Annotated in this window: 40 protein-coding genes, 7 tRNA genes and 1 pseudogene (1 of these 48 only partly in view); 34 read left to right on the forward strand and 14 right to left on the reverse strand. The window is 71.5% G+C overall.

Translation table 11 applies throughout. The annotated features are described in order from the left end of the window. From cbiE to ACIBN2_RS24420, 5 genes are all read left to right on the forward strand, one after another. A protein-coding gene (gene cbiE / locus ACIBN2_RS24400) for a precorrin-6y C5,15-methyltransferase (decarboxylating) subunit CbiE (protein WP_399137179.1) crosses the window boundary here: on the forward strand, positions 1-125 show its final stretch. It extends 1,087 nt beyond the left edge of the window; the window shows 125 of its 1,212 coding nt (coding positions 1,088-1,212); its start codon lies beyond the left edge, outside the window; its stop codon occupies positions 123-125. Positions 126-516: 391 nt separating this feature from the next. After that, a complete protein-coding gene (gene cobT, locus ACIBN2_RS24405) occupies positions 517-4,533 on the forward strand; it encodes a nicotinate-nucleotide--dimethylbenzimidazole phosphoribosyltransferase (RefSeq protein ID WP_399137181.1) in 4,017 nt (1,338 codons plus the stop codon). A gap of 139 nt (positions 4,534-4,672) precedes the next feature. Further along, complete coding sequence (gene cobA / locus ACIBN2_RS24410; protein ID WP_399137182.1) at positions 4,673-5,905, forward strand: uroporphyrinogen-III C-methyltransferase; 1,233 nt, start codon at positions 4,673-4,675, stop codon at positions 5,903-5,905. Between the two features lie 64 nt (positions 5,906-5,969). Continuing rightward, positions 5,970-6,791: a TrmH family RNA methyltransferase gene (locus ACIBN2_RS24415; protein WP_399137183.1), complete on the forward strand. Its 822-nt coding sequence runs from the start codon at positions 5,970-5,972 to the stop codon at positions 6,789-6,791. 8 nt (positions 6,792-6,799) lie between these two features. Further along, positions 6,800-7,192 carry an NUDIX domain-containing protein gene (locus ACIBN2_RS24420; protein WP_399137184.1) on the forward strand — a complete coding sequence of 131 codons (393 nt, stop codon included), beginning with the start codon at positions 6,800-6,802 and terminating at the stop codon, positions 7,190-7,192. Positions 7,193-7,212: 20 nt separating this feature from the next. On the opposite strand, the gene ACIBN2_RS24425 is transcribed toward ACIBN2_RS24420, so the two are convergent. Continuing rightward, positions 7,213-8,583 carry a protein kinase gene (locus ACIBN2_RS24425; protein WP_399137466.1) on the reverse strand — a complete coding sequence of 457 codons (1,371 nt, stop codon included), beginning with the start codon at positions 8,581-8,583 and terminating at the stop codon, positions 7,213-7,215. Between the two features lie 196 nt (positions 8,584-8,779). Between ACIBN2_RS24425 and ACIBN2_RS24430 the strand changes: the two genes are divergently transcribed. The 4 genes from ACIBN2_RS24430 (at position 8,780) to ACIBN2_RS24445 (ending at position 11,015) form a co-directional block, all read left to right on the forward strand. Further along, positions 8,780-9,055: a hypothetical protein gene (locus ACIBN2_RS24430; RefSeq protein ID WP_399137187.1), complete on the forward strand. Its 276-nt coding sequence runs from the start codon at positions 8,780-8,782 to the stop codon at positions 9,053-9,055. Positions 9,056-9,253: 198 nt separating this feature from the next. Then, positions 9,254-9,448 carry a hypothetical protein gene (locus tag ACIBN2_RS24435; protein ID WP_399137188.1) on the forward strand — a complete coding sequence of 65 codons (195 nt, stop codon included), beginning with the start codon at positions 9,254-9,256 and terminating at the stop codon, positions 9,446-9,448. 239 nt (positions 9,449-9,687) lie between these two features. Continuing rightward, positions 9,688-10,632, forward strand: a complete 945-nt coding sequence (locus ACIBN2_RS24440) for a phosphotransferase family protein (protein ID WP_399137190.1) — start codon at positions 9,688-9,690, stop codon at positions 10,630-10,632. Positions 10,633-10,712: 80 nt separating this feature from the next. Further along, a complete protein-coding gene (locus tag ACIBN2_RS24445; protein WP_399137192.1) occupies positions 10,713-11,015 on the forward strand; it encodes a zf-TFIIB domain-containing protein in 303 nt (100 codons plus the stop codon). A 59-nt stretch (positions 11,016-11,074) separates the two neighbouring features. On the opposite strand, the gene ACIBN2_RS24450 is transcribed toward ACIBN2_RS24445, so the two are convergent. From ACIBN2_RS24450 to ACIBN2_RS24470, 5 genes are all read right to left on the reverse strand, one after another. Next, positions 11,075-11,146, reverse strand: a tRNA-Val gene (locus tag ACIBN2_RS24450). 34 nt (positions 11,147-11,180) lie between these two features. Next, positions 11,181-11,252: transfer RNA gene (locus ACIBN2_RS24455), tRNA-Val, on the reverse strand. 19 nt (positions 11,253-11,271) lie between these two features. Continuing rightward, positions 11,272-11,343: transfer RNA gene (locus ACIBN2_RS24460), tRNA-Val, on the reverse strand. A gap of 1 nt (position 11,344) precedes the next feature. Further along, positions 11,345-11,418: transfer RNA gene (locus tag ACIBN2_RS24465), tRNA-Cys, on the reverse strand. A 38-nt stretch (positions 11,419-11,456) separates the two neighbouring features. Continuing rightward, positions 11,457-11,529, reverse strand: a tRNA-Gly gene (locus ACIBN2_RS24470). A gap of 178 nt (positions 11,530-11,707) precedes the next feature. Between ACIBN2_RS24470 and ACIBN2_RS24475 the strand changes: the two genes are divergently transcribed. From ACIBN2_RS24475 to ACIBN2_RS24485, 3 genes are read left to right on the forward strand one after another with little or no spacing between them, the layout of a single operon-like run. Continuing rightward, positions 11,708-12,835 (forward strand): chorismate-binding protein, encoded by a 1,128-nt coding sequence (locus tag ACIBN2_RS24475; RefSeq protein ID WP_399137194.1) that lies wholly within the window; start codon positions 11,708-11,710, stop codon positions 12,833-12,835. Next, positions 12,832-13,653: an aminotransferase class IV gene (locus ACIBN2_RS24480; RefSeq protein ID WP_399137196.1), complete on the forward strand. Its 822-nt coding sequence runs from the start codon at positions 12,832-12,834 to the stop codon at positions 13,651-13,653. The genes ACIBN2_RS24475 and ACIBN2_RS24480 overlap by 4 nt, the downstream gene beginning before the upstream one ends. Positions 13,654-13,706: 53 nt before the next feature. Further along, complete coding sequence (locus tag ACIBN2_RS24485; protein WP_399137198.1) at positions 13,707-14,531, forward strand: GNAT family N-acetyltransferase; 825 nt, start codon at positions 13,707-13,709, stop codon at positions 14,529-14,531. Between the two features lie 88 nt (positions 14,532-14,619). Here the strand turns inward: ACIBN2_RS24485 and ACIBN2_RS24490 are convergent, their stop codons facing one another. Then, the gene (locus tag ACIBN2_RS24490; protein ID WP_399137200.1) at positions 14,620-15,141 is read right to left on the reverse strand and encodes a DsbA family protein; all 522 of its coding nucleotides are present in this window, start codon (positions 15,139-15,141) and stop codon (positions 14,620-14,622) included. A gap of 225 nt (positions 15,142-15,366) precedes the next feature. On the opposite strand from ACIBN2_RS24490, the gene ACIBN2_RS24495 reads away from it, so the two are divergent. Beyond that, positions 15,367-15,810, forward strand: a complete 444-nt coding sequence (locus ACIBN2_RS24495; protein WP_399137201.1) for a hypothetical protein — start codon at positions 15,367-15,369, stop codon at positions 15,808-15,810. A gap of 154 nt (positions 15,811-15,964) precedes the next feature. Next, positions 15,965-16,117: a hypothetical protein gene (locus ACIBN2_RS24500; protein WP_164932292.1), complete on the forward strand. Its 153-nt coding sequence runs from the start codon at positions 15,965-15,967 to the stop codon at positions 16,115-16,117. Between the two features lie 65 nt (positions 16,118-16,182). Here the strand turns inward: ACIBN2_RS24500 and ACIBN2_RS24505 are convergent, their stop codons facing one another. Both ACIBN2_RS24505 and ACIBN2_RS24510 read right to left on the reverse strand, forming a co-directional pair. Next, entirely contained in the window at positions 16,183-16,743 is a 561-nt protein-coding gene (locus ACIBN2_RS24505; RefSeq protein ID WP_399137203.1) for a CGNR zinc finger domain-containing protein, read from the reverse strand. A gap of 244 nt (positions 16,744-16,987) precedes the next feature. Beyond that, entirely contained in the window at positions 16,988-17,401 is a 414-nt protein-coding gene (locus tag ACIBN2_RS24510) for an SsgA family sporulation/cell division regulator (protein WP_004002642.1), read from the reverse strand. 201 nt (positions 17,402-17,602) lie between these two features. Here ACIBN2_RS24510 and ACIBN2_RS24515 point away from each other — a divergent pair, with 201 nt between their 5' ends. From ACIBN2_RS24515 to ACIBN2_RS24545, 7 genes are all read left to right on the forward strand, one after another. Continuing rightward, on the forward strand, positions 17,603-18,094 hold the full coding sequence (locus tag ACIBN2_RS24515) for a TIGR02611 family protein (RefSeq protein ID WP_399137205.1): 492 nt from the start codon (positions 17,603-17,605) through the stop codon (positions 18,092-18,094). Between the two features lie 88 nt (positions 18,095-18,182). Next, positions 18,183-18,254 (forward strand) — tRNA-Val (locus ACIBN2_RS24520). A gap of 356 nt (positions 18,255-18,610) precedes the next feature. Beyond that, a complete protein-coding gene (locus ACIBN2_RS24525) occupies positions 18,611-19,900 on the forward strand; it encodes an ABC transporter substrate-binding protein (protein ID WP_399137206.1) in 1,290 nt (429 codons plus the stop codon). A 45-nt stretch (positions 19,901-19,945) separates the two neighbouring features. Further along, a complete protein-coding gene (locus ACIBN2_RS24530; RefSeq protein ID WP_399137207.1) occupies positions 19,946-20,911 on the forward strand; it encodes a carbohydrate ABC transporter permease in 966 nt (321 codons plus the stop codon). After that, positions 20,908-21,810 (forward strand): carbohydrate ABC transporter permease, encoded by a 903-nt coding sequence (locus tag ACIBN2_RS24535; protein ID WP_399137209.1) that lies wholly within the window; start codon positions 20,908-20,910, stop codon positions 21,808-21,810. The genes ACIBN2_RS24530 and ACIBN2_RS24535 overlap by 4 nt, the downstream gene beginning before the upstream one ends. A gap of 10 nt (positions 21,811-21,820) precedes the next feature. Continuing rightward, positions 21,821-22,411, forward strand: a complete 591-nt coding sequence (locus ACIBN2_RS24540) for a hypothetical protein (protein ID WP_399137211.1) — start codon at positions 21,821-21,823, stop codon at positions 22,409-22,411. Between the two features lie 113 nt (positions 22,412-22,524). Further along, positions 22,525-25,263, forward strand: coding sequence for a Tat pathway signal sequence domain protein (locus tag ACIBN2_RS24545; protein WP_399137213.1), 2,739 nt, complete (start codon positions 22,525-22,527; stop codon positions 25,261-25,263). Positions 25,264-25,282: 19 nt separating this feature from the next. Here ACIBN2_RS24545 and ACIBN2_RS24550 read toward each other — a convergent pair whose 3' ends face one another. Continuing rightward, entirely contained in the window at positions 25,283-27,700 is a 2,418-nt protein-coding gene (locus ACIBN2_RS24550; RefSeq protein WP_399137214.1) for an SCO7613 C-terminal domain-containing membrane protein, read from the reverse strand. Positions 27,701-27,766: 66 nt separating this feature from the next. On the opposite strand from ACIBN2_RS24550, the gene ACIBN2_RS24555 reads away from it, so the two are divergent. Together ACIBN2_RS24555 and ACIBN2_RS24560 are read left to right on the forward strand one after the other, a co-directional pair. Further along, the gene (locus tag ACIBN2_RS24555; protein WP_399137216.1) at positions 27,767-28,213 is read left to right on the forward strand and encodes an SRPBCC family protein; all 447 of its coding nucleotides are present in this window, start codon (positions 27,767-27,769) and stop codon (positions 28,211-28,213) included. A gap of 39 nt (positions 28,214-28,252) precedes the next feature. Then, positions 28,253-28,324, forward strand: a tRNA-Val gene (locus ACIBN2_RS24560). A 38-nt stretch (positions 28,325-28,362) separates the two neighbouring features. On the opposite strand, the gene ACIBN2_RS24565 is transcribed toward ACIBN2_RS24560, so the two are convergent. After that, on the reverse strand, positions 28,363-29,088 hold the full coding sequence (locus ACIBN2_RS24565) for a 3'-5' exonuclease (RefSeq protein ID WP_399137217.1): 726 nt from the start codon (positions 29,086-29,088) through the stop codon (positions 28,363-28,365). 169 nt (positions 29,089-29,257) lie between these two features. Between ACIBN2_RS24565 and ACIBN2_RS24570 the strand changes: the two genes are divergently transcribed. The 3 genes from ACIBN2_RS24570 to thrS all read left to right on the forward strand — a co-directional run bounded on the left by ACIBN2_RS24570 (position 29,258) and on the right by thrS (position 33,155). Beyond that, positions 29,258-29,824, forward strand: coding sequence for a DUF4365 domain-containing protein (locus tag ACIBN2_RS24570; RefSeq protein ID WP_384265008.1), 567 nt, complete (start codon positions 29,258-29,260; stop codon positions 29,822-29,824). Continuing rightward, on the forward strand, positions 29,821-31,056 hold the full coding sequence (locus tag ACIBN2_RS24575; protein WP_399137218.1) for a hypothetical protein: 1,236 nt from the start codon (positions 29,821-29,823) through the stop codon (positions 31,054-31,056). Before ACIBN2_RS24570 ends, ACIBN2_RS24575 begins: the two co-directional genes overlap by 4 nt. A gap of 122 nt (positions 31,057-31,178) precedes the next feature. Further along, positions 31,179-33,155, forward strand: coding sequence for a threonine--tRNA ligase (gene thrS / locus ACIBN2_RS24580; protein ID WP_399137220.1), 1,977 nt, complete (start codon positions 31,179-31,181; stop codon positions 33,153-33,155). Positions 33,156-33,186: 31 nt separating this feature from the next. Here the strand turns inward: thrS and ACIBN2_RS24585 are convergent, their stop codons facing one another. Next, positions 33,187-33,843, reverse strand: a complete 657-nt coding sequence (locus ACIBN2_RS24585) for a potassium channel family protein (RefSeq protein WP_399137222.1) — start codon at positions 33,841-33,843, stop codon at positions 33,187-33,189. A 79-nt stretch (positions 33,844-33,922) separates the two neighbouring features. Between ACIBN2_RS24585 and ACIBN2_RS24590 the strand changes: the two genes are divergently transcribed. Continuing rightward, positions 33,923-34,471 (forward strand): HIT family protein, encoded by a 549-nt coding sequence (locus ACIBN2_RS24590; RefSeq protein WP_399137223.1) that lies wholly within the window; start codon positions 33,923-33,925, stop codon positions 34,469-34,471. A 164-nt stretch (positions 34,472-34,635) separates the two neighbouring features. Here the strand turns inward: ACIBN2_RS24590 and ACIBN2_RS24595 are convergent, their stop codons facing one another. After that, positions 34,636-36,297: a hypothetical protein gene (locus ACIBN2_RS24595; RefSeq protein WP_399137224.1), complete on the reverse strand. Its 1,662-nt coding sequence runs from the start codon at positions 36,295-36,297 to the stop codon at positions 34,636-34,638. A 218-nt stretch (positions 36,298-36,515) separates the two neighbouring features. Then, a complete protein-coding gene (locus tag ACIBN2_RS24600; protein WP_399137226.1) occupies positions 36,516-38,714 on the reverse strand; it encodes an elongation factor G-like protein EF-G2 in 2,199 nt (732 codons plus the stop codon). 217 nt (positions 38,715-38,931) lie between these two features. Here ACIBN2_RS24600 and pgsA point away from each other — a divergent pair. The 7 genes and pseudogenes from pgsA (at position 38,932) to ACIBN2_RS24635 (ending at position 44,845) form a co-directional block, all read left to right on the forward strand. Beyond that, a pseudogene (pgsA, locus tag ACIBN2_RS24605) lies at positions 38,932-39,676 on the forward strand (phosphatidylinositol phosphate synthase). Continuing rightward, entirely contained in the window at positions 39,673-40,599 is a 927-nt protein-coding gene (locus tag ACIBN2_RS24610) for a phosphatidylinositol mannoside acyltransferase (RefSeq protein WP_399137227.1), read from the forward strand. The pseudogene pgsA and the gene ACIBN2_RS24610 overlap by 4 nt, the downstream one beginning before the upstream one ends. Continuing rightward, the gene (locus ACIBN2_RS24615; protein WP_399137229.1) at positions 40,596-41,765 is read left to right on the forward strand and encodes a glycosyltransferase family 4 protein; all 1,170 of its coding nucleotides are present in this window, start codon (positions 40,596-40,598) and stop codon (positions 41,763-41,765) included. The genes ACIBN2_RS24610 and ACIBN2_RS24615 overlap by 4 nt, the downstream gene beginning before the upstream one ends. Before the next feature lie 71 nt (positions 41,766-41,836). Continuing rightward, positions 41,837-42,388 carry a hypothetical protein gene (locus tag ACIBN2_RS24620; protein ID WP_399137231.1) on the forward strand — a complete coding sequence of 184 codons (552 nt, stop codon included), beginning with the start codon at positions 41,837-41,839 and terminating at the stop codon, positions 42,386-42,388. 117 nt (positions 42,389-42,505) lie between these two features. Next, a complete protein-coding gene (gene pdxS, locus ACIBN2_RS24625) occupies positions 42,506-43,417 on the forward strand; it encodes a pyridoxal 5'-phosphate synthase lyase subunit PdxS (protein ID WP_399137233.1) in 912 nt (303 codons plus the stop codon). A 20-nt stretch (positions 43,418-43,437) separates the two neighbouring features. Continuing rightward, entirely contained in the window at positions 43,438-44,043 is a 606-nt protein-coding gene (gene pdxT / locus ACIBN2_RS24630; protein ID WP_399137234.1) for a pyridoxal 5'-phosphate synthase glutaminase subunit PdxT, read from the forward strand. A gap of 49 nt (positions 44,044-44,092) precedes the next feature. Then, on the forward strand, positions 44,093-44,845 hold the full coding sequence (locus ACIBN2_RS24635; RefSeq protein ID WP_275774168.1) for a YebC/PmpR family DNA-binding transcriptional regulator: 753 nt from the start codon (positions 44,093-44,095) through the stop codon (positions 44,843-44,845). Positions 44,846-45,010 lie beyond the last annotated feature (165 nt).

Consider the following 45,010-nt stretch of genomic DNA (forward strand, 5'->3'; position numbering starts at 1 on the left):
AGCACGGCTACCAGGTCGAGTGCGCGCTGCTGCAGTCCGTCGAACTCGACACCCGCGCCTGGACGGAGAAGGAGCGGAGCGTGGCGTTCTTGCTCAGCGGGGTGCTACCGGAGCGCACAACGTGAACCCGGGCGCCGTCCCAGTGATCCTGTTTTCTGCCCTACCGGTGATCCTGTAGTCGTATCGCTCGCGGTAGGCTGGCCGACCGTTGCACCGCACCGGGTGGCCCGCTTTTCGTTCGCCAATGTCCGGAAAACGCGCCCCTTTTGGGGCGGGTGTGGTACGGCAGAACCGGAGGACGCGCAACGTGGCGCAGTCCACAGCGGACCGTCACGGATCAAGCTGTCGTGACGGCGGAACGACCGGGACAATGCCACTGAATGGCTTTGTCGCCTTTTCTGGGCGGGTCGTTCGTGCCGCTGGGCACGGACGCTCGTTCTTCACTGCGGGGGCGGTCGGTGCGCCGTTCCCGAAGAGCTGGACCGAGAAGCACTAACCGATGGGCGAGGGGTACGCATGACCGACACCGGCCAGGTCCCGGGCGAAGGACTGCCGGAGAGCGCAGGCACGGTGGAGCAGCCGGGCGTCCCCCCGCACGGCGCGTACACCTACCTCTCCGAGACGACCGCGGAGGACGACGACCTGCTGTTGCTCCCGGGAGCGCAGAGCCCGTGGGGCAACGAGGTCGCCCCGCCCGCACCGGAGCCGGTCGTCGAGACCGTGCACGAGCCCGGCGCGCACGAGGCGGGCGGCCGCGACAGCGGCTCGGTGGACCTCAACGGCGTCCGCCTGCCCAACCCGGCGGCGCCGACGTCGCGCCGTCCGCTGCACCTCGGCCCGCCGATCCCCGACGCGTCGGCCAGCCCGGTCCGCTCCCTCGCCGACCGCGGCCCCGCGGGCGTGCCCGTGCGCCGGCCCGGCCCGCCGACGACCGGTCCCGAGTACTTCGACCCCCCCCAGCTCCGCGAGACGGCTCCTCAAGGCGGGGCCCCCTGGGGCGCCCAGGCCCAGGCCGCGGTGCAGGTACCGGTGGGCACGGAGGCACCGGCTGCCGAAACGGTTGTTCCGGCGGCGCAGGCGCCGGAGCCCCAACTCGCCCACGGCGTACAGGCGGCACCGGGCAACGAGATCCCGTACGAGCCGCAGCCGGCGCCCGCCGAAGGCGTGGCCCACAACCCGGAGACGGCACAGGCGGTCGCCGCCGCGTACGACCCGGAGTCCGGGCAGATCCCGGTGGGCGTGTCCGCCGTGGAGGGCGGGTATGCCGGCGGGTTCCCCGTGGGCGATTCGCCCGTGGACGGCGGGCTCGTGGCCGCGGGTGGACTGCCCGTGGACGGTGGGCCGGTGGGTGCCGGAGGACCTGTCGCGGAGGACGGGCAGGTCGCTCCCGGCGGGTCGCCCGTCGAGAACGGGCACGTCGCCTTGGGCGTGATCCCCGCGGAGAACGCGCACGTCGCCTCCGGTGAGTTCCCCGAGTCGGCCGGGTTCCCCGAGTTCCCCGCGGACGGCGGGCAGACGGCGTCGGCGGAGGCCGGCGAGCAGGTGCCTCCGGGCGCGCCCGCCGCTGAAGGCGAGCCGGCCGCTCCGGCGGAGGCCGCCGCGGACGCGGAACAGGGCGCTGCCCACGTGCCCGCCCAGGACGCCGGACAGGAGACGGCCGGCACGGTTCCGGAGCCCGGCCCGAACCCTGACGCCGTGCTCGCCGCGGAGAGTGCGCCGGCTCATGGTGCCGCGCCGCTGCCGGAGGCCACCCCCGCTCATGGAGTGATCCCGATGCTGGAGCCCGTGCAGTCCCCGGAGGCGGTGCACGCCGAGGAAGGCGTGTCCCCCGCCGAGGCCGGCCCGTCGCTCGCCGAGCCTCATGCGGCCGAGACCGCCGCGGCGCCCGAGGGTGCGCAGTTCGCGCAGCCTGTGATGCCCGGGAACGAGCACCTGCTCGGGACGCTCGCACCCGGGAGCGCCCAACTCCCGCACGCCGTCGCGTCGGAGGCCGCGCCCCTGCCGCACGCCGTCGCCCCTGCGGCCGATGCCGCGCAGGCTCCCGAAGTGGCGGCCCCGGACGCCGGTCAGGCCGCCGAAGGCATCGCGCTCGGCACGGCTGCCCCGTCCGCGATCGCCGAGCCCGCCCAGCCGGAGCCCGCCCAGTCCGAGCCCGCCCAGGCCGTGCCCGCCCAGGCCGTGCCCGCCCAGGCCGAGTCCGTACAGCCTGCCGAGGCCGGACGGGCCGCACCCGCCCAGCCCGCGGACGCCTCCGCGGACCGATCCGCGGCACCGGCCGTGGAGGCGATTGCCGCGCCCGGGCCGGCGCTTTCGGACCAGGCCCCGGCCGTGCCGGACGCGGACGTGCCGTCGCCCGCCGACGCACCGCCGGCGCCCGCCGCCGACCAGGCCCTTCCCACCGTGCTCCCCGCGCCCCCGGCCCCGGAGGCGACCGCCCCGGCCGGTGCCGGCGTACCGGCGGAGCAGCCGCACCTCGCCGAGGCGCCGGCCCCGGCCCCCGGGACCGAGGCCGCCGACGCCGGTACGGACGCCCTCCGGCCGCCCGCCGTGGACGAGCCCACAGGCCAGTTCGTGCCGGTCGACGGCTCCGTGCCGACGACCCCGCACCTCGCCCCGACCCCGCCGCACGCCCTGATCCTCCCCGTGGAGGAGGAGCAGGCGCCGGAGCCGGTCGCCATGGTTCCGGCCCCGCGGGAGGCCGACTCCGGACTCGTACAGAACGCCGAGGACCTGGACACCAGGGCCGCCGACCAGGAGGAAGAGGGCACGCCCGCGGTGGAAGAGGCACCACAGTCCACCGGTCCTGCCGCGCCCGCCTACGACGACGCCGAGCGCGAGGCCGTCCTGAAGGTCATGCGCGAGCGCCGCGACATCCGCAACGGCTTCCGCAGCGACCCCATCCCGCACGAGGTGCTGCTCCGCGTCCTGGAGGCCGCCCACACCGCCCCGTCCGTCGGCCACTCGCAGCCCTGGGACTTCGTCGTCATCCGCTCCGCCGACACCCGGCGCAGCATGCACGAACTGGCCATGCGCCAGCGCGACGCCTACGCCAAGTCCCTCCCCAAGGGCCGGGCGAAGCAGTTCAAGGAACTGAAGATCGAGGCCATCCTCGACACCCCGGTGAACATCGTCGTCACCGCCGACCCGACCCGCGGCGGCCGCCACACCCTCGGCCGGCACACCCAGCCGCAGATGGCGCCCTACTCCGCCGCGCTCGCCGTCGAGAACCTCTGGCTCGCCGCCCGCGCCGAGGGCCTCGGCGTCGGCTGGGTCAGCTTCTTCGACGAGCGGGAGATGGTCCGCGCGCTGGGGCTGCCCGATCACCTCGAGGTCATCGCCTACCTGTGCGTGGGCTACGTCGACGAGTTCCCGGACGAGCCCGAGCTGATGCAGGCCGGCTGGTCCAAGCGCCGCCCCCTGTCGTGGGTCGTGCACGAGGAGACGTACGGCCGCCGCGCCCTGCCCGGCGAGGAGCCGCACGACCTGCTCGCCGAGACCGTCGCCCAGATCCGCCCGCTGGACGCCAAGGCGCTCGGCGAGGCCTGGGAGCGGCAGAAGCGGATGACCAAGCCGGCCGGCGCGCTCGGCATGCTGGAGATCATCTCCGCGCAGCTGTCCGGGCTCTCGCGGCAGTGCCCGCCGCCGATCCCGGAGCCCGCGGCCGTCGCGATCTTCGCCGGCGACCACGGCGTGCACGCCCAGGGCGTCACCCCCTGGCCGCAGGAGGTGACGGCCCAGATGGTCGCCAACTTCCTGGGCGGCGGCGCGGTCTGCAACGCGTTCGCGGGCCAGGTGGGCGCCGAGGTGTGCGTGGTGGACGTCGGTGTCGCGACCGACCTGCCGGCCACCCCCGGCCTGCTGCCCCGCAAGGTCCGCGCGGGCACCTCCGACATGACCACCGGCCCCGCCATGAGCCGCGAGGAGGCCAAGCAGGCCATCGAGGTGGGCATCGAGACGGCCCGCGACCTGGTGGCGGCCGGCAACAAGGCGCTGCTGACGGGCGAGATGGGCATCGCCAACACCACGGCGTCCGCGGCGCTCATCTCGGTCTTCACGGACACCGACCCCGCCGACGTCACCGGCCGCGGCACCGGCATCAACGACGAGACGCTGGCCCGCAAGACCGAGGTCGTGCGCCGGGCCATCGAGGTCCACCAGCCGGACCCGGCCGACCCCATCGGCGTCCTCGCCGCGATCGGCGGCTTCGAGCACGCCGCGATGGTCGGCCTGCTCCTCGGCGGCGCCTCCCTGCGCACGCCGGTGATCCTGGACGGCGTCAGCGCCGGTGCCGCCGCGCTGGTGGCCCGCGCGATCGCCCCCGAGGTCCTCGCGGCCTGCATCGCGGGCCACCGCAGCGCCGAGCCCGGCCATGTGGCGGCGCTGAACAAGCTGGGCCTGCGCCCGCTGGTCGACCTCGACCTCCGCCTCGGCGAGGGCACGGGCGCGCTCCTCGCCCTGCCGCTGGTGCAGAGCACCGCACGGGCCATGCACGAGGTGGCGACGTTCGACTCTGCGGGCGTCACCGAGAAGTAGTCCGGGACCGGGGCGGGAAACGCACCCCTGCGTGCACCCCGCCCCGGCCGTACGCTGAACCCACTTCTAAAATCCGCACGTCAGGGCTGCTCCAGCGCCGTAGCGCCCATCGCACAGCCAGGACGAGGAGCCGCACCTCATGGCCGAACATCCCGCCTATCCCGTAGGCCTCCGCCTCACCGGCCGCAAAGTGGTCGTCCTCGGCGGCGGCCAGGTCGCCCAGCGGCGGCTCCCGGCCCTGATCGCAGCGGGTGCGGACGTCCTTCTCGTCTCTCCCGAGGCGACCCCGTCGGTCGAGGCCATGGCGGACGCCGGTGAGTTCACCTGGCTGCGGCGCAGGTACGCCGACGGCGACCTGTCGGACGCCTGGTACGCCCTGATCGCCACCAGCGACCACGAGGCCAACACCGCCGCCTCCGCGGAGGCCGAGCGGAACCGCGTCTGGTGCGTGCGCTCCGACGACGCCGACGCGGCCACCGCCTGGACCCCGGCCACCGGCACCAGCGAGGGCGTGACGATCGCCGTCCTCACCAGCCGCGCCCGCGGCCGCGACCCCCGCCACACCGCCGCCATCCGCGACGCGGTCGTCGAGGGCCTGCACGACGGCACCCTCGTCGCCCCCCACTACCGCACCCGCACACCGGGCGTCGCCCTCGTCGGCGGCGGCCCCGGTGACCCGGACCTGATCACGGTCCGCGGCCGCCGTCTGCTCGCCGAGGCCGACGTGGTCATCACCGACCACCTGGGCCCCCGTGACCTGCTCGCCGAGCTGCCCGCGAGTGTCGAGGTCATCGACGCGGCGAAGCTGCCGTACGGCCGCTTCATGGCCCAAGAGGCCATCAACGACGCACTGATCGAACACGCCAAGCAGGGCAAGTCGGTCGTACGGCTCAAGGGCGGCGACCCGTTCGTCTACGGCCGCGGGATGGAGGAGGTCCAGGCGCTCGCCGAGGCCGGCATCCCGTGCACGGTCGTCCCGGGCATCTCCAGTTCGATCTCGGTGCCGGGCGCGGCCGGCATCCCGGTCACCCACCGGGGCGTCGCGCACGAGTTCACGGTGGTCAGCGGGCACATCGCCCCCGACGACGAGCGCTCCCTGGTCGACTGGCCCTCGCTGGCCAAGCTGACCGGCACGCTCGTGATCCTCATGGGCGTCGGCACGATCGGGAAGGTCGCCGAGACCCTCGTCGCCCACGGCAAGTCCCCGGACACCCCTGTCGCCGCGGTCCAGGAGGGCACGACGGCCGGCCAGCGCCGGGTCGACGCGACGCTGGCCACGATCGCCGAGGCGGTGCGCATCCACGAGGTGAAGGCCCCGTCGGTCATCGTCATCGGCGAGGTCGTCGGCGTGGGCCCGCGGCCTGCCGAGTAACCCCGGGTAACACAACCCCGTTCCAGCCGTTGGCACCACACCCAGGACAAGGCAGTATCACCCTGTGGCCGATCTCATCACCGTTGAGGATCCCGACGACCCGCGCCTGCGCGACTACACGGGCCTGACCGACGTCGAGTTGCGCCGCAAGCGCGAACCCGCCGAGGGCCTGTTCATCGCGGAGGGCGAGAAGGTCATCCGCCGTGCCAAGGGCGCCGGGTACGAGATGCGCTCGATGCTGCTGTCCGCGAAGTGGGTCGACGTCATGCGCGACGTCATCGACGAGCTCCCGGCCCCGGTGTACGCGGTCAGCCCGGAGCTCGCCGAGCAGGTCACCGGTTACCACGTGCACCGCGGCGCGCTCGCCTCCATGCAGCGCAAGCCGCTGCCGACCGCGGACGAACTCCTGCAGACCACCCGCAGGGTCGTGGTCATGGAGTCGGTCAACGACCACACCAACATCGGCGCGATCTTCCGCTCCGCCGCCGCCCTCGGCATGGACGCGGTCCTCCTCTCCCCGGACTGCGCGGACCCCCTCTACCGCCGTAGCGTCAAGGTCTCGATGGGCGCGGTCTTCTCCGTCCCGTACGCCCGCCTCGACTCCTGGCCCAGAAGCCTGGAGTCGGTCCGCGAGGCCGGCTTCTCCCTCCTCGCGCTCACCCCGGACGAGAAGGCCAAGTCCCTCGACGAGGCCGCCCCGCACAAGATGGACCGCGTCGCCCTGATGCTGGGCGCCGAGGGCGACGGCCTGTCCACCCAGGCACTGGTCGCCGCCGACGAATGGGTCCGCATCCCGATGTCTCACGGCGTGGACTCCCTCAACGTGGGCGCGGCGGCCGCCGTCGCCTTCTACGCGGTGGCCACCGGCCGCCCCGAGGCCCCGTAGGAGCCCGGGTGGAACAGCGCGAGGCGATCGTCGCGGTGGTGCGCCGGGCCGGCCGGGTGCTCGCCGTCCGGCGCGGCCCGACCGTCTCCCGCCCCGGCTACTGGCAGCCCCTCAGCGGCAAGGTCGAACCGGGGGAGACCCAGGCGCAGGCCGTGGTCCGGGAGGTCCTCGAGGAGGTGGGCCTCACCGTCTCCGCGGGCGCCAAGGTCTGGGAGTCGGAGACCGACGACGGCCACTTCCGCCTCCACTGGTGGACGGCGGACGGGGACCGCGGCGAGGTGGTGCCCGACCTCGTCGAGGTGGCCGAGGCCCGCTGGGTCACCCCGGAGGAGTTCCTGGCACTCGACCCGATCTTCGACGGCGACCGGGAGTTCTTCGACGTGATCCTGCCGAACCTCTGACGCCCTCGCCCGCCGTCCGGTCATTCCGCCACGGCGCGGTCCTGCTCCACCTGCTGCTGGTGCTGCTGCCGTACGACCCCGTGGTCGCCGCCCAGCCCGCGCGACGGCCCCTCGCAGCCCTGGGCCGCGGCGATGCCGAGTGCCACGAGCAGCGTCACGACGACGAAGACGAAGAGCCGCTGCCGCAGCAGCCGCGGATTGGCGGGCCGGCGCCCCGTCCCCGTGGTTCTGGGCCCCGGCCGGCCGGTACCGCTGCGCGGCGCGGGGCGGCTGCCCGTCGCCGGCCGGTTCGTGTTCCGCGCGGAGGGCGTGGGCCGGGACCCCGGGCGCTGGGACGCCGGACCACCGCGCGGAGCGCTGCCACCCCGCGAGGGAGCGGCCCCGCCCCGCGCGGACGAGGGCCCGCGTGATCCCGTGGACGTGCCCCGGGAGGGCGGATTCCCCTGCGAACCCGGCGGGCGGCGGTGCTCGCGCTGCTGCTCCGGGTAGGTGTCGGCGAGCCGCCCCGTGGGCCGGTCCGCCTCACCGGTGCGCGGCGCGGGCGGACGAGCGTCGGCCAGCCCCTGCGTCTCGCGGGCGGCGATCTCCTTGAGCCGCAGCGACAGCTGGAGCGTGCTGGGCCGCTCCTCGGGGTCCTTGGCGAGACAGGCGCGCAGCAGCGGGGCCAGCGCGTCGGGAACGCCGTGCAGCTGCGCTTCCTCGTGGACGACGCGGTACAGCATCACCTCGGAACTGCCGTGCCCGAAGGGCGAGTCGGCCATGGAGGAGTACGCCAGCGTCGCACCGAGGGAGAAGACGTCGGTGGCGGGCGTGACGGCGGCCCCGCGCACCTGCTCCGGTGCCAGGAAGCCGGGAGAGCCGACAGCCGTACCGACATGCGTGAGGGTCGAGGCCCCGGTGGCCCAGGCGATGCCGAAGTCGATGATCCGCGGCCCCTTCGGGGACAGCAGGATGTTGGACGGCTTCAGGTCCCGGTGCACGACCCCCGCCTCGTGCACGGCGACGAGCCCCTCGGACAGGGCGGCGCCCACGGCCGCGACGTCGGCCGCGCTCAGCGGTCCCCCGTCGGCCACCTTGTCGTGCAGCGAGGGCCCGGGCACGTACTGCGTGGCGAACCACGGCCGGTCCGCCTCCAGATCGGCGGCGACGAGCCGCGCCGTGCATCCACCCCTGATCCGCCGGGCCGCCGAGACCTCACGCGCGAACCGCGACCGAAACTCCTGGTCCTCCGCCAGATCCGGCCGGATGACCTTCAGCGCGACACGCTGCCCCTTCTTGTCGGAGCCCAGGTATACGACGCCCATCCCGCCCGCGCCGAGCCGCCTGTGAAGCCTGAACGAGCCGACGACGCGCGGGTCCTCGCGCCTCAGGCGCATCATCGCCATGTTCATCCCCGCTGCCCGGTCCGTGTGACGTGGCACAGCTTACGTTTCCACGGCCGCCCGCGCGCAGAGGCCGCGCCCTCTCGGCCCGACGGATTGTCAGTGCCGGGTGCGAAAATTGAAGAGTGGTCAGGGAGCGCCTGAACTGGGGGACTTTGCCCCTGTCATGATCCCAACCACCCACCGAAGAAGGGGGATTGAACCCGTGAAGGGTGATCGCGTGGAGATAGTGGTGGACGCGGGGGACACGACCCGCACCTACGAGGTGGTGGCGAGCAGAGCGGGCCGCAGGGTGGAGACCGCGGTCCGCCGAGGAGTCGTCGAAGTGAGCGAAGTCACCCGCAGCGGCTCCGTCGTCCGTACGGCCCGTTTCATGGCGAACCGGGTCCTGGCCCTGGTCGAACAGCCGATCCCCAGGGAGGACGGCTCGGAAAAGGCGGGGCACACCGGGCGCCCCCTCCGGGAAGACCCTGAGACCTAGGTCCACGTCTCCACCCAGGGGAGTACGCAGCAGGTCACTGCTCATCCTCCGGGAGGCCCGGCAATCGGTACGAGGGCATGACGTGCGGCGAGGCCCGCACGCCTAGATTTGAGGTCAAGCGGCGGGTGCAGCACTCGTCCCCCGAGGTCAGACACCCGCCGCTGCCAACGACAACTGAGAACGGTCAGGAGAGGGACCATGGCCCACACGGCACCGCGGACACTGATCCGCACACAGGAGCGGTTCACGTTCCGCCGCCGCACCGGCCGCCGCCACCCCCTGGTGGCGACACTCATGGTCCTTCCCCTGGCGGCCCTGCTCTTCTTCGTCTTCGACGGCTGGGAGACAGTGGCCACACAGGCGTCGTCCGTGGGAGTGATGCTGGGGCGCTGAGCGGCGACCCCAGGCCCGGAAGAGCGGTCCGGGCGGGGACATCCACCCATGAAACCCCGTGGGGACGGGGGTGCGGCGGACGGCAAAAATGCCGGCGCAGCTGGGGAGCTGCGCCGGCATTGCCGTGTCCGCCTCCGCTCTCCAGCCGTCATCAGGGCTCTGCCCCGCAGAACCTTGGTCACCCGGCGGCCCGATCGCCGTACCCTCGCGTGAGACCCCGCACCGCCCCAGGGAGCCCCGTGTCCACACTCCCCTTGCTCTCGGCGCTCACCGCCAGAGCCACGGCCACAGCACACGCGCGCACCACCACCTGCCCCTGCGGAGCGGCCACCCTCGCCCACCGCCCGGACGCCACCGTCGTCCGCCACGCGGACACCGTCGCCAAGGCCCACGCCCCCGGCACCCCCATCTCCGGCCTCACCCCCCGCCTCACCACCGCGACCCACCTCCCCGGCATCCTCCTGCCCCCGCTCAGCCCGGCCCCCGTCGAGCTGGACCCGCACGGCCGCCTCGTCACGTTCTGGCCCTACGGCACCCCCGTCGACCCGGACACCCCGGACGCCGCCCCCTGGGAACCCGCGGCCACCCTTCTCGCCCGCCTCCACCGCACCCCGGCCCCGGCCCCCCTGCCCCCCATGCGGGGCCCCGCCAAGGCGGCCCGAGCCATAACCCGGCTCACCACGGCGGCTCCCACGCACCCCGCCACGCCCTCCGTGCTGCGGGCCTGGTCCGCCCTCCCCGCCTGGGCGCGCGCGGAGGCCCCCATGCCGGACACCCGCACCCTCTGCCACGGCGACCTCCACCTCGGCCAGCTCGTCCGCCACCCGGCCCCCGACGGCCCCTGGCTGCTCATCGACGTCGACGACCTCGGCACCGGCGTCCCCGCCTGGGACCTGGCCCGCCCCGCGGCCTGGTACGCCTGCGGCCTCCTCCCGCCCGACGAATGGACCCGCTTCCTCGCCGCCTACCGCGCGGCCGGCGGCCCGGCCGTCCCGGCCGACGGCGACCCCTGGCCCGCCCTGGACGTCCCGGCCCGCGCCCTCACCGTGCAGACGGCCGCCCGCGCCGTCGCCAAGGCGGTGACGGAGGACCGCCCCCTGGACGAGGTCGAAGTATCCGTGATCGACGCATGTGCCCGAATGACCTCCGTCCCGCCGGAGTTGAGCCCGGGTTGTGCGAAGTAAGGTGCAACCGACCGCAGCCGGACAGAGTCTGTCCTGGCGTAACACGAAGCAGGACCGACCGGCGAGGAGTTGAGCCGACCATGCAGTGTCCGAAGTGCCATGCGCCGATGCACACGTACAACCGCAACGGTGTTCAGATCGAGCAGTGCAGCGGCTGCCGAGGGATCTTCCTCGACTACGGCGAGCTGGAGGCGCTGACCCGCCTGGAGGGCCAGTGGTCCCAGCCCGCGCCGCCGCCCCAGGGCGTCCCGCAGGCGTACCCGACCCCGCCCGCGCCCGCCTGGGGTGCCCAGCACGGCGGCCACGGCGGTGGGCACTACGGCGGCCACCACGGCAGCCATCACCGGCACAAGAGCTTCGGCCACATGCTGTTCTCCAGCTGACGCCGGCCGGACGACGAAGAAGCCCCCGGCCGTACGAGACGGCCGGGGGCTTCGGTGTGTGGACGATACTGGGATTGAACCAGTGACCTCTTCCGTGTCAGGGAAGCGCTCTCCCGCTGAGCTAATCGTCCTCGGGACCACGACCCGCAGGTCGTGGGTGCTGCGTGCGCGATACTGGGATTGAACCAGTGACCTCTTCCGTGTCAGGGAAGCGCTCTCCCGCTGAGCTAATCGCGCGGGGGATCCGAAGATCCGGTGGACGATACTGGGATTGAACCAGTGACCTCTTCCGTGTCAGGGAAGCGCTCTCCCGCTGAGCTAATCGTCCTTGGAGGTGGAGACGGGATTTGAACCCGTGTAGACGGCTTTGCAGGCCGTTGCCTCGCCTCTCGGCCACTCCACCAGGAGTGCGGGGGTCGGGAAGATCCCCTCGATCCTTCGAGCGGACGACGAGGCTCGAACTCGCGACCTCAACCTTGGCAAGGTTGCGCTCTACCAACTGAGCTACGTCCGCCTGTCGTTTCGGTCGGCTTCCGCGTCCCGGCGACGTGGTGAACTCTAGCGGATTCCGGGGCCAGTACAAAAACGCGTTTGCGCAGCGTGATGCCCTGCACCTGCTCAGGGACATGGCGGGGGTCCCCGAACGGTCATGGCCGGGTCACCTTCACGACACCCGCCCTAGACTCGGCTGCGTGCTCGACCTGCCCCCTCTCGCCCGCTTCGGCGACCGCGTCGCCACCGGGCTCCTCGACGTCACCGGCGACCCCGCCGCCCTCGACTCCACCGGCTTCTGGGCCGTCGTGGCGGACTTCGAGGGCCCGCTGACCTGCGCCCGCTTCAGGGACGTACGCGAGGAGCCCGTGCCCGCGCCGGTCCCGGGGGAGTGGCGGGGACCTGCCGTCGGTGACTGGACGTCCTCGCTCGACCGCGAGGCGTACACGGCGGGCGTGCGCCGGATCCGCGAGCACATAGCGGCCGGCGAGGTCTACCAGGCGAACCTCTGCCGGGTGCTCTCCGCGCCCGTGGCCGCCGGCGCCGACGTGGACGCCCTGACCGCCGTGCTGGCGCGCGGCAACCCGGCGCCGTACGCAGGAACGATCCGGCTGCCCGGGCACGGCATCGAGACGGCGACGGCCTCGCCCGAACTCTTCCTCCGGCGCGACGGCCGCGTCGTCGAGTCCGGGCCGATCAAGGGCACCGGGCGCACCGAGGCGGACCTGCTGGACAAGGACTACGCCGAGAACGTGATGATCGTGGACCTGGTCCGCAACGACATCGGGCGGGTCTGCGCCACCGGCACCGTCACCGTCCCCGACCTGTGCGCCGTGGAGAAGCACCCGGGGCTCGTCCACCTCGTCTCCACGGTCCGCGGCGAGCTGCGCGAGGGCACGGGCTGGCCGGAGCTGCTCGACGCCACCTTCCCGCCCGGCTCGGTCACCGGCGCCCCCAAGTCCAGCGCCCTGCGGATCATCGACGCCCTGGAGACCGCGCCGCGCGGCCCGTACTGCGGCGGCATCGGCTGGGTCGACGCCGACCGCGGGACCGCCGAGCTGGCCGTCGGCATCCGTACCTTCTGGATCGACCGCGCACAGGGTGTGCTGCGCTTCGGCACCGGGGCCGGCATCACCTGGGGCTCCGACCCCGAGGCCGAGTGGCGCGAGACCGAGCTGAAGGCAGCCCGGCTGCTCGCGGTAGCGTCGGGGACGTACGCGGTGAGTGGAGAGGGAATCACGATGTGCGGTGCCGACCCGGGGGACACCCCCCGGACCCCCGGCCGATCCGAATCACCCGGCGCAGACTTGCGAGGTAGGAAGCAGTGAAGCTCTGGCTCGACGGCGGGCTGCAGGACATCGAGACCGCCCGCGTCTCCGTCTTCGACCACGGGCTGACCGTGGGCGACGGCATCTTCGAGACGGTGAAGGCGGTGGACGGCAGGCCGTTCGCGCTGACCCGGCACCTCGACCGGCTGACCCGCTCCGCGCGCGGCCTCGGCCTGCCCGACCCCGATCACGAGGAGATCCGGCGGGCCTGCGCGGCCGTCCTGGAGGCCAACCCGATGGCCTACGGCCGGCTGCGCGTCACCTACACCGGCGGCCACGGCCCCCTCGGCTCCGACCGCGGCGAGCACGGCCCGACGCTCGTCGTGGCCCTCGGCGAGGCCACCCGCCGCCCCGCCTCCACCGCGGTGATCACGGTCCCGTGGACGCGCAACGAACGCGGCGCGCTGGCCGGCCTGAAGACGACCTCGTACGCCGAGAACGTCGTCGCCCTCGCGCGCGCCCACCAACACGGCGCGTCCGAGGCCCTGTTCGCGAACACGGTCGGGCAGCTGTGCGAGGGCACCGGCTCCAACGTCTTCGTGGTCCTCGACGGCGAGATCCACACCCCGCCGGTCGCCTCCGGCTGCCTCGCGGGCATCACGCGCGCGCTGGTGGCCGAGTGGACCGGCGCGAAGGAGACCGACCTGCCGCTGGACGTCCTGGAGCGCGCCGACGAGGTCTTCCTCACCTCCTCGCTGCGGGACATCCAGGCCGTGCACCGCGTCGACGACCGCGAACTGCCCGGCGCGCCGGGCCCGGTGACCGCCAAGGCCGTGCGGATCTTCGACGAGATGTCCGGGCACGACCAAGATCCGTAAGAGCACGCGAAAACCGGCTGACACGAGGGGGCGCGGCGGGTAGAACACCCCTGATGACCACGACCCTGCGGCCGACCGAGCCGCTCCAGCGCGCCGCCGACGGGACACGTTCACGCCGCTTCCAGGTGTGCGTGAACAGCCGCCCCGTCGGCACCGTCCGCCTCGCCACCCTGCCCCAGTTCGGCGACTCCGTGGCCCGCATCCTCGATCTGCGCATCGAGGAGCCGGACCGCCGCCGAGGCCGGGGCACCGTGGCCGCGCTCGCCGCGGAGGAGGTGGCGCGCGGCTGGGGATGCCGGCAGATCGAGGCGCTGGTGCCCGCCGGCGCCGATGACGCGCTGCGGCTCGTCGACGCGCTCGGGTACGTCCACCGCAACCGCGGCATGGAGAAGCAGCTCGGCGACACCCCGCCCCGCCTGCCGGCCGGGAGCCTCGGCCGCCCCATGACCGAGGCCGAGTACGAGACGTGGATCGCCGGGGAGACCGAGGCGTACGCGCGCGTGTGGATCGAGCGGGACGTGCCCGAGGCCGTCGCGCACGAGATGTCCCGGCGCGGCCACGCGACACTCCTGCCGCAGGGGCTCACCACCGAGGGCATGCGCTTCACCGTGCTCGAGCACGAGGGCGCCCGGGTGGGCACCCTCTGGGTGGCCCTGACCGAGGACAAGGCATACGTCTACGACGTCGAGGCCGACGCCGCCCACCGCGGCCACGGACACGGCCGCTCGCTCATGCTCCTGGCGGAGGCCCAGGCGATCGCCGCCGGCCGGCGCGTCCTCGGCCTCAACGTGTTCGCGGGCAACACCCCGGCGGAGCGGCTCTACGAGTCACTCGGCTACGAGACGACGCGCCACGTCCTCTACAAGACCCTGCTCTGACACAAGGCTCTGCTCAGGCACAAGGCTCTAATCCGGCACAAGGCTCTGCTCAGGCACAAGGCTCTGCTCAGGGACTCCGCTCCGGGACTCAGGCGCCCTCGGCGAGCAGCCGGTCCGCGATCTCCTCGACGCGCTCGCGCAGCCCCTCCTGGCTCTTGCTGCCGTCCAGGCGCTCGCCGCCGATGACGTACGTCGGCGTACCGGTCACGCCGATCGCCTTGCCCTCGGCCTGGTCGGCGTCGACGATCAGGATGTGCCGGCCGTCGATCAGCGCGGTGTCGAACTCGTCGGCGTCGAGGCCGAGTTCACCGGCCTTCTCGACCAGGAAGGGCTCGCCCTCGCGGTCCAGCTCCTCGACCCTCTCCAGCACGGCCTCGACGTAGTCCCAGCCCTTGCCCTGCTCGAAGGCCTCCTCGGCGGCCTGCGCGGCGGCGAAGGCGTGCTTGTGCTTCTCCAGCGGGAAGTGCCGCAGCCGCAGCTCCAGCCGGTCGCCGTAGCGGGCGCGCAGTGCGCGCAGGTCCTCGAGGGCACTGCGGCAGTCGGGGCACTGAAGTTCGCACCAGACCTCGAGCACGGGCACGGCGGGAGGCACGGGGGAGGAGTCGCTCATGGCCACAGTCTTCCAGCCGCCGCACCCGCCGGCCCAATCGGATCGGGCCCGCCACCTGCTCCTGCGACTCCGATCTGCACCCGGGGGTGCGCCCGTGACCGGCACCTTCGGATGAGCCGACCCGGAGATGTCCCTGATGTCCGCCCGGAGCATGGCCCCACGGGGGTCGGGCGGTGCAGGATGGAAGGGACGAGCCGCCCGACCGAGCCCTGCCTGGAGGACCGGATGATTGCCGAAACCGTCTGTTCCGCCGTAGCCGCGGCCGGCCTGGGCATCGCGGCGGTCTCGGCGTACCGCAAGCGCTTCCTCTCGGCCGCCCGTATCGCCGCCTACTCGCTCGTGCCCCTCGGCCTGGTGATGACCGGCATCGTGCAGTGGCTGGCGGACACCGCCTTCAGCCCGACGGCCTGGGCGGGGTTCGGCGTGCTCGGCGTCGCCTGGCTGCTGTTCTCCACCACGCGCGCGGTGGAGCGCCGCCGCGGCGGCACCCGCAAGGAGCGCAAGGAGGCCAGGGCCGCGCAGCAGCGCGAGGCGGTCGCCCCGACGGCGTCGGCGCCCTCCCTCGGTCCCGGGGCCCGTGCGGCGGACAAGCCCGCGAGCGCACCCCGCCGCGAGGCCGCGGACGACTTCAGCGACATCGAGGCCATCCTGAAGAAGCACGGCATATGACCTGCGCATGACGACTGAAACGACACAGTGGATCAGGGCTGTGCAGCGAAGCGGTCACGAGCTGTACCGGATTTCAACCAATCCGGAGAACTGCCGTTCAATCCCTGCGTGTTGATCGCGTCGGACGCACGGTCTGCGTCATCATCGCCGCGAGATGCTGGACACGACACAGAGCGATGCCGCGCCGCCGAAGGATGAGCCGCGTGGATGCCTTTTCGCCCTTTCCCAGCCACCGCTGATGATCTTCCTTGCGGTGATCGGGTGTCTGCTCCTCATGGCTGCGCTGCACGACCTGCTGTTGCTGTGAGCCGTACCCGTGGTCCCCGGCGTCACCCGCCGGGGCCACGTCGCATCCTCCGTCCGGCCCGGGCGTCAGCCCGCCGCCTCCTTGCGCCGCGCCCGGTACGCGGCCACGTGCAGCCGGTTTCCGCAGGTGCGGCTGTCGCAGTACCGCCGCGAGCGGTTGCGCGAGAGGTCGACGAAGGCGCGCCGGCAGTCCGGAGCCTCGCAGCGGCGCAGTCGCTCCTCCTCGCCGGCCACGACGAAGAAGGCCAGCGCCATCCCGCAGTCGGCCGCGAGGTGATCGGCGACCGAGGCGCCGGGCGCGAAGTAGTGCACATGCCAGTCGTAGCCGTCGTGGTCCGTCAGTCGCGGCGTGGTGCCCGCGGCGGCGACGAGCTCGTTGATCAGCCCGGCCGCGACACGGGCCTCCGGCGCCGCGAAGACCGAGGCGAACCGCCCGCGGATCTTGCGCACGGCCGAGAGGTCGAACTCCGAGAGCGTGCCGACGTCACTGATGTCGTGGTTTCGTACGAAGTCCTCGAGAGCTGCGACGTCGGGCAGTGCGTCCGGTGTCGCGCCGTCCTCCGGCGCGGTGTTCACCAGATCCACCACGGTGTCCAGCGCGCACCGCGTGTCGTGGGTGATCAGCACGTTCAGCTCCCTGGCCTGGGGGTGGGGCGGACGTCCGCCTCATGCTGGCCGATGTTAGTGGGTTCGCGCCCGGCTGCGGACGGTCGTGCCGTCAGGGCTCCTGCCCCGCACCCCCTCGCACACACCGGCGCCGCCCCGCGGCGAGAACCGCGGTGGCGGCGCTGATGCGTACCGTATGCAGTTGTCCTGAGCCCGAGCCGTCACCCCGAGTCGACGGCGCCGGGCGGCTTCGAGTGCCTCGCCCCTAGCTCTCCGCCAGGATGTGCGAGAGCTCCTGATCGAGATCGAAATGCCGATGCTCCGTGCCGGGAGGCACGGCGGCGTCTGTTCGCTTCAGGAAGGACTCCAGTGCCCGCGCCGGGGCTTCCAGCAGTGCCTCGCCCTCCGGAGAGCTCAGGGCGATGCACACGACGCCCTGACCGTGACTGCGCGACGGCCAGACTCGGACGTCGCCGGTGCCCGTCGGCCGGTGGAGGCCTTCCGCGAGGAGGTCGCGGGCGAACACCCACTCGACGGTCTCCTCGGCTCCGGTGTGGAAGGTGGCGTGCACGGCGTAGGGGTCGGCCGTGTCGTACCGCAGGCCTGCGGGGACAGGCAGGGAGGACTCGCTCGACACAACGAGGCGCAGGTGCAGCTCGCAGCTGACCGTGGTGTTCATAAGCGCCAGGGCCTTTCGCTCAGTGTGCGCTCGGGGATTCGCACGTCGGCGAAATCGACATGCCACCTACGGTGCCGTTGTAAACCCCTCTGAGTGTTTTGCGTGCCTTTACGTAACTCTTCCGGCCGAGAGTCCGTTCGCGCGGTACGGCCATTCCGGTGACTGGTTCTCGTTGCGTAAAGTAAGGTAAAGTTTGGCCGTATGAATACGGGGAGTAACGGCATCGAGGGTGGGCCGGGCGAGGTCGCCGTGGTGGAAGAACCGGACACGGACGAGGCGGACGCGGACCGCGCGAAGGCGGCGGGGACGCACGGTGAACAGGGGCTCGGCTCCAGGGCGCCCGCGTTCGTCAAGCGGCGCCGCGCGCTGCATCTGAGCTGGCAGGTCGGCGTCTTCGTCATCGGACTCGCGGTGGTGGCCGCCGGCATCGTGATGCTGCCGCTGCCCGGGCCCGGCTGGGTCGTGATCTTCGGCGGCATGGCCATCTGGGCGACCGAGTTCGTATGGGCCCAGCTCGTGCTGCGCTGGACGAAGCGCAAGGTGACCGAGGCGGCCCAGCGTGCCCTCGACCCCAAGGTGCGGCGCCGCAACATCACGCTCACGGTGATCGGCCTCGTGATCGTGGGGGTCCTGGCCGGCATCTACCTCTACGAGTTCGGCTTCGAGATGCCCTGGAACATCGAGAACCAGTGATCCGTGCGGCCGGGTGCCGGGCCGGCCGGTGCAGGCTCCCGCTGGTCACGGGCACCCCCTGACATGGGGTAATCTTCTTCGTGCGCCCGGGCGATTAGCTCAGTGGGAGAGCGCTTCGTTCACACCGAAGAGGTCACTGGTTCGAACCCAGTATCGCCCACCCGGGACCGACGGCCCGTCTGCGAGAGCAGGCGGGCCGTCGGCGTATGAGAGCGCCCTCCGTGGGCCCCGGACCGGGCCTCCCGCTCCGGCCGCTCCAGCCGGTTTCGGTCGGGCAACCTCCTTGTACGGGGCATCAGTTGACGTTCGGCCCGTCGGCCGGGTGAGCCTCACCTGCGGCAACACCCCTTGTTCGGCGGCCTCTTCCCCTGGTGCGCCGTCGACCCGCCGGGGCGGGCCGCGAGAAATTCCTGTCCGAATCATTGACGCACTCCTGGGCCCTCCGTAACTTGTGCCAGCAAGCGCTTACTTGAAACGATTCATGCAGGTGGCGACAACGCCGGGGAGGGCCCGACTGTGGGAACCAGAAGGAATGTCGACAGGCGCACGATCCTCAAGGTGGCCGGTGCCTCGGCGGCCACGCTGGGGCTGGCCGCGACGACCGGGTGCGGGGGTGACAGCGGCACGTCGGCGGACGGGACGGTGACGATCCGTTACTCGTGGTGGGGTGCCGACGAGCGGGCCAAGAAGATCAACCGGTCCGTCGCGCTCTTCGAGAAGAAGTACCCGAAGATCAAGGTGAAGACGGACTTCCAGGACTACGCCTCATTCTGGGAGAAGTTCCAGACGCAGGCCTCGGGTGGAAATCCCCCGGACGTTTTCCAAAACGCCGTCACTTTCCTTAGGAAGTACGACAAGAGAAGTGTTCTGCTCGACCTCCGGTCCCAGATCGACGCGGGCAACCTGAGCCTCGGCAACTTCCGGGCGGGTGTCACCAAGGTCGGCCAGGTCGACGGCAAGCAGCTCGGCATCCCCGTCGGCTCCAACACCATGGCGCTGGTCATCGACAAGAAGGTCTTCCGAAAGGCGGGCGTCGAGCCGGCGGCGGGCTGGACCTGGGACGACTACTTCAAGGCCCTCAAGACCGTCTACGACAAGACCAAGGTGGCGGGTGACACGGGCTACTTCAGCATCATGTACCTGTACGACCTGTACCTCAGGCAGAACGGAAAGGCGTTCTACACCAAGGACGGGCTCGGTTTCGACCAGGCCGATCTGACGGAGTGGTGGCAGGACGGCTACAACCGCGTGAAGGCCGGGTTCGTCACCGACCCCAAGATCGTGGCGCAGGACCGGCCCAAGTCCTCGCTCTCCGCAGGGCACGGGGCATCGGAATTCACCTGGGACAACTTCACCGTCCGCTACTCGGCGGAGGGCGACAGCGAGTACGGTCTCGCGCCGATCCCGACCATGGACGGCAAGCACACCGGGCAGTACCTGGCCTCCCTGATGCTGAGCGCCTCCGCGCGCACCTCGCATCCCAAGGAGGTGGCCCAGTTCATCGACTTCATGGTCCACGACCCCGAGGTCGGCAAGATCATGGGCTACGACCGCGGCATCCTCGCCTCCACCGAGCAGTACGACGCCTTCAAGCCGACGGACGCGGTGAACAAGGAGATCGCGCAGTACGAGGCCGACACCGCCAAGGCCGGCGTCCTCGGCACGATCACCCCGCACCCCTCCGGCGCCGACACCATCGAGGCCGCCTTCCTGCGCATCGGCGGTGACCTGGGGCTTGGCAAGGTCAAGACCTCCGACGCGGTCAAGCAGTTCTTCGACGAGTCGCAAGCCGCCTTCCAGGCCTGACCGGACCTGCCTGACCGGACCTGACGGAACCGATGGGGAAGCACCGTGACGCTCGTCAAGGACTCACCGCCCGCAACCCGTAGAGCCCGCTCCGCCGCCCCCGCCGCCGGGCGGCGGCGGGGGCGCCGCGAGAACCTCGCCGGCTATCTCTTCATGTCCCCGTGGATCGCGGGCTTCCTGCTCCTGACCGCGGGCCCCATGGTCGCCTCGCTCTACTTCGCGTTCACCGACTACAACCTCTTCAACACCCCGAAGTGGATCGGGCTCGACAACTTCACCAGGATGTTCGACGACCCGCGGTGGCAGAAGTCGGTCGAGGTGACGGCGAAGTACGTCGTCATCGGCACACCCCTGAAGCTGCTGCTCGCGCTCGGCGTGGCCCTGCTGCTCGCCCAGAGCCGGCGCGGACAGGCCTTCTACCGGGCCGCGTTCTACGCCCCCTCGCTCATCGGCGCGAGCGTCTCCGTCGCCTTCGTCTGGCGGTCGATCTTCTCCGACAAAGCCATCGTCGACCGTACGATGTCGGTCTTCGGCTTCCATGTCGGCGGCTGGGTCGGCAACCCCGACTGGATCCTCTACTGCCTGGTCGCGCTCACCGTCTGGCAGTTCGGCGCCCCCATGGTCATCTTCCTCGCGGGGCTGAAGCAGGTGCCGAAGGAGCTGTACGAGGCGGCCGAACTGGACGGCGCCGGGGCGTTCCGCAAGTTCTGGAGCGTCACGCTGCCGATGATCTCGCCGGTGCTGTTCTTCAACGTCCTGCTGGAGACCATCCACTCGTTCCAGATCTTCGGCTCCGCCTACGTCGTCTCCAACACGTACTGCGGTCCGGCCGACGCCACGCTCGTCTACACCTGCTACCTCTACCAGCAGGGCTTCAAGAACGCCCAGATGGGCTTCGCCTCCGCGATGGCCTGGATGCTGCTGCTCGCCGTGGCCCTGGTGACCGCCGTCCTGTTCTGGTCGCAGAAGAAGTGGGTGCACTACGAGAACGAAGCGGAGGACGCCCGATGAGCGCGGCCACCACCGAACCGAGCACGACCGAACCGACCACCACCAGGTCCTGGTCCCTGGGCCGCAGGCGGACCGGCTCGCTCGTGTGGCACATCGGCTCGCTGCTGGTGCTCGCGGTCGTCCTGTATCCCGTGGTGTGGGTGATCGGCGCGTCGTTCAAGCCGAGCAAGGACATCATCAACAGCCTGCAGCTGTTCCCCGCCCATCCGATCCTGGAGAACTTCAGGAACCTGGCCGACGGGATCGCCGACATCTCGATCTGGACCTTCTTCCAGAACTCGCTGCTCTACGCGGGCGGCGCCGTCGTCGGCATCCTCATCTCCTGCTCGCTGACCGCGTACGCCTTCGCCAAGATCCGCTTCACGGGCCGGAACCTGCTGTTCTCACTGATGATCGGCACGCTCCTGCTGCCGTACCACGTGCTGCTGATCCCGCAGTACGTGATGTTCCAGAAGATGGAGCTGATCAACACCTACGTCCCGCTGCTGCTGGGCAAGTACCTGGCCACCGAGGCCTTCTTCGTCTTCCTCATGGTGCAGTTCATGCGGAGCCTGCCGAGGGAGCTCGACGAGGCCGCCCGGATCGACGGCTGCGGGCATCTGCGCATCTACTGGTCGATCGTGCTGCCGCTGTGCCGGCCCGCGCTCATCACCAGCGCCATCTTCACCTTCATCAACGCCTGGAACGACTTCATGGGCCCGCTGATCTACCTCAACGAGCCCGGCAAGTACACCGTCTCCCTCGGCATGATGATGTTCCGCGACTCCGACGGCGTCGCGTCCAACTACGGCGGTCTCATCGCGATGTCGCTGGTCGCGCTGCTGCCCGTCCTGCTGTTCTTCCTCGCCTTCCAGCGCTATCTGATCGACGGCATGGCGACCTCCGGACTGAAGGGCTGAGGCGGTCACCATGGCCGGAACACGCGTGAGGGCACGCAGGGAGTCGGTGTTCGCGGAACGGTTCGGCGTCTTCGCCGAGTCTCTGCTCACCGGGGTGTGGATCGCACTCGCCTCGCTCGGCGTGGTGACCGTCCCGGCGGCCTTCGCCGCGGGGGCGCGTCATCTGCGCCGTCGCACCACCCATCAGGGCGGAGGCTGGGCGGAGTTCGTACGGGACTTCCGGGCGGCCGTGCGCGGCGGGTGGGCCGTCGGGCTCGCCGGGTGGGCGCTGGTGGGCCTGGCCTGGTTCGACGTCCAGGCCGTGCGCGCCGGGCTGCCCGGGGGACCGCTCGTCGGGGCCGCCGGCCTGTTCGCGCTGATCGGCCTCGCGGTGGCCGGGCTGCGGGCGTCCGCGGTCTGGGAACCGGGGGCCCGCTGGCGGGCGCTGCTCGCCGCGGCCGGCCGCCGTACCGTCCTCGACCCGTCCGGCTCCTTCCTGCTCGTCGGCGGAGCGGTCCTCGTCGTCTGCTCCGCCCTGCTCATCGCGCCGCTGGCGGTCCCCGTCCTGGGGGCCGTCGCGGCGGCGGCCGTCGCCGTCGAGGAGCGCCACCGGCGCCGCTGACGGGTGGCGCCCCTCGCACCGGGCCGGCGCTCCGGCGCCGCGCCTCTACCTGTCATGCCCCTGACTACTTGTCCCGAATTGCCTCCCGCAGGGAAAGGAAAGGCCGATCTCCCATGTCTCCCATCCCCCGCAGATCCCTTCTGAAGGCGGCCGCCGCCGCCGGAGCCGCCGCGCAGTTCAGCTGGGCGCTGGGCGCCAAGGACGCGCAGGCCGCGCCCGGAGCCGAGGCCGCGGACGCCGATCCCGTGACCCTGGACTGGCTGGAGGACGGCGGCCTGGGCGCCGCCCCCGGCTCCACGGTCGGTGTGCCCTGGCCGAAGGGCGCCCACCGGCCCGGTCAGACCTTCGCGATCACGGACGCGGACGGCGCGGCCGTGCCCGTGCAGTCGTGGCCGATCGCGTACTGGCCGGACGGCTCCCTCAAGTGGACCGCGCACGCGGTGAGTTCGGGCTCCGGCAAGCTCACTCTGAGCGCCGGTGACGCGGCCGCCCCCGGCAAGAAGGTCACCGTCGACAGGAGCGGCGGCACCGTCGACGTGTCGACCGGCGTCATCACCGCGAAGATCGGCAAGAACGGCTCCGCGCTCATCAAGTCGGTCACCCGCGGCTCGACGGAGATCGCCAGGAACGGGCGGCTCGTCCTGATCCGCCAGCCCGAGATCGAGGACGAGGACCAGGGCACCGTCAGGACCGAGCGCTTCGACGGGACGATCGGCGAGGTCACCGTCGAGCAGGACGGCCCGGTCCGTGCCGTGGTCCGCATCGACGGCAAGCACCGCAAGGGCGAGCGGAGTTGGCTGCCGTTCTCGATCAGGCTGTACTTCTACGCCGGTGCCGACTCCTTCCGCATGGTGCACACCATCACCTACGACGGCACGCAGGAGCCCGGCAAGGCGAGTGGAGACTTCGTCCGCGGCCTCGGCGTCCGCTTCACCGTGCCGATGCGGGACGCCGCCTACGACCGGCACATCCGCATCGGCGGCGAGGGCACCGGCCTGCTGCGGGAGGCCGTGCAGGGCATCACCGGTCTTCGGCGTGACCCGGGCGCGGCCGTGCAGGCGGCGCAGTACGCGGGGCAGAAGCTGCCCGACCCGTCCACCTGGGACCAGCGGGTCACGTCCAGACTGCAGTACATCCCGGAGTGGGGCGACTACACCCTCTCCCAGCTCTCCGCCGACGGATTCACCCTCCGCAAGCGCACCAAGAAGGGCTACGGCTGGATCGGCGCCGGCGGCGGCGGGCGGGCCTCCGGCTTCGGCTACGTCGGCGGCGTGAGCGGCGGACTCTCCTTCGGCCTGCGGGACTTCTGGCAGAAGCACCCGGCCCAGCTCGACGTCCGCGACGCCCACACCGACGCGGCCGAGGTCACCCTCTGGCTCTGGTCGCCCGAGGCCCAGCCGATGGACCTGCGCTTCTACCACGACGGCATGGGGCAGGACACGTACGCGAAGCAGCTCGAAGGACTCGAGATCACCTACGAGGACTACGAGCCGAAGTTCGGCACCCCCTACGGCATCGCCCGCACCTCCGAACTCCTCTTCTGGGCCAACGAGTCGACGCCCGCCCCCGAGGCGCTCGCCCAGCAGGTCGAGGCGGTACGCGTGCTGCCGCAGCTCGCCGCGCCGCCCAGACAGCTCATCGGGGCCAAGGTCTTCGGTCCCGGGCTCTACTCGGAGCCCGACCGGTCCACCGCGGCGAAGGCGAAGATCGAGGACCACCTCGACTTCCTCTTCACCTACTACAAGGACCAGGTGGAGCAACGCCGTTGGTACGGATTCTGGGACTACGGCGACTTCATGCACACGTACGACACCGTGCGCCACCAGTGGCGCTACGACATCGGCGGCTACGCCTGGGACAACTCCGAGCTGTCGCCGGACCTCTGGCTCTGGTTCGCCTACATCCGCTCGGGCCGCGCGGACATCTTCCGCTTCGCCGAGGCGCTGACCCGGCACACGGGCGAGGTCGACGTCTACCACCTGGGCGACTGGGCGGGCCTGGGCACCCGGCACGGCGTGCAGCACTTCGCCGACAGCGCCAAGCAGCAGCGCATCGCCAACACGACCTACCGGCGCTTCTACTACTTCCTCACCGCGGACGAACGCGTCGGAGACCTCATGCACGCCAATGTCGACTCGGACGAGACGTTCCTGGTCCTCGACCCGCAGCGCAAGGTGCGCACCGATCCCTACACGCCGGACCGGCACGCCCTGTCGATCGGCTTCGGCACCGACTGGAGCGGTCTGGTGTCGGCCTGGCTGACCGAGTGGGAGCGCAAGGGCCCCAAGTGGGAGAAGGCCAGGGCGCGGGTGCTGTCGACGATGGAGGGCATCGCCGCACAGCCCAACGGCTTCGTCCAGGGCAGCGGGCTGTACGACCTCGACACCGGCAGGTTCGCCGTCGCCGACAAGCCCGTGGTCTCCGTGTCCCACCTGTCGGCCGTCTTCGGCCTCAACGAGCTGTGCGCCGAGCTGATCGACCTGGTCGACATGCCGAAGTTCAACGAGGCGTACTTCGACTACTGCCGCTACTTCAACGCCACCAAGGCCGAGCAGGCGGCGCGTTACGGGTCCAACTTCGGCAACCTGCTGCTCTTCCAGGGCCATTCGCGCCTCGACGCGTACGCCGCCGTCAAGACCGGCGACGAGACGCTCGCCAAGCGCGCGTGGACGAAGTTCTACGACTCCGACGGCTACAAGGAGGCTTCACCGTGGAAGACGGAGAAGCTGAGCGGTCCGGTGACCCTCGTCGCGGGCAGCGAGGCCGCGTGGGTGTCGTCCAACGACACCGCGCTGTACGGCCTCGCCGCCATCGAGAATCTGGCCCTGCTCGGCGACAAGATGCCGTCGTAGCAAGCCGGTCGGTGATCGGCTAGCTCATCCTCCCCAGGACCTCCCGCACCCGTCGGACATCCCGGATGCGCTGCTCGTACGTCGCGCCGAGTGCGAGCAGCAGGAGTCCGGCGAGGGCGGGAGGTACCCAGCGGGGGAGTGCGCCGGTCATCTGCACCAGGTACGGGGCGAGTTCGTGCAGCGTGTCCAGGACGAGCACCGAGCCGCCGAGGACGAGTGGTGCCTGGAGGCGGTGCCGGGCGCCGAGCAGGGTGAGCAGCAGGGCTGCCGCGCCCAGCAGCAGCGGGCGTGTCCAGTGCGGGTCGTGCCAGGCCGCGACGAGGCTGGCCAGCAGGGTGGCGGCGAGACCGGCGCCGTACGCCGTCCAGGACGAGGCCCGCGGATCGCGGTGCCTGCGCCAGGCGCCGACGCACAGCGCCGGGACGGTGACCGGGAGCGTGTACGCCTCGACGGTGCCGACGTCCCAGGAGGCCAGCCGCACCCAACTGGCCAGCACGAACAGGACGGCGGCCGCGTATCCGACGGGCCGGCGGTCGGGGCGCACCGCCGTGCCGGCCGCGATGACGCCGCACAGCGCGAGCACCAGGGCGAGCACCGGCGGGACGGTGATCGCGAGGCCGATGGCGAGCAACCCCGCGACGGCGCCGGTCACTTCGACCGGCACGCGCGCGTGGGGGCCGGCCAGGCGCGGGGCGAGCAGGGCCGCGGACAGCGGGACCACTAGGACCAGCAGTGCCGTGTGCTGCGTCTGCCAGCCCGCCGCCGCACCCGTCGCACAGGCGAGCGCGGTGCCGTACACGAGTGAGGCGGGGGCGGTGAGCGGCGCGAGGTGCGGCCGGGCCGAGGCGGCCGCGAGCGCTGCCGTCAGGACGGACAGCACGACGAGGGTGGCCGTCTGGGAGGGCAGGGAGAGAAAGGCGAGCGGGACCGAGCCACCCAGGGCCAGCGCGGTGGTGGTCGTGGGCAGGAGGTGGAAGGCCGCTGCCGCGAGGGCCGCGCCGGTCGCCGCACCTTGCAGCAACAGGGCTGCCGCGTAGGGGAGTTGGAAGGTGGCCGGGACCGTCATGACCGTCGCCCAGGCGAGGCATGCCGAGCCGGTCACCGCCCAGGGCCGCCGGGTCTCGTCACGCACCAGGAAGGCCAGGACGGCCGCGACGGCCAGCGGGCCGAGGAGCAGCTGCCACGGATACGGCGGCCACGGCGTGTGCACGGTCACCGCGGCTCGCCCGTCGGACGGCGCGCCGGACCACGGCTGCGCGGCCCAGCCCAGCGGACCCAGCAGCGCCACCGCGAAGAGCGGCAGCGCACATGTCACGGCAGCCGCCTGCACGGTGCCGGACGCCTGTACGGCGCCTTGCCGCAGGTGCTCGGGGAGCCGTGTCCGCACCGTCGCCAGCAGGGCGACGCCGCAGGCCAGATACCCCGGCACGGTCCATCCTCCGGGCAGCGTCACCCGCAGCACGCCACCGCCCGCCGCGACCAGCAGCAGGCAGCCCGCCAACGCGTTGCCGGTCGGCAGCGCCGGGTTCGGCAGCCGCCAGGCCGCGCCCAGCGCGATCGCCGCCGCGAGGAGGAGGAGCGCCGCCGCACGGGCGGCGGCGCTCGGGCCGGCTGCTCCCCAGGAGAGCCAGCCGGCCGCCAGTACGCCCCAGGTGCCCATGCCGTACGCGCCGACGACGGCGGGGACGCGTACGGAGCGGGCGGTCACTCGGAGCGCCACAACTGTGTCGAACCCGGCCGTCAGCAGGAGCGCGGCCGTGATCATGTACGAACCCGCCGAGACCGAGATCGCCCAGCACAGCAGCGGGAGTTGGGCCGCGGCCAGCGCTGCCGGCAGCGGCAGACGCAGCCCGGACACGCGCGGGAGCAGGCCGTACACTGTCCAGAGCGCGGCCAGCAGCGCCGAGGCGATCGCCGTGTACGCCGCGGTGTCCGCCCCGGCGAAGGCGACCTGCTGGACCGCATACGCGTCCAGCACCGTCAGGGCGAGCCCCAGGCCGGCCACCGACTCGGCGGTCGAGCGCAGCCCGCGCCTCAGCAGCGGCACCGGCGCTCCGAGCGCGGCCGCCGTCACCGCGCCGAGCACCAGCGCCCGCCCCGCGATCCCCATGTCCCCCCAGCTGACCAGCGTGAACACCGCCGCCGCGAGGGTGAGCAGCACGCCGCCGAGCAGCAGGAGGAGGTTCTGCACGCCGGGCGCCGTGGCCTCCGGGCGGGGCGGGTCCAGGGGAACCTGCCGTACCGGGCTCGTCCGGCTCGTCGGGCTTGCCGGCACGGCCGCCTGGAGCGCGGCGACCAGCCAGGCGCGGCGGTGCAGCAACTGGGCCCGGCGGGCGTCCAGTTGCCGGAGCTCGGCGTCGAGGAACCGCAACTCCTCGGCCGGGGGCGGAACATGCGTCATGCCAGGGAGTGTGGTCCGCGTCACGTGACGCGACATGAGTCCGCGTACTCAGAACGTACTCAGATCCCGGAGGAACGCCCTGCCTACGGGCACACTCCTCGCATGGACTGGACCCACTACCGCTTCCGCAGCCTCTGGTCGCTGGCCGCCGCGCCCGTCGTCGTCTACGAGGCGCTGGAGCGGCCCGAGGAGTACCCCCGCTGGTGGCCCCAGGTGCGCGAGGTGACCCGGCTCGACGACACCACCGGCGTCATACGGATCCGCTCGCTCCTCCCGTACGACCTGTGCTTCACCGCCCGTGAGGCGCGCCGCGACCCCGGCGCCGGCGTCCTGGAGATCGCCATGACCGGCGACGTCGAGGGCTGGGCCCGCTGGACGGTCACCGCGGCCGGCACCGGCACCGCCGCCCGCTACGAGCAGGTCGTCGACGTGCACAAGCCGCTGCTCAGGACGTTCGCCGTCCCGGGACGTCCGGTGTTCCGCGCCAACCACCGGCTGATGATGCGCGCCGGACGCCGGGGTCTGGCCGCCCACCTGGAAGCGGTTTGATGCAAGCCCGCCGGGACCTGTATTGTTCAGTCCGTTCCCGGGCGATTAGCTCAGTGGGAGAGCGCTTCGTTCACACCGAAGAGGTCACTGGTTCGAACCCAGTATCGCCCACCGGGAAAGGCCGGTCCGCAGCTGCGGACCGGCCTTTGTCATGCCGCCGCGGGCAGGTCCGGCCGTAGCGGCCACTCGGTGTTGACGATCTCCGCCGTGCCGCTCTTGGCGAACCACGCCTGAAGACCGCGTGCCTGGGCCGCGTGCCACGTCGTCTGCAGCGTGTGCAGTTCGGCGGGGGAGAGACGCTCCAGCCGGGCGGCGAAACGGCGCCCGATGGCCCGTACGAGATCCAGAGAGGCCAGGGCGTCCGCGGCCGCGTCGTGCGCGCCCTCCAGGGCGACGCCGTAGTGCGCGCACAGGTCGGTCAGGGTGCGGCGGCCCTTGCGGTAGCGGTCGAGGTGCTTGTCGAGGACCCGCGGGTCGAGGACGCGCAGCGCCGACGCCTCGAACCAGCGGTCCAGCGACGAGGCACGATGTCGGCGCAACTCCCGGTCCAGCAGCGTGAGATCGAAGGGCGCGTTCATCACGACCAGCGGACGGGCCATCGCCGCCTGCTCGGCCAGTTCCTCCGCTATCTCGTACATCACCGGCGCCGGCCAGCGGCCGTTGCGCGCCAGATGCTCGTCCGTCAGCCCGTGCACCGCCGTCGCCGCCTCCGGCACCGGCACACCCGGGTTGACCAGCCATCGGGTCACCCGGGGCCGCGAGCCCGGGGCGTCCTGGACGACGACGGCGGCCGACACTATGCGGTCGGTCTCGACGTCGACGCCCGTGGTCTCCGTGTCGAAGGCGGCCAGAGGCCCCTCGTACCAGCACGTCATGTCCGCACAACTCCTCGTTCACCCACGGCAGCTGACGTCCCGTCTTCTGCCTGTTTGGTGATACCCGGGCTGTTTGCGACGTACGCCGGAAGGACACAACAGGAGTGCGGGTCTTTGCAGTTCAGCGGCCCGCAGCGGGGAAACACTTGGCTTGGAAGGCTGTTTGGTCATGGCGATAGCGCAGCCCGAGCGGGGCGGGCTGCTGCCCGAACGCACGGGGCCCCTTCGCGGCACACTCGCCACCACCGCGTGCATGGAGACACTGCAGGTGGGCTATCTGCACGCGGTCGCCGCGGCGGCCGGCTGCTCGCTGTCGCAACCATTCCCGGACAACGGCATCGACTGGCACGTCAGCCACGGCTCGCCCGGGCACACCGTCGATGACGAGGTCACCATCAAGGTGCAGCTCAAGTGCACGTACCAGGTGCCACCGAATCCACCGGGCCGCTTCTTCTCCTTCACGCTCGACAACGACCATCTGCGCAAACTCGCGCGCACGCCCGTGTCGGTGCACAAGATCCTCGTCGTGATGCTCGTCCCGCGCGCCCAGGACGACTGGCTCAGGGCGAGCCACGACCGGCTGGATCTCAGGCACTGCTGCTACTGGGTCAACCTCGCCGGGCACCCGATCACCGGCCGGACCCGCACCACCGTGCGGATACCGACCGCGCGCATCTTCGACGACCGTGCGCTGTGCGAGATCATGACGCGGGTCGGGACGGGAGGCAGACCGTGACGCACCGCCCCGTGGAGGAGCCGGTCCGGCCCGTGCGGTCGCACCCCGACGACATCGCCGCTGCCGCCTGGCACCGGCCGCCCGAGCCGGGTCAGATCGATCCCGCCGTCCTCGGCGCCCTGCTGCGCCGGCACGGCTGGCAGCGCCGCGGCGGAGCCCCCGGACGCTACGGCCGCTGGACCCCGCCCGGCCCTGGAGGCGGCGGCACGAGCCTGCTGGTGCCGGAGAGCCGCGCCTTCCCCGACAGCGACGACCTGCTCGGCGAGGCGCTGCTCGCCCTGAGCCGCAGCGGCTCGCCGTCCGCGCGCGAGGTGCTGGTCGCACTCGCCGTGCCCAGTGACGAGGTCCGCTGGTGGCGGGACGTGCGCACCGGACCCGCCGACTCCGCGCCCTGGCCCGTGGAGGAGCAACTGCGCACCGCCGCCCGCCAGATGCTGCTCGCCGCCGCGCTCGCCACCCGCGCGCGTGCGGGCTACCACGGCGCCCGGCACCGGCGGGGCGCCGCCGCGCTGCTGGAGAACGTCCTTGTGGGGCCGGCCGTCGGCGACGGCCGGCTCACCGCGTTCGTGCCCGTGGGCACGGGACGGCCCCTCGCCGTACGGCTTCACCAGGCGCTGTACGCCGCCCGCGAGGCCGTCGACTACCAGCGCGCGACCGGCGGCATGGACGCGTTCGACGGCGCCGTCGAGGCCGGCGTCAGCCGGGAGCTCACCGAGGCGCTGATCGCCCTGGTGAGCGGCACCGAGGGAGCCAGGATCGGGGTCGACTGGGCGCCCGCGGCCGGGGTGCCCCAGGACTGTGTGGCGGGGGTCGAGCCGGTGGAGTTCTCGCCGGGCGACCTCCCCGTGCTGCGCGAGGCCGGTGCCCGCTATCTGCGCGAGGAGCCGTCCGTGCCCGTCCGGATCACCGGCACCGTGGTGCGGATGCGCAGGCCGGGGCCGCGCGGCGAGGGCAGTGTGCGGCTGCGCGTGATCGCGGGGGCCGAGGTCCCGCACGTGCGGATCACCCTCGACGAGGAGGACTACCGCATCGCCGGGCACGCCCATCTCGTGGGCCTGCCGGTGCGGTTGCACGGGCGGCTGGAGTCCCGGGGCGGCTTCCGGCGGCTGACCGGTGCCTCGGGGGTCGCACCGGTGCAGGTGGAGGAGGCGGAGCGGGACCGGCTGCTGAAATCGCTGCAGGAGAATCTCGACTTCTTCGAGGAGGCGTGCAGCGGGGAGGACTGCGACTGACCCCGTATCGATCTTTTCCGAAAGGCAACCGTTTCGCGGTCGGAGGGTCGGGGTCGGTACGATCCCCTATTGCGCGCGCTCCTGGTATGGCGCCGCACCCCACCTTCAGTCAGGAGAGACCGGTGTCAGACGTCCGTGTGATCATCCAACGCGATTCCGAGCGGGAAGAGCGCGTGGTGACGACGGGGACTACGGCCGCCGAGCTCTTCGCCGGCGAGCGCTCGATCGTCGCCGCGCGCGTGAGCGGGGAGCTCAAGGACCTCGCGTACGCGCCGGCCGAGGGCGAGGTCGTGGAGCCGGTGGACATCTCCTCCGAGGACGGCCTCAACATCCTGCGCCACTCCGCCGCGCACGTCATGGCGCAGGCCGTGCAGGAGCTGTTCCCCGAGGCCAAGCTGGGCATCGGCCCGCCCGTCAAGGACGGCTTCTACTACGACTTCGACGTCGAGAAGCCGTTCCACCCCGATGACCTCAAGGCCATCGAGAAGAAGATGCAGGAGATCCAGAAGCGCGGTCAGCGCTTCTCGCGCCGCGTGGTCACCGACGACGAGGCCCGCGAGGAGCTCGCCGACGAGCCGTACAAGCTGGAGCTGATCGGTCTCAAGGGCTCCGCCTCGCACGACGACGGTGCGGACGTCGAGGTCGGCGCCGGCGAGCTGACGATCTACGACAACCTGGACGCCAAGACCGGCGAGCTGTGCTGGAAGGACCTCTGCCGCGGTCCCCACCTGCCGACCACCCGGAACATCCCGGCGTTCAAGCTGATGCGCAACGCGGCCGCCTACTGGCGCGGCAGCGAGAAGAACCCGACGCTCCAGCGCATCTACGGCACCGCCTGGCCGACCAAGGACGAGCTGAAGGCGTACCTCGACTTCCTCGCCGAGGCCGAGAAGCGCGACCACCGCAAGCTCGGCAGCGAGCTCGACCTGTTCTCGATCCCGGAGCAGATCGGCTCCGGCCTCGCCGTGTTCCACCCCAAGGGCGGCATCATCCGCCGGGTCATGGAGGACTACTCGCGCCGCCGGCACGAGGAGGAGGGCTACGAGTTCGTCTACACCCCGCATGCGACGAAGGGGAAGCTCTTCGAGACGTCCGGGCACCTGGACTGGTACGCCGACGGCATGTACCCGCCCATGCAGCTCGACGAGGGCGTGGACTACTACCTCAAGCCCATGAACTGCCCGATGCACAACCTGATCTTCGACGCGCGCGGCCGCTCCTACCGCGAACTGCCGCTGCGCCTCTTCGAGTTCGGCACCGTGTACCGGTACGAGAAGTCGGGCGTCGTGCACGGCCTGACCCGGGCCCGCGGCTTCACGCAGGACGACGCGCACATCTACTGCACCCGGGAGCAGATGTCGGAGGAGCTCGACAAGACGCTCACCTTCGTCCTCGGCCTGCTCCGCGACTACGGCCTGACCGACTTCTACCTGGAGCTGTCCACCAAGGACCCGGAGAAGTTCGTCGGCTCCGACGAGGCATGGGACGAGGCGACGGAGACGCTGCGCCAGGTCGCCGAGAAGCAGGGCCTGCCCCTCGTGCCCGACCCGGGCGGCGCCGCCTTCTACGGCCCGAAGATCTCCGTCCAGACGAAGGACGCGATCGGCCGGACCTGGCAGATGTCGACGATCCAGCTCGACTTCAACCTGCCGGAGCGCTTCGACCTCGAGTACACCTCCGCGGACGGCACCAAGCAGCGCCCGGTCATGATCCACCGCGCCCTGTTCGGCTCGATCGAGCGGTTCTTCGCGGTGCTCCTCGAGCACTACGCGGGGGCCTTCCCGGCGTGGCTCGCGCCCGTCCAGGCGGTCGGCATCCCGATCGGCGACGCGCACGTCGAGTACCTGGAGAAGTTCGCCGCCGCGGCCAGGACCAAGGGCCTGCGGGTCGAGGTGGACTCCTCCTCCGACCGCATGCAGAAGAAGATCCGCAACGCCCAGAAGCAGAAGGTGCCCTTCATGGTCATCGCGGGCGACGAGGACATGTCGAACGGCTCGGTGTCCTTCCGCTACCGCGACGGCTCGCAGGAGAACGGCATCCCGGTCGACGAGGCCATCGCCAAGATCGTGAAGGTCGTGGAGGAGCGGACCCAGGTCTGATCCGCCGTCCTGCACGGAGGCTCTCGGGAAGTCAGCTTCCCGGGGGCCTCTCGTCGTCCTCCCGGGAGAACACCTGCATCAGCCAGGAGGCGAAGGTGCCGGTCACCGCGCCGAGCAGTGCCAGCCCGATGGCCATCATCCCGACCGCGATCAGCCGGCCCATCGGCGTCACCGGGACGACGTCGCCGTAGCCGACGGTCGAGAGGGTCGCGCAGGTCCACCACACGGCGTCCCCGAACGTCTTCATCGAAGCGCCCGGCGCCCCGCGTTCCTGCTGGTAGACGGCGAGTGTGCCGGCGAAGCCGAGCAGCACCGTCGTCAGCCCGGAATACACGATCACGCGCGCGTGCAGCGCGAGCCGCGGCTTGCCGTGCCGTCGCTGCATGGCCTCGTAGATCTTGACCATCCGAAGGGGGCGCAGCAGCGGCAGGATCAGCACCACCGTGTCCAGCACGTGTCTCCGCACGAAGCTCAGCCCCTGCCCGCTCAGCCGCCACAGGACCGCGTAGTTGACGGCGAACAGCGCCCACGAGGCGAGGAACACCACAAGGGCCAGGGCCTGCAAGAGGTCGGTCAGGCCGGGCATCAGGACGCGGACCGCGTACGAGGCGAGGAAGGCCAGCGACGCGACGGCGAGCGGGAGCTCGGTGCGCTGCTCCCAGCGGGTTGTGCGAGTGTCATCGTCCACCGGCCCAGCTTGGCGCGACGGGCTTTTCCCGCAACCCCGCCGACACGCTCCGAACGGGCGACGCCATATGCTGCACTTCATGACGAGCGAGCCGGAGCAGCAGTTGGGAGTGGGGACGCAGGACGCCTTCCAGCGTCTGTGGACGCCCCACCGGATGGCCTACATCCAGGGCGAGAACAAGCCGACCGGCCCGGGTGCCGGCGACGGCTGCCCCTTCTGCTCCATCCCGGCCAAGTCCGACGAGGACGGGCTCATCGTCCGGCGTGGCGAGCAGGTCTACGCCGTGCTCAACCTCTACCCGTACAACGGCGGCCACCTCATGGTCGTGCCCTACCGTCACGTCGCCGACTACACGGACCTGACGGACGCCGAGACCGCCGAGCTCGCCGCGCTGACCAAGCAGGCGATGACGGCACTGCGCACCGCCTCCGGGGCGCACGGCTTCAACATCGGGATGAACCAGGGCGCCGTCGCGGGCGCGGGCATCGCGGCCCACCTGCACCAGCACCTCGTCCCGCGCTGGGGCGGCGACACGAACTTCATGCCGGTCGTCGGCCACACGCGCGTGCTGCCGCAGCTGCTGGCGGACACGAGGAAGATGCTGGCGGAGGCATGGCCGGCGGTGTGAGGGACATCGGCCCGGCCGGCGGACCATTCAGCCTGTCTGGGGGTGCCCCCTCTGGGGGAGTTTGAGGACGAGGCCGAAGGCCGACAGGGGGGTCTGGGAGCGCGCAGCCCCCAGCTCCGCACGACCGCCCACCCGCACCGAACAACGGCCGAACCGCCGGAGGCCTACGCGTCGTAGACGTCCGCCTTCCGCGGCGTCGCGTCCTGCACCGCCGTCGACAGGAACGCCGACCGCGAGCCGAACTTCTCCGTGTTCACGCCGTTCTCGTTCAGCACCCGTATCGCCGCGGCGTGCACCACGCGCAGCACCGGCGTCGCCGCGCGCAGGGCGTCGTCCGCCATGAAGCGGTGCCGCCAGGGCTGGTCGGCCCACGCGTGCCGCACCCCGAACGGCTCCGGGAGGGCTATCGTGCCGCCGAGCCAGTTCAGCAGGGGCGGGTACCAGGAGATCGGGGCGCGGACGGACAGCCGCACCACCTCGTCGCTGTCGACCAGCGGCAGGCTCACCGTCCGGGTCTCCCACGGCTTGAAGGACTTCTGGACCTGCTTCGAGGGCGCCTCGGGCTTGCTGGTGAACAGCGAGTTCACGGGGCCGAGCGCATGGCCGGTGACCTCGATGCGCAGCGTCTCGTGCAGCACGGTCACCGTGATCATCATGGTGATGATCAGCTGCCCGTCCCACAGCGTCCACTGCACGCCCAGGTAGTGCCGGTCACCCGCGCCGAACTGCTGCTTGTTGCAGATGTCCTGTATCGCGTGGGTCTTGACCTGGTACGCCTCCACGTCGGTGCCCTCGGGACGGGACACCGCCTTCGAGCCCTCGCCGATCGGCGTGACGATCCAGTGCCGTATGGAGGGCTTGGGGAAGCCGCCGGTGTTCAGCGTGTTCCGCTCCAGCATCCTCAGCTGGTCGTGGATCGCGCGGATGACGTCCCAGCTGCGGAACGGGTGGATCTCCCGCGTCGGGTCGGCCGGCACCAGGTCTTCCGCGAGCTGCCAGCTGCCCCAGCGGGTGCCCATGCCGAGGATGCCCTTGGGCCCGGCGTAGAACACGGAGTTGGACTGCTGCTCGGCGGCGAGCTTGGCCAGGGACTGACGCAGCGCGTCCGCCTTCGTCTCGCCGGGGCCGGTCGGCACCGCTTCGGGCACCTTGGCGCCGACGCTGCTGCCGGCGAGCAGGCTGTCCCAGCGCCCGCGCAGGTCCCTCGCCGTGCGCTCGCATATCTGCCTGGCCCAGAACCAGCCGATGACCGGCATGATGACGCAGGCGCGCGCGTACCAGGCCCAGAACCCGGTGAAGGGCATCCGGATCAGGAAGATCACGGCGAGCGCGCCCACCGCCACCAGCAGCGTCGTCGCCAGGGCGCCGGCCCGCTTGTCGTCGCGCCGGGCCACGGTCGTGCGGATGGAGAAGATCAGCAGCCACACGAACAGGCCGGGCAGGAACAGCAGGCCGCACAGCACCATGACGATGGACAGCTTGTTGTCCCGGTCCTTGCGGATGTTGTTCGCCGCGAGGGCGTGCTCGACGACGACCTGCGGCTCGGCTCCGAAGGACTGGATGAGCGGCTTGCGGCCGGGGCCGACCATGCGGTCGACCACGGCCCGCGAATACGCCTCGCCCAGGTTGGGCCGGAACAGCGTCGTCCATTTCCGGCCCGGTTTGAGGGTCGTCTGGTGCCACTCGTTGTCGGCCTTCTTGATCTCCGCGACCGGATTGTCCCGGTAGGACGCCGAGGCCAGCGCGTACGTCGCGGTCTGGCCCTCGTCGCCCGTGCGCGGCACCTGGGGCCCGAAGATGTCCCCGTAGCCGCTCTCAACGGTCATGCCCGCCCCCGATCGCCGCGCGACGTCGCCTCTGCGGCTCTTCCCGACTTCCTTGCTCCGCACACCTGTTGATCAGGACGACGTGCCGATTCCGGGCCGACTTGATCACGTCATCAGCGTATCGGCAGGCACCGACATCCGTCGGCGGACGGCCGAAGCCGTCCGCCGACATGGAGGGGAGCGTTCCACAAAAGCGACTTGGACGCGCCCGGCGCCAACTACGAGGCCGCGCGCGCCTCTTCACGGATCCTTTCGGCGATCTGCGGGGGCATCGGCTCGTGCCGTGCGTACGCGCGGTTGAAGCGCGCGGTGCCGTGCGAGAGGGAGCGCAGGTCCACGGCGTACCGCCCGATCTCGATCTCGGGCACCTCGGCGCGGATCAGCGTGCGGCCGCCGGTGGTCTGCTCGGTTCCCAGCACCCGCCCGCGCCGCCCCGACAGGTCGCTCATCACGGCGCCCACGTAGTCGTCGCCGACCAGGACCGACACCTCGGCCACGGGCTCCAGCAGATGGATCTTCGCGTCGGCCGCGGCCTCGCGCAGCGCGAGCGCACCGGCCGTCTGGAAGGCCGCGTCCGAGGAGTCCACGGAGTGCGCCTTGCCGTCCAGCAGCGTCACGCGGACGTCGATGAGCGGATGGCCGGCCGCGACCCCCTTGGCGGCCTGGGCCCGCACGCCCTTCTCGACCGACGGGATGAACTGCCGCGGCACCGCGCCGCCGACGACCTTGTCCACGAACTCGATGCCCGAGCCGCCGGGCAGCGGCTCCACCTCGATCTCGCAGATCGCGTACTGCCCGTGCCCGCCGGACTGCTTCACATGACGCCCGCGCCCCGCCGACCTGCCCGCGAACGTCTCCCGCAGGGAGACCATGTGCGGTACGACGTCGACCTGGACGCCGTAGCGGCTGCGCAGCCTCTCCAGCGCGACGTCCGCGTGCGCCTCGCCCAGGCACCACAGCACCACCTGGTGGGTGTCCTGGTTCTGTTCGAGCCGCATGGTCGGGTCCTCGGCGACCAGCCGGGACAGGCCCTGGGAGAGCTTGTCCTCGTCCGCCTTGCTGTGCGCCTGGATGGCGAGCGGCAGCAGCGGGTCCGGCATCTCCCAGGGCTCCATGAGCAGCGGGTCGTCCTTGGCCGAGAGGGTGTCGCCGGTCTCCGCGCGGCCGAGCTTCGCGACGCACACCATGTCTCCCGCGATGGCGTGCGTCACCGGCCGCTGGGTCTTGCCGAAGGGTGTGGACAGCGCGCCGATGCGCTCGTCGACGTCGTGGTCCTCGTGCCCGCGGTCGGACAGGCCGTGCCCGGAGACGTGCACCGTCTCCTCGGGGCGCAGGGTGCCGGAGAAGACGCGGACCAGGGAGACGCGGCCGACGTAGGGGTCGGAGGACGTCTTCACGACCTCGGCGACCAGCGGGCCGTCGGTGTCGCACGCCTTGATCTCGCGTGTCTTGCCGTCGATGGTGGTGACGCCGGGCGTGGGGTGCTCGAAGGGCGTCGGGAAGCCGCCCGTGACCAGCTCCAGCAGCTCGACGGTGCCGATTCCCTGCCGGGCGCCCTCGGCCGCGGGGGCGGCGGCCAGGACGGGAAAGAACACCCCGCGCGCGACGGCCCGCTCCAGGTCCTCGACGAGCGTCTTGAAGTCGATCTCCTCGCCGCCCAGATAGCGGTCCATGAGGGTCTCGTCCTCGCTCTCCGAGATGATCCCCTCGATCAGCCGGTTGCGGGCCTCGTCGATCTGCGGCAGCTGGTCCTCGCCCGGCTCGGACTCCTTGCGCTCGCCGGAGGAGTAGTCGAACAGCTTCTGCGACAGCAGCCCGATCAGGCCCGTCACGGGCGCGTGCCCGTCGGGTCCCTGTGGGCCGCGCAGCGGCAGGTACAGCGGCAGCACGGCGTCGGGGTCGTCCCCGCCGAACGCCTCGGCGCAGACCCGCGTCATCCCCTCGAAGTCCGCGCGCGCGGACTCCAGATGCGTGATCACGATCGCCCGGGGCATGCCGACGGCCGCGCACTCCTCCCACACCATGCGCGTCGAGCCGTCCACGCCGTCCGAGGCCGAGACGACGAAAAGGGCCGCGTCCGCCGCTCGCAGACCGGCCCTCAGTTCTCCGACGAAGTCGGCGTATCCGGGGGTGTCGAGGACATTGATCTTGATGCCGTCCCATTCGACGGGCACCAGGGAGAGCTGTACCGAACGATTCTGCCGGTGCTCGATCTCGTCGTAGTCCGAGACGGTGCCGCCGTCCTCCACGCGGCCTGCCCGGTTCACTGCTCCCGCGGTGAGCGCGAGAGCTTCGACCAGAGTCGTCTTGCCCGATCCGGAGTGGCCGACCAGCACCACATTCCGTACGGACGCGGGGTGGTCGGCCGCTGTAGCCCTGCCGGCGGCTCCGGGGTGTGTGCTTGCCTTGTCGCCCATGGCCTTGCCTCCCGTGCACGGTGAGGTCTCTGAGGGCGCGGACATGCCGGGCCGCGTGCGGCGGCGGCTCCGATGACGCCCGCGGTTCTTCGAGCTTTCCACTCCCGTCACGGTGCGTCCATACGAAGGACGCGATCGCGCCGTTACCCGTCCGGCTTCAGGCCGTGACGGCGGGGTGCGGGTGCCCGAGCGTCGTACATGCGCGCGCCTGGCTACGATGGGCCAGCCGGTGGCCAGCAGAGGCCGAGCCGGCCACACCGACCGTCGGGAAGGCCATGCTGAACAAGTACGCGCGTGCATTCTTCACGCGTGTCCTCACGCCGTTCGCCGCGTTTCTGATCCGCCGGGGTGTCAGCCCCGACACGGTGACGCTCATCGGTACGGCCGGCGTGATGGCCGGCGCGCTGGTCTTCTTCCCCAGGGGCGAGTTCTTCTGGGGCACGATCGTGATCACGCTCTTCGTCTTCTCCGACCTCGTCGACGGCAACATGGCCCGCCAGCTGGGCCGCTCCAGCCGGTGGGGAGCCTTCCTCGACTCCACCCTCGACCGGGTCGCCGACGGCGCGATCTTCGGCGGCTTCGCCCTCTGGTACGCGGGCAGCGGCGACGACAACGTCCTGTGCGCCGTCTCCATCTTCTGCCTGGCCAGCGGCCAGGTGGTGTCGTACACCAAGGCCAAGGGCGAGTCGATCGGTCTGCCGGTCGCCGTCAACGGCCTCGTCGAGCGGGCCGAGCGCCTGGTCATCTCGCTGGTCGCGGCCGGCCTCGCCGGGATGCACAAGTTCGGGGTGCCGGGCATCCAGTACCTGCTGCCGGTCGCGCTGTGGATCGTCGCCGTGGGCAGCCTCGTCACGCTGATCCAGCGCGTCGTCACCGTCCGCCGCGAGTCGGCCGAGGCCGAGGCCGCGGCATCGGCCGACTCGCAGGAGAACGCCTCGCACGGGAGCGAGGCGGCGAAGTGAGCGCCCGGGACCGGCTGACGGACGCGCTGTACGGCCTCGGCTGGAGCACCGTCAAGAGCCTCCCCGAGCCGGTCGCCGTGCGCCTCGGCCGGCGCATCGCCGACCTCGCCTGGAAGCGGCGCGGCAAGGGCGTGCAGCGCCTGGAGAGCAACTACGCGCGCGTGGTGCCCGGCGCGAGCCCCGAGCGCCTCGCCGAGCTCTCCCGCGCGGGCATGCGGTCCTACCTGCGCTACTGGATGGAGTCCTTCCGCCTCCCGGCGTGGAGCGCCGAGCGCATAAAGGGCGGCTTCGACCCCAAGGACGTGCATTACCTGACCGACGGGATCGCCTCCGACCGGGGCGTCATCATCGCGCTGCCGCACATGGCCAACTGGGACCTCGCCGGCGCCTGGGTCACCACCGCGCTCGAGACGCCGTTCACCACGGTCGCCGAACGCCTCAAGCCAGAGACCCTCTACGACCGCTTCGTCGCCTACCGCGAGGGCCTGGGCATGGAGGTCCTGCCGCACAGCGGTGGCAGCGCCTTCGGCACGCTGGCCCGGCGGCTGCGCGACGGCGGCCTGGTCTGCCTGGTCGCCGAGCGCGACCTGTCGACCTCCGGCGTCGAGGTCCAGTTCTTCGGCGAGGCCACCCGCATGCCCGCCGGACCCGCCCTGCTCGCCCAGCAGACGGGCGCGCTGCTCCTGCCGGTGACACTCTGGTACGACGACTCGCCGGTCATGCGGGGGCGGGTGCATCCTCCGGTCGAGGTGCCCGAGACAGGTGACCGGCCCGAAAAGACGTCTGTCATGACACAGGCGCTGGCCGACGCCTTCGCCACGGGGATCGCGGACCATCCGGAGGACTGGCACATGCTCCAGCGCTTGTGGCTCAAGGACCTTCAGCCCCGCCGGGCCGACGGTGCGGCCGGTGAGCGGCCGTGAGGATCGGCATCGTCTGCCCCTACTCGTGGGACGTGCCGGGCGGCGTCCAGTTCCACATCCGCGACCTCGCGGAGTACTTCATCGGGCTGGGCCACGAGGTCTCCGTGCTGGCTCCCGCCGACGACGACACGCCCCTGCCGCCGTACGTCGTCTCGGCCGGCCGCGCGGTCCCGGTGCCGTACAACGGCTCGGTGGCGCGGCTGAACTTCGGCTTCCTGTCGGCGGCGCGCGTGCGCCGCTGGCTGCACGACGGCCGGTTCGACGTGATCCACATCCACGAGCCGACCTCGCCGTCCCTGGGCCTGCTGGCCTGCTGGGCGGCGCAGGGCCCGATCGTGGCCACGTTCCACACCTCCAACCCGCGCTCCCGCGCGATGATCGCCGCGTACGCGATCCTGCAGGCGGCCCTGGAGAAGATCAACGCCCGGATCGCCGTGAGCGAGTACGCGCGCCGCACGCTGGTGGAGCACCTGGGCGGGGACGCGGTCGTCATCCCGAACGGCGTGGACGTGGACTTCTTCGCGGGGGCCAAGCCCAACCCGGAGTGGCAGGGCGAGACCATCGGCTTCATGGGGCGCATCGACGAGCCCCGCAAGGGCCTGCCCGTCCTGATGAGGGCCCTGCCGAAGATCCTCGCCGAGCGTCCGAAGGCCCGGCTCCTGGTGGCGGGCCGCGGTGACGAGGAGGAGGCGGTCGAGTCGCTGCCCGCCGAACTGCGCCCGCGCGTGGAGTTCCTGGGCATGGTCAGCGACGAGGACAAGGCCAGCTTCCTGCGCAGCGTCGACCTGTACGTCGCCCCCAACACCGGTGGCGAGAGCTTCGGGATCATCCTGGTCGAGGCGATGTCGGCGGGTGCGCCGGTCCTGGCCTCGGACCTGGACGCCTTCGCGCAGGTGCTGGACCAGGGGGCGGCCGGCGAGCTGTTCCCCAACGAGGACTCCGACGCGCTGGCCGAGGCGGCGGTGCGGCTGCTCGGCGACCCGGAGCGCCGGGCCGAGCTGCGGAAGCGGGGGAGCGAGCACGTACGCCGCTTCGACTGGTCGACGGTCGGGGCGGACATCCTCTCCGTGTACGAGACGGTGACGGCGGGCGCGGCGGCGGTCGCGGCCGCGGAGGACGAGCGGGGTCCGGGCCTGCGGGCGCGGTTCGGGCTGGCGCGCGACTGACCAACGCTCCGCGGCAGCCCTCCCGCCGCTGACCGCAACCGTCCGCGAACGCCCGGGTAACGTGTGCCCCCGTGACCGTCACCCTCATCTGGATCCTCGTCGTCCTCGTCGCCGTCGGCCTGTACCTGAGCTGGACGGCGGGCCGGCTGGACCGGCTGCACGCCAGGATCGACGCCGCCCGCGCCGCGCTCGACGCGCAGCTGCTGCGCAGGGCCTCCGTGGCCCAGGAACTCGCCACCTCCGGCGTCCTGGACCCGGCCGCCTCGATCGTCCTGTACGAGGCCGCGCACGCGGCGCGGCAGGCCGAGGAGGAGCAGCGGGAGGTCGCCGAGAGCGAGCTCAGCCAGGCCCTGCGCGCCGTGTTCGCGGAGGCGCAGCAGGTGGAGGTGGTGCGCGAGGCGCCCGGCGGCGACGAGGCCGCCCACGAGCTCACCGAGGCCGTACGCCGCGTCCCGATGGCCCGCCGCTTCCACAACGACGCGGTCGGCGCGGCCCGCCGCCTGCGCGAACACCGCAAGGTCCGCTGGTTCCGCCTGGCCGGACACGCCCCCTTCCCGATGGCCTTCGAGATGGACGACGAGCCGCCGACCGCTCTGGCCGACCGCGCCCCCCAGCAGTCGTAGCGCCGCCGCGGCCGGGAAAAGGATCCACCGGCTTCCCATTGGCCCTTGCTGTGGACTGGCCCAATCACGTTTCCTCGGAACTTGCAGAAACCCTCTTTCACTTCAGTGAGGTCATCCGTGTCCAGCACGCTCTCCGAAAACCAGGCCCCCGCGACCGGCACCGCGCGCGTGAAGCGCGGCATGGCCGAGCAGCTCAAGGGTGGCGTGATCATGGACGTCGTCACGCCGGAGCAGGCGAAGATCGCCGAGGACGCGGGCGCCGTCGCCGTCATGGCCCTCGAGCGGGTCCCGGCGGACATCCGCAAGGACGGCGGCGTGGCCCGTATGTCCGACCCCGACATGATCGAGGGCATCATCGAGGCCGTCTCGATCCCGGTCATGGCCAAGTCCCGCATCGGCCACTTCGTCGAGGCCCAGGTGCTGCAGTCCCTCGGCGTCGACTACATCGACGAGTCCGAGGTCCTCACCCCGGCCGACGAGGTCAACCACTCCGACAAGTGGGCCTTCACCACCCCCTTCGTCTGCGGTGCCACCAACCTGGGCGAGGCCCTGCGCCGTATCGCCGAGGGCGCGGCCATGATCCGCTCCAAGGGCGAGGCCGGCACGGGCAACGTCGTCGAGGCCGTCCGCCACCTGCGTCAGATCAAGGGCGAGATCGCCAAGCTGCGCGGCTGCGACAACAACGAGATCTACGCCGCCGCCAAGGAGCTGCGCGCCCCCTTCGAGCTGGTCAAGGAGGTCGCCGAGCTCGGCAAGCTCCCGGTGGTGCTGTTCTCCGCCGGTGGCGTGGCCACCCCCGCCGACGCCGCGCTCATGCGCCAGCTCGGCGCCGAGGGCGTCTTCGTCGGCTCCGGCATCTTCAAGTCCGGCAACCCGGCCAAGCGCGCCGCCGCCATCGTCAAGGCGACCACCTTCTACGACGACCCCAAGATCATCGCGGACGCGTCCCGCAACCTCGGCGAGGCCATGGTCGGCATCAACTGCGACACCCTCCCCGAGACCGAGCGCTACGCCAACCGCGGCTGGTAAGGACCCCTGGTAGCCACCCCATGAACACTCCTGTCATAGGCGTCCTGGCCCTCCAGGGCGACGTACGGGAGCACCTCACCGCACTGGCCACGGCCGACGCCGTGGCCAGGCCGGTGCGGCGCCCCGAGGAACTCGCCGAGGTGGACGGCCTCGTCATCCCCGGCGGGGAGTCCACCACCATCTCCAAACTGGCCGTCCTCTTCGGTGTGATGGAGCCCCTCCGCGCGCGCGTGCGGGCCGGCATGCCCGTCTACGGCACCTGCGCGGGCATGATCATGCTCGCCGACAAGATCCTCGACCCCCGCTCCGGCCAGGAGACCATCGGCGGCATCGACATGATCGTGCGCCGCAACGCCTTCGGGCGGCAGAACGAGTCCTTCGAAGCGGCGGTCGACGTCAGGGGCGTCGAGGGCGATCCTGTAGAGGGCGTCTTCATCCGCGCCCCCTGGGTGGAATCCGTGGGCGCCGAGGCCGAGGTGCTCGCCGAGCACGGCGGCCACATCGTGGCGGTCCGCCAGGGCAACGCGCTCGCCACGTCGTTCCACCCGGAACTGACCGGCGACCACCGCGTGCACGCGCTCTTCGTCGACATGGTGCGCGCCTACCGGACACCGGAGTCCTTGTAGGATCTCTGGAGTTCGTTGCAGAGATGGGTTACGCGAAGGAGACAGGCAGATGTCCGGCCACTCTAAATGGGCTACGACGAAGCACAAGAAGGCCGTGATCGACGCCAAGCGCGGCAAGCTCTTCGCGAAGCTGATCAAGAACATCGAGGTCGCGGCGCGCATGGGCGGCGTCGACATCGAGGGCAACCCGACTCTCTACGACGCCATCCAGAAGGCCAAGAAGCAGTCGGTTCCCAACAAGAACATCGACTCCGCGGTCAAGCGCGGCGGCGGCCTCGAGGCCGGCGGCGCCGACTACGAGACGATCATGTACGAGGGTTACGGCCCGAACGGCGTCGCGGTGCTCATCGAGTGCCTCACCGACAACCGCAACCGCGCCGCCTCCGACGTGCGCGTCGCGATGACGCGCAACGGCGGCAACATGGCCGACCCGGGCTCGGTGTCGTACCTGTTCAACCGCAAGGGCGTCGTCATCGTCCCCAAGGGCGAGCTGTCCGAGGACGACGTCCTCGGCGCCGTCCTGGACGCCGGTGCCGAGGAGGTCAACGACCTCGGCGAGTCCTTCGAGGTGCTGAGCGAGGCCACCGACCTGGTCGCCGTCCGCACCGCCCTCCAGGACGCCGGCATCGACTACGACTCCGCCGAGGCCAACTTCGTCCCGACCATGCAGGTCGAGCTGGACGAGGAGGGCGCCAAGAAGATCTTCAAGCTGATCGACGCGCTCGAGGACAGCGACGACGTGCAGAACGTCTTCGCCAACTTCGACGTCAGCGACGAGGTCATGGAGAAGGTCGACGCGTAACGCTGCCGCGAACTGAGCGGTTTCGGCGGGGCCGGGGGGCCACACCGCCCCCCCGCCCCCCCCCCGGGGGGGGGGGCCCCCCCCACCAGGCGGGTAGTACCAAATAAACCAGGGGGGGGGCGCGGGCGGGGAAACCGAGTGGACCCCCCACAGAACCCCAGCGGT

Source organism: Streptomyces sp. NPDC050534 (assembly GCF_044457745.1).
Lineage (GTDB): Bacteria > Actinomycetota > Actinomycetes > Streptomycetales > Streptomycetaceae > Streptomyces.

What these genes read in the sequence shown, in the direction of transcription:
- cobT (WP_399137181.1), top strand. Translation starts at nt 517, where the DNA reads ATGACCGACACCGGCCAGGTCCCGGGCGAAGGACTGCCGGAGAGCGCA.
- cobA (WP_399137182.1), top strand. Translation starts at nt 4,673, where the DNA reads ATGGCCGAACATCCCGCCTATCCCGTAGGCCTCCGCCTCACCGGCCGC.
- ACIBN2_RS24425 (WP_399137466.1), bottom strand. Translation starts at nt 8,583, where the DNA reads ATGAACATGGCGATGATGCGCCTGAGGCGCGAGGACCCGCGCGTCGTC.
- ACIBN2_RS24435 (WP_399137188.1), top strand. Translation starts at nt 9,254, where the DNA reads ATGGCCCACACGGCACCGCGGACACTGATCCGCACACAGGAGCGGTTC.
- ACIBN2_RS24445 (WP_399137192.1), top strand. Translation starts at nt 10,713, where the DNA reads ATGCAGTGTCCGAAGTGCCATGCGCCGATGCACACGTACAACCGCAAC.
- ACIBN2_RS24485 (WP_399137198.1), top strand. Translation starts at nt 13,707, where the DNA reads ATGACCACGACCCTGCGGCCGACCGAGCCGCTCCAGCGCGCCGCCGAC.
- ACIBN2_RS24490 (WP_399137200.1), bottom strand. Translation starts at nt 15,141, where the DNA reads ATGAGCGACTCCTCCCCCGTGCCTCCCGCCGTGCCCGTGCTCGAGGTC.
- ACIBN2_RS24495 (WP_399137201.1), top strand. Translation starts at nt 15,367, where the DNA reads ATGATTGCCGAAACCGTCTGTTCCGCCGTAGCCGCGGCCGGCCTGGGC.
- ACIBN2_RS24500 (WP_164932292.1), top strand. Translation starts at nt 15,965, where the DNA reads ATGCTGGACACGACACAGAGCGATGCCGCGCCGCCGAAGGATGAGCCG.
- ACIBN2_RS24510 (WP_004002642.1), bottom strand. Translation starts at nt 17,401, where the DNA reads ATGAACACCACGGTCAGCTGCGAGCTGCACCTGCGCCTCGTTGTGTCG.
- ACIBN2_RS24515 (WP_399137205.1), top strand. Translation starts at nt 17,603, where the DNA reads ATGAATACGGGGAGTAACGGCATCGAGGGTGGGCCGGGCGAGGTCGCC.
- ACIBN2_RS24535 (WP_399137209.1), top strand. Translation starts at nt 20,908, where the DNA reads ATGAGCGCGGCCACCACCGAACCGAGCACGACCGAACCGACCACCACC.
- ACIBN2_RS24540 (WP_399137211.1), top strand. Translation starts at nt 21,821, where the DNA reads ATGGCCGGAACACGCGTGAGGGCACGCAGGGAGTCGGTGTTCGCGGAA.
- ACIBN2_RS24545 (WP_399137213.1), top strand. Translation starts at nt 22,525, where the DNA reads ATGTCTCCCATCCCCCGCAGATCCCTTCTGAAGGCGGCCGCCGCCGCC.
- ACIBN2_RS24550 (WP_399137214.1), bottom strand. Translation starts at nt 27,700, where the DNA reads ATGTCGCGTCACGTGACGCGGACCACACTCCCTGGCATGACGCATGTT.
- ACIBN2_RS24555 (WP_399137216.1), top strand. Translation starts at nt 27,767, where the DNA reads ATGGACTGGACCCACTACCGCTTCCGCAGCCTCTGGTCGCTGGCCGCC.
- ACIBN2_RS24565 (WP_399137217.1), bottom strand. Translation starts at nt 29,088, where the DNA reads ATGACGTGCTGGTACGAGGGGCCTCTGGCCGCCTTCGACACGGAGACC.
- ACIBN2_RS24570 (WP_384265008.1), top strand. Translation starts at nt 29,258, where the DNA reads ATGGCGATAGCGCAGCCCGAGCGGGGCGGGCTGCTGCCCGAACGCACG.
- ACIBN2_RS24590 (WP_399137223.1), top strand. Translation starts at nt 33,923, where the DNA reads ATGACGAGCGAGCCGGAGCAGCAGTTGGGAGTGGGGACGCAGGACGCC.
- ACIBN2_RS24595 (WP_399137224.1), bottom strand. Translation starts at nt 36,297, where the DNA reads ATGACCGTTGAGAGCGGCTACGGGGACATCTTCGGGCCCCAGGTGCCG.
- ACIBN2_RS24600 (WP_399137226.1), bottom strand. Translation starts at nt 38,714, where the DNA reads ATGGGCGACAAGGCAAGCACACACCCCGGAGCCGCCGGCAGGGCTACA.
- pdxT (WP_399137234.1), top strand. Translation starts at nt 43,438, where the DNA reads ATGAACACTCCTGTCATAGGCGTCCTGGCCCTCCAGGGCGACGTACGG.
- ACIBN2_RS24635 (WP_275774168.1), top strand. Translation starts at nt 44,093, where the DNA reads ATGTCCGGCCACTCTAAATGGGCTACGACGAAGCACAAGAAGGCCGTG.